Genomic DNA, 57,671 nt, shown 5'->3' with positions numbered 1-57,671 from the left:
CCTCAAATATCCGCTAAAAACCGTAAGGCGTATAACATAAAAACCACGGCAGATGTTGAATCCGATACTGTTTATGAAGTAAAAATACCCCTGAAATTTATACTCACTGAAGACCAGAAAACGTTTGAAAGGATGACTGAAGGCTGTGAAATAGACCCCGTATCCTATAATTCGGTTAAACTGAATCTGATTGCGAAGAAAAATCTCGCAGATATCATAATTGATATACTGGAAACGGAAGGCGGGATAACATCCGAAGAGATAAATGAGAGTCTGGATTCGAGATACGTGCGGGATTTCCCGGAAACGGACAAGTTAACATTCACACGTCTTTATTGTCTTGAAGATGCCCTTGAAGAGATGGCAAATTACGGTCTCATAAAGGTAAATAAAGAGTATGATGAGGATGATAAATTCTATGTCTGAGTATTTATCCGATCCGAGAGATCTAATGAAAATAATTAACTAATCCTTTTTTTTAGCGCGGATCTGTCCGTAAATTTCGTATTATTGAAGGTGCCGCAACGATGAGGCCGACTGAAAGCGGTCGGTTTTATAGTTACGATGTCAAATTATATGATAATTAATGGCGGTTTGAGCAATATGATCTTTGAAGAAACCCTTGTTTTTTATAACCCGTCCGATGCCGAGAATTTTATGAGGCAGCTGTTTGCGCAAGGCTACAGGGCAAAGATGAAGAAGATAAACACCCTCGTAAACGAGGCGCACTGCAAGGCAAAGATAAGCGATTTAAAGCTGTATTTCGCCGATGTCCTTAAAGACGCAAAGGACGATGCCGGCAACGGAGAAGTCGCGGAGGAGGTCTCCGAGACGTATTCCTCGATAATTGCGGATATCGATACGGTAATCGCCGATCTTAAAGAATTCCTTTCCGCCCGCGACGACTGCGCAGTTATCTCCGACGACCCCGACGTAAAACGTTTCCTTGAGATAATGAAGAAAGAAGGCATGGCGGAGAATGCCCCGACTGACGGCGCCGCAGCATCGGACGGGAACGACGATTTCTTCTCGCGAATGCTTCGAATCATGCTTGTCCTCAACGATAACGGCATGATTGAGGATCTCGCGGGCAAAGACGGCGATAACGGCGAAGATGCCGAAAAAATACTTCATAAGAAGGATATCCCCGTCGAAGACCTGATTATGTCCATGCCTTCGGACCTCTTCCTCGGCGGCAATTCGCAGAAGAACCGCAGGGAACACAACATTAAGACCGTAGTCAACGTAGTCTCCGGCGCCGAATACCATGTAACGACGCCCATAGAGTATTCAATCTCGGCAAACTTCGACAAACTCGACAGAATGGTCGCGGATTACGACATAGACCCTGCATCCTATACAAAGATGAAGGAGAATATAGTCGCGAAGACCATAATCGCAAAGAATATCCTCGCCTGCATAAAGAACGGAGGAAAGACTACGGTTGACGAGATCTACGAAGTCATGAACTCGGCATCCGTTGATCTGTCTTCGGGCACGGACGAATTCATGTTTGATTTAAGCCGCGAGTTCATTGCCGCAGTCATGAGCGAGATGAAGGTAATGGGCATAATAAAGGGCAAAGGCAACAGATTCAGGGTATAAATCCTCAAAATACTCTTTTTAGGTGCCGCTTTTCTTTCGACGGCGACAATTTAAAAAATATAAAAAAGGTGATTCGCGGATTTTTCCGCGGTGTTTATCGGATTGTTTATTTGACTATGGCATTGAGAATCGTCGTAAGACTGCCGCCGTAGTCGTATGAAACCAGAAGAATCACGAATGCAAGGACAATGACTATCGCGAAGACCGCCGGGTTCCAACTCAGTATTTTTCTGCCGTCGAGCACACTCACGGGGAGCATATTGAAGAAGGCAATCATTGCGTTTACGCTCAGACCTATGATACCTATCTCGAAGATGAGGAAGGTAACCATATTCGTGCCCGCAACCGTGCCGTAGCCCATCATGGTGCCGATTACGACAATCACGAAGAAGACAATGCAGAGCAGAAGGTTGGTAACGGGTCCAGCGACCGAGATGATTCCGTTCTCCCTCTTCTGCATCTCTCTTCCCTGCTGTCCGTATATCATGGTGGCCCCGGGTGCCGCAAAGACCACGCCAACGAGGGCTGCGAGCGCAACCGCGACGAGAAGCATCTGATTGTCCTTTCGAAACTGCGCCCAGTAGCCGAATTTTATTGCCGTAAACTTGTGGGCAAGCTCATGGAGCAGAAAACCCATGCCTACCGTGAGAAGCGAGATTACGAAAAATATCATGAAGCCCGTCGGCGTTACGCCGCCGCGGATGAATACGAGAGTAAATGCTATGGCAATGCCGACCCATGCAATAATCAGGTCATTTCTCTCGGATTTGGGTATGCGCGAGAAGATTTCGTTTATCATTACAGATTATATGAAATTCTTCTCTCATATTACTGTTGATTCCCGCTCGTGAAATCGGCAATCAAAGAAGATATTATTATGCAGTAAATCTTAATTTGGAAAGATGACACTGCTTGAAGTACGTAATGAAATTCTGGGTATCGATACCGAGATAATTAAACTCATAAAGAAGAGACTCGCATGTGCCGACAAGGTTGCCGCCGCAAAGAGAGAAGAAGGCGGATCGCCTGTGGATGCGGTTCAGCGCGAGAAGGTTCTGAAACGCTCCTATGAGATGGCGAAGATGGCGGGAATCGACCCCGAGATGACAAAGGAGATCTTTGAGATTCTCATAAGGATGAACGAGAAGAGACAGACGGAACTCAAAAAGAGATAACGTCGGGGAATAGATAGTAAATTAGTAAATTAAATCTATTGCATCCTCAAAATTAATCAAAAATCGGATTAATCAAATTCAAAAAATCAATTAAAAAATCTATTTTATCCTTACGGCGGTTATGATGTAGTTGTTCTCGTCCATAACGGTGCCGGAGAACATGACGTCGCCGCAGACTATGCAGTTTACGCTGCCTTCCTTTCGCAGAGTCGTGAAGAATTCGTCGCGCTCGGGGCATTTCTCCCAGACGCATACAAAGAGTTTGCCGGTGATATCCCGCTTTGTCTTTCCGAAAACCTTCGCAAAGCTCTCGTTTACGAGTTTAATCTCAAAATCGGGATGTGTGAGGATGCAGAGCCCCGCGGGACTTTTGAAGAAGACATCCTGATAGAAAGACCCGTCAGCCTTCTTGGCCGCAGAATTGAAAAATCCCACCATACTTAACTCCGCATCGATTAATCGCTGTGTTTCTGTTTTTACTGTTGATTTAGATTAATTCGGTAATTCATTTTATACGATTATTCGCCGCTTATGTCGGCATCGTCTCTTTTTATCATGGTGCCGACACCGTCGTCCGTAAACAGCTCAATCAGCAGATTGTGGTCTTTGTTGCCGTTGACGATATGTGCGTATTCAACGCCGCTTTCTATGCATTTCAAGCAGGCATCGAGCTTGGGAATCATTCCGCCGACGATAACCCCGTCTTCTATGAGGCGGCGCGACTCCGCGACGGTCAGGCGGTGATAGGTCTCGGTCCTGTCGCCGTTCATGATACCGTCGATATCGGAGAGATTCACGAACTTGTATGCCTTGAGAGCGATGGCGATCTCTCCCGCCGCCGTATCAGCGTTGATGTTCAGCTCGCTGCAGCGCGAATCGACGCCGATTGGGGAGATAACCGGAATATAGCCGTTATCGAGGAGAATGTTGAGAATGTCGGGGTTGACCGAGGTAACGTCGCCGACGAATCCCAGGTCGACCTCCTCTTCTTTGTTGTCGACGATGACCTTCTTAATTCCGGTCTTCTTTGCGTGAAGGAGATTTGCGTCGTTACCCGCAAGACCTATCGCCTTTGCGCCCTGCTTTGCGATAAGCGAGACGATATTGCTGTTAATCTTGCCGACAAGCACCATCTGTGCAATCTCGAGCGTATCCGTATCCGTGACGCGCAGACCGCCGACGAACTTGGGCTCTTTGCCCATCGCAATCATCTTCTCGGTAATCTCCGGACCGCCGCCGTGGACGACCACGACTCTTAAGCCCACATAGTGAAGGAGAACAATGTCCTGAATTACGGTCTTTAAGATGTCCTTGTCGACCATTGCATGACCGCCGACCTTGACAACTATCGTCTTTCCGTGAAAGCGCTGAATATAGGGCAGCGCTTCCATCAATATATCCGCTCTTTTCTTCATGTTGTATACTTCCCGTTTATCTCGACATATTTTTCCGTGAGATCGCAGCCCCATGCCGTAGCCTCGAAAGCGCCGCAGGCGATGTCGATATCGACAACGACGACCTTTCCGCCCATGAGTTTCTTGGCAGCCGCAAGAGCGTCGGGGTGCATGACGTCGTCCGCCAGAATCTCACCCTTTCTTGCCAGAACAACCGTATCGGCGCGTCCCTCGTTTGAGATGGAGACCGTAGCCGCATCGGGATCGAATTCCACGCCGGCACGTCCCGCGGCGGCAATGAGCCTGCCCCAATTCGGGTCTTCGCCGTAGATTGCGGTCTTGACAAGCGGCGACTCGATTACCGTCCTTGCAACGACGGCGGCGTCCTCCTCGGTCTTTGCGCCCGTGACGCGGACTTCAATCATCTTTGAAGCGCCCTCTCCGTCGGCGGCGATCTGTTTTGCAAGCGAAATGCAGACCTCTTCGAGTGCGGCTGCAAACTCGTCGTAATCGCACTTACCCTTAAGACCGGTTGCCGTCACGAAACAGCAGTCGTTTGTCGAGGTATCGCCGTCGACGACGACCATGTTGAAGCTCCTGTTAACTGCGGGTATGAGCGCTCTCTTCAGGTCGGCGGCGCTTATCTCCGCGTCCGTATAGACAAAAGAGAGCATTGTGCCCATATTCGGCGCAATCATGCCGCTGCCCTTGCATATGCCCGCGACCGTGAAATTTTTGCGCCTTGCAATCGCGCTCTTCGGGACGGTATCGGTGGTCATAATCGCACGCATGGCTTTTTCTTCGGCGGCATCGTCGTGCTTCAGGTCGCCCTTGATCCTGCTGCACTGATCCTCGATGATATCGAGTTTCATGAACCTGCCGATAACGCCCGTAGAAGCAACGCCGACCTTATCGGGTGTGGTGCCGAAAGCCTCGGCGGCTATCTCGCACATCCGCTTTGCGTCATTGATGCCCTGCTCTCCCGTATAGACATTGGCATTGCCAGAATTGACGATAATGCCGTCGAGGACGCCTTTTTCCATCCTCTCCTTCATCAGAATGACCGGTGCGGCAACGAGGCGGTTCTTTGTGAATACCGCCGCCGCCGTTCCCTTCGCCTTTATGAGAGCAAGACCGTACTTGCCCTCTTTTATGCCTGTCGCATAAACGCCTTCAACTGCACATATATTTCTCATATTATTTTTCATATTGTACCACCGTATCGGCTAACCGTTTTGTCTCATATAATTTGATTCCCAAAAATATCAATGAACCCATTATTCCAATGAAAAAAATGGTTTCGGGGAATTCTCCTGTGGTTATCTTCTTTGCAATACAATACCCGATAACGGCAATCTCCAAAAAACCGAAAGCATACAGTGCAGCTTTCCGGTTGATAGCCGTTTCCGTCTCATCAGCTTTATTGAATATTTTCATTTTTCTTATTCCGCAAAATATGTCTGTAACGGTTTTGCCGTTTTGTTTTTGCTTTTGTTTTTGCAGTTTGTATTATTCGTATCGTGGAGACCCGACTCTTCAGTCGAAATTCGCGCCCGACATCCCTATGCCGCGGACAATGTCGCGGCGCGTGACAATTCCCACAAGCCTGTCGTCCCTGATTACGGGAAGGCGTGCAATGTCTTCGACCGACATAATATTGGCACCTTCCTGAACTGATGCGCCATCCTCTATCATGACGACATCCTGGGTCATAATGTCCGTAACCGGTGTGTTTCCTATATCGATGAGGGTTTTTCTTGTCTTCTCGAGGTTTACGTTCTCCGTTATCGAGAACTCTATCGCGTCGAGCGGCAACGGAAGACAGATCTCGTCGCTTGATTCGGAGGTATCGAGGAGTGAAAGAACGTCGGTCTCGGTCACGATGCCTATGATCCTCTCGCCGTCCATGACCGGCAGACCGCCGATTCGATACTTCTTGAGCAGTCTTGCGACATCTCTGACCTGCGCATCGAAGGCCACGGTTACGGGATTGGGGGTCATGACATCCTTTATCAGCATACTCTCACCTGAAACGGGTTACGGGTTTAAGGGCGCAACTTTGAGTCCGTCGTTCTCCTTAAATCCGCACATGATATTCATGTTCTGGATTGCCTGTCCGCTTGCGCCTTTGACAAGGTTATCGATTGCCGAGACGGCAACGACCCTTTTGCCGTCGCACTCCACCTTTATGTCGCAGAAGTTGCTTCCGCGAACCGCCGCGGTGCTCGGATTCTGGAGGCGGATAAAGTATTCCTTCTCATATCTCTCGCGGTAGAGCTTCTCGACCTCTTCCTGGCTCAGTTCTTCGTCGAGAAGAATATGTGCGGTCGTGAGAATGCCGCGGTTTATCGGGAGAAGGTGCGGCGTAAAGTGACATGACGCCTTCGAGCCCAAAAATGCAGCTTCCTGCTTCATCTCGGCAAGATGGCGGTGTTTCGTCCACTTATACGCATTGAAGTTATCGTTCACCGTCGTAAACTGGTTTGTCACGGTCGGCGTCGTTCCCGCGCCCGTAACCCCGCTCTTTGAGTCGTAAATTATTGTATTGGCGAATTTTGCCAGAGGAGCGGCGGCAAGGGTTGCGCCGGTCGGGAAACATCCCGGGTTTGCGACGAAGTCCGCACCCTTAATCTCGTCGCGGTGAATCTCGCAGAGACCGTAGGGCGCTTTGAAGTATGCGGTATGCTTGACGCCGTAGGTCGCCTCGTATACGTCCTTCGGGAGCCTGTAGTCTGCGCTCAGATCCACGCATTTAATCCCGCGTTCTCTGAGTGCTTCCGCATAAGGCATTGCCGCAGTGTGAGGCACGGCAAGAAAAGCAAAATCCGCATCCAATCTGCTGATATCGGGATTTGTGAACTTTAAATCCGTAAATCCCGTAAGACTCGGATGGATTGAGGTAAAACTCTTTCCTTCTTCTTTTCGCGACGTGACCGCGGTCACTTCCGCCTGTGAATGCGTAAGCAGAAGGCGCACAAGGTCTGCTCCCGTGAATCCCGATGCTCCGACAATTGCGATATCCATAAAATAGTATAGAGTTTTTAAGTGAATTAATGCTTTTTAATTATGAACTGCCTATTGAGCGCGGGCGAAATCTACTCTTTCTGCCCGAAACGTCTCCACATTCTGTCAATAAGGGTCGTCATGCTCTCGCGGTTCTCGAGAGCGAGCAGGAGATCGTCATCCAGACCCGATGCGCCGTAGGTCGCCCCGAGCCACGCTCCGCAGATGAACCCTATCGTATCCGAATTTCCGCCGACCGATGTTGCGATGTTGAGGAAATTGTCCTCTTCGCCGAACCTCTCTATGAGATAGTAGGCAAGCGGCAATGTCTGATAGACACTGACGTCATTGCCGAGGATTGAGATTGCGGTTTCAAGGCTTGCTCCCTCGTCCGCGAGGCTTATTGCATCCCCCGTCTTCAGACCGAGGTTTTCGTCCTCGAGGAAGGCATTCTTCTGCGCCTCGTAGAGCGGTTTGTCATCGCCGTTCAGCGCCGAGCGGATAAGGGTGGCAAACGAGACCGCGGCGGCATGTGCCGCCGGATTCGTATGCGTGACCGAGCATGCTTCTATGAGTTTTTCCCTCACCTCGACGATATCGTCGGATGTCAGGGCAAATGCGAGCGCCACGGGGATACATCCCGTCGTGGTCGAGTTGCATCCCGACGGTTTATCCGCATCCTTCACCATGTGGCGGCATGCACTTATGATTGTCCCGTCGGGGAATCTGAGACTGTTATCGAGGTGCAGTCTTTTGAGACCCGCGGCATAATTCTTTGCCGAGTAGTTGCCGCTCACGAAAAGCTCGCAGAGCATGAGAGTAATCTGCGTATCGTCCGTATACGAACCGGCGGAAAGAGCACTGTTGGGGTGGTTTCTTGCCGCCTTTGCATATCCTTTGGTGAGGCGGCATCTGGACGCGGGCATGGTCTCGTTGGGCATGCCGAGCGCATCGCCGATTGCCGCACCCAGAAGTGCACCGCGGTATTCGTTCTCCATTATGACGTAACTCCGTTACTCCAGATAACTCTCTTCGTCGTCGGAGAGTTCTTTCTCTTCTTTTTCCCTGTCCTTCTCTCTCTTCTCGCGTTTGGAGGCTTTATTGAAGCATTCCGCAGCCTCCTGATAGCGTCCGAGTTTTGTAAGGCAGATACCCTTGCGGTAGAGGATTGCCGTATCGTTCGGATGCTCCGAGAGAACATGGTCGTATGCCTCGATGGCGGCGTCGAACTTGCCTATCTCGTCGAGTGCCACGCCTTTACCGTACCAGCATGCCGTATCCTGGGCGCCGTAATCGATGGCGCGTTCAAAGGATTTACCGGCGTCATTGAAGCGACCGAGGTTTAACAGAAGCATTCCGCGTGCATTCCAGAGTGCCGGGTCTTTGCTGCTGGCGCGGATTGCGTTCTCGTATCCCTCAAGTGCATCCTCGAACTGACCGAGGCGCTCGTAGGCATTCGCACGCATGAGAAGCGCACCCGGAATCTCTTCGTTGTCGGCAAGTGCTTTGCCGATGAACTTGACAGCCTTCTCGTAGCCGCCCATATGCATCTGTGCGACGGCGCAGAGGTAGTAACTCTCGCAGTCGCCCTCGCCCGACGAACCGTCGAGTGCAATGCCGAAGTTCTGAAGTGCCTCCTTGTATCTGCCGGCTTTAAGAAGCGTCTCGGCATAGGTAAGGCGTCCGGACTTGTTCGCAGGCTCAAGTTCGAGCGCTTTCTCGTAATTCTCGGTGGATTCCCTGAACCTTCCGAGCCTGTATTTTACCTCGGCAAGAATGCGGTATGCCTCGGCGCATTCGGGTTTCTTCTCGATGAGATCCGCGCAGCCTTCGGCGCAGTCCTCGTATCTGCCCATCATCTTGAGGATGCCGAGCAGTCTGAGCCAGAGACCGAGATCGTCCTTCTCCTCGAGGACGGCGGCATACTGACCGATTGCGGTCTCAAACTCGCCGAGCTTTTCGCAGACGGCGGCGTAGGCAATGCGCATCTCGTTGTCGTCCTCATCCTTCTCGAGATATTTCTCAAACTCGGTTGAGGCTTCCTTGTTTCGTCCGGCGCCGGCAAGTGCAAGGGCATGTCCTCTCAGAGCGGGGGCGCTGTCGGGGAGTATCTCGAGTGTCTCTTCGTAAGCCGTGCAGGCCTCGTCGAAGTCGCGGGCATTGAGGAGAATATCCGCTCTGAGAAGCGCGATTCCGCCGTCATCCGGCAGGAGTTCCCTTGCTTTGCGAAGGCTCTTCTTTGCCTTCTCGATCTCGCCCGTCTTCATCATCGCGATACCGAGTTCCTTCCATGCAAGACCGTCCTCGCGGTTGGCTCTCACGTGGTGCTCGTAGGCCTTTGCCGCTTCGTTGTATCTTCCGAGTATCTTCAGATTCTCGGCAAGTGCGAGGGCAACCCCTTCGCGGTCGGGATCGGTCTGGAGTGCGGCGGCGTATGCGTCGGCGGCGGCGTTCAGATTACCTGCGTAATTGAGTAACTTTGCCTTCTGACAGAGCAGGGACGAGTCCGCAATGCCGGCGTTCTCAAGGTTTTCGATAGCCGCGACAGCCTCGGGGTAATTGCCGTTCTTCTCGAGTATGGTGATGTAGTTTCTCCATGCATTAACATCGCTGCCGCCCTGCGAGATGATGGGCTCGAGCGCCTCAAGGGCTTCGGGGTATCTGCCGCTGTCGAGGAGAATCTGGGCTTTAAGCGAGAGCGAAGCCTGATCGTTTGGGATATGCTCGGTAATCGCGGTAAGACCTGCGAGCGCGTCATCGAACTTGCCGTGTTTAAGCTGTGCGTCCGTCCTGTTGTGGAGCGCAATTATGTTGGATGGGTCTTTTTCCAGAACGGCGTTGAATATTTCGATTGCCTCCTCGTCGTTGCCGAGGTGCAGGAGTGCCATTCCCTTCTTCTCCAGAATAAGGGTGTCCTCGGGATATTGTTTCAGAAGAACATTGTATGCCTCGACGGCGCCGCCGTATTCGCCGAGGTTATAGAGTGCATCCGCACAGTTACGCCACGCATTCATGTTGTCGGGGTGGCTCTCGGTAATCTTCGAGAAGCAGGAGTAGGCGTCGGCGAAGTTGCCGAGATGCATGAGGGCATCTCCCTGAACCTCAATCATCCTTATCTCGGTAACGTCGAGGTTCATCTTCTTGGTCGCATCCGTCTGCTGTTTCTCGAAGAGACTCAGGTCGATATTGTTGTTTATCCAGTTGACCGACGAGCCCGCGGGTCCGTTGATTACGTGAGAAAAGCTGTTTAAAGCGTCGTTATAGATTCCGCGTCTGGCAAGGCACATTCCCCTCTGGTACCATGCCGCGGAATTGTCCGGCGCATATCTGATAATATTGTCATAGCATGCCGTTGCACGCTCGTATTCGCCGATGAACTGCAGAGCCGAGCCCATCATGTTCCACGCGGCAAAATCCCCGGGATTTCTCTTAAGGACGATCTCAAGTGCGTATATGGCTTCCCCGTATGCCCCGCTCCAGTAGAGATCTGCCGCACGGTTGAATGCGGAGATGGCATCGATTGAGATCTCGAGGTTGATGTTTCTGTATATCTCGGCTGCCTCGGCGTATCTGCCCAGCCTCTCGCAGAGATTTGCCTTGTGGTAGATTGCGGTAATCTCCGACGGGTTGTATCTTAAGACATTGTCATAATAATTGAGGGCTTCTTCCGTTTTTCCGAGTCTTTCAAGGACTTCTCCGGTTTTAATCATGACGCCGATATTTGTGCCGTCTATGGAGAGTGCCTTTCCGAATGCGTCGACCGCCCTCTCGAGCTGACCCGTCCTTATGGACAGCATTCCTATGCGTTCGAGGATGTTTGCGTCCTGATACTCCGCATTCTGCAGGATGCGTTCGCAGCAGTCGGCAGCGCCGGCGAAGTCGCCGATATACTCGAGGCAGTCCGCTTTGCGGTACCATACATCGAGAAGCGACTGATCCTGACTCAGTACCTTGTCGTAGCACTCGTTTGCGCCCGCAAAGTTGCGCTGCGAATAAAGTATATTGCCGAGAGAGTGCCATCCGCTTACGTTGTCGGGATATGCGTTCGTAAATCTGCGCGTATAGCCTTCCGCGTCGTTGTAGTTTCCGAGGTAAGTGAGTGCTATACCCATCTTATAGCACAGTTCCGCGTTCTCGGGGTCGGTCTCTATTGCTTTCTCCAAAGTTCTTGCCGCGTCGGCATATCTGCCCGCATCGAACTGTGCGGCGGCTTTATCTATCCAGGGATTCGGATTATTGCTCCCCTGCCCCATGATTTTGTCAAAGAATGCCATTAGTTTAAAAGACTCCTTCCTGTTTATGCGCAGTTTTACCGGTGCACTGCCGACTGATGCCCTGCCCGTGCTTTTGCGTTAATCCCTGCGCCGAATCTATGTTTAAAGTCTTTGTTTTTATATATTCAATAACTTGTCGTTGAAATCTTTTCCAGTCGCGGTCGGTAAGGGATGATTCGGAGACGTTATATCAGGTTTATCACGGATGATTCGGTCGGGGTATTTGCCCGCAGGAAAATGTCTTAAATGTCGTGAATGACGTGAATGATTTAATGACGCCGATGGCGTTAATTAAGGTAATTACGGCACAATACGGAAATTCCGGTGCAGATGGCGTTAACGGCGTTAATTGTGTTAACGGTGTTAACAAGTATGCTGGTAAAACAGTCTGTCGCCAAATATGCCTTGAAATATGCATTGAAATATGCATTAAAAAGCTTCTCAATAAAAAAAGACGCTGTTATTCAGCCGTGTCATGCGGATGCCCCTTCCTTTGAGCATGGAAAAATAACGTGGGGGGATGATACATTATTTTTTCCGTATATATGGTGGGGGGAAATACTCTGTGGGACAGGATTTCAGGATATATTTACAGTGTGTCAGGTGATCCGTTAAGTAATGATGGGGTTTGGGGGGATTGATCATGGGTGGATTAACGAATTTCGGCATATCCGACTCAATTGTTTAAGTCCGCCGATATCTCACTGTAGCCTGAAACAGGCATCCTCACGCACAAAATAAGGTTATCTTAATACTAAATAAAGTTTAAGTTTAAGGACATATTTTTTGAATGAATAATTAATAATTTATGGAATGTTTGTTTCACTTTAGCTGTTTTTAGGAAATATTATTCACAATTTTATCGGATTGTTCACGTATTTTGTTTGTCCGTATATACTCGTCGCGTAAGTCGCGCATTAATCGTGAAAATTTTTTCACCGATCCCTCACCGATCTCTCACAGATTCGTCATGGTATTTCTCCGAATTTTCAAAGATATTCACCGAATTTTTGCCGAAATATCGCATGTAAGCTATCTCAGTTATCCCATCTCTCTCCGCGATCTCCGCAATATCAAAAACGGTTTAATATCGCGGCGCAAACTATAATGCAAGCAGGGGTATGCAAAATGCAGGATGAGGACGGCAAAAAAGGCATTCTGAAGAGGCGTCTGGAAGATATTCTCTTCGAGCTCGGCGAAGACAGGCACATGAACGAACTTCTGTTATTGCGGTCGAGTAAAAAGAAAGGTGCTTCCGCCGATGATCTCATGAACAATGTCATCCATCCCACACTCGAAGATCTCGAGTTCTATCTTCACTATTATGCCGACAGCAATATGAGCGATTCCGAGCTTAAAGAACTCATATCCTCATGGATTGAGGCTCAAAAGAACAAGAGTTTCGATAAAAACGACAATAAAGAGAATACCGATAATACCGATAAAAAAGATAATGGCGATAAAAACGGCAATAACGACAATAACGGTAAAAACGGTAATAACGACAATAACGATAAATGCGGTAAAAATTGAAAATTTATCGAAATGAAATAATATTTACCTCATTTCGTCTCTTTTGTAAGCAGGGTATCGCCGTATTTGACGAGCATGTATAAGCCGTCGGTTGAGGGGTGCACCTCGAGGAAGGTCTCGAAATCCTTTACATTCAGACTTTTGTTCATGAGATACGCCATATATGCGCCGACCGTTCCCGATGACGGTGAGGAGAGATGAATGCCTTTGACCGTGCCGCTGTCCGCATCGACGCGTATAGAGGAAATGCCTGTATATCTCTCGCTTACCGACCATATCGAGCCCGGACCCGCCGGCGCCGGCAGTGAAAATTCACGCAAGGAGTTTTTGCTATCTGATTCCGAATCCATATTGCAGAAGGTATGCTCATAGAAGAGCTTCACGGACTGCGGTATGTATTCCGGAATCTTCGGAACTTTCTCGCCGATGATGGATTTTGCCGCAGCTATCCCCTGCATTCGCGCATAAGGCGTGAGAAAAACCTTCCCCGTAACGTCGCCCGCGGCATAGACGCCGTCAACATTCGTCCTGTAGCGGTCGTCGACGACAATCGCCCCCGAATCGTCAAGTGCAATTCCTTTTATGTTCTCCGTCCGCGGTCTGAGACCCGATGCGATTATCACGGCATCGCAGGGTATCTCTTCGCGGTATTTGCCGCTTTTAAGAACGGCGGATGCAACAAAGCCTTTTGAATTCGTACCTTCCGACCCGTCCGCCGATCTGATTTCCTCAACGAGAGTATACTCGCGTATCGAGACCCCGAAAATCTCTTTTCGTGCGCATTTAATCAGCCTTTCGGGCTTATCGCGCAGGAAAGCGCTCCGGCATGCCATAGTGACTTTAGATCCGAACTGCGAGAAGATATAGGCGTATTCCGCGGCGACAACTCCTCCGCCGATAATGAGCAGATTCTTCGGAACCTCCGTCATGCCCTGAAGGGTATGCGGATTGTAAACGCCTTTCAGGTCAATGCCCTTTACCTGCGGAATTATCGGTGATGAGCCGGTGGCTATCAGAATTTTGTCCCCCTCTCCCTGCGGCAGCAGGCTGCCGTTGAGATAAATATCCCGACCCGAGAGAGTAACTTCGCCGGTGATGACCTCAATACCCGCCAGATCCGCCTCATTGTCGAGAACTTTAAAGATATTATCCTGTATTGCGCCAAGCTCCTTCCAGAGATTCGGAAGTGAGATCCGCAGATCTCCTGTGGTATCCAGCACCTGCAACTTTTGAAGTTTAGCCAGCTGATTGAGGTTTCTTGCGGCATCATTGAGTCCGCAGGTAACCATACAGCCGTATTTAAGGCATTGTCCACCGAGATTTCCGCTCTTCTCGATTATGCGAACCTTTTCCCCCGCACCTGCAAGATAAGATGCCGCAAACCTGCCGGCAGGACCTCCGCCGATTACCGTAATCATAAGAATAAAAAAGAATTAATGTTATTTTAAAGTATTTACCCGATTTGAAACGGGTAAATTTTGTGATTTTGTGATTTTCGGATTTCCGGTGGCTTAAAGGAGCTCAACGCCGTCATCGACAGGCTCGCGCAGAATCTCGCCCGACATCATGTCAATCTCGACAATCTTGTCGCCCCTGATCTGAACGACGGGGAGGTAGACCAGTTCAAGCTCGACCTTGATGTTGTCTTTGTCCGGCGCAACTTTAAGATCCTCGTAGTATATCGCATCGCCTTCGGAGTGGTTTACTCTGACGTTCTTTGTCAGATCTTCGACAAGCGATTTCAGAAGCGACTCCGAGATCTCGCTCTTCTTGACCTTTGCCTCCATTACCTTGGCGCCGCCGGAGACATTCTTGGTCTCGGGCTTTACATTCTCAAGTTTCTCGGACTCAATCTCGCATTTACTGCCCGTAATCGCGTTGATGAGACCTTTCTCGTCGCGGTCGAAGTTGATAAGGTATTTGCCGCACTGCTTCTCGCCGCGGCTTGTGCAGGTGTAGAGATAATGCGGAATATAGACAAAACAGACCTCGCCGCGTATGCCCGCCATCTTCTGTGCCCTGTCCGCGGTAATATTCTCGGGAAGGCAGACAAGTTCGGGGCCGTAATCGTCGAGTGTCATCACACCCGATTTTTGAGCACCGACAGCTCCCGAAGGCGATGCCGTCTGCGAATTGTATTCAAAGTCAAGTGCGATATGCTCGCCGAGGATATCGGCTATGACCGCCTGACCCGCATACTTTGCAAGTTCTTCGTGACCCCAGACCGTACACTCTTCCAGATAGCCGACCTTCTTCATTGTGAAGAGAAGTTTCTTGCAGTAAGCAAATCCGCCGTCGGTCTTGTACTTGTATTTTTTGACGGCAAAATTGTTTATCTCATCGGGATTGTCGGAACAGAGAACAAGCAGGCATTCCTCGCCTCTGTATGCCGTAAGGCTTGCGCCGCCGGTCCCGGGTTCAACATCAAAGGACGCGGCTTTCAGGATATCTTCTACTGCCGAAACAGCACGTTGCGTTATCATCTAAATAACCTATCATTCTTAAGATGAATTATATTTTCTGTTATGGTCCTGAGATTTTCTGTTATGTTCCGGAAACATCTTACCGAAACATGTTGCCGAAACGCTGTGACCTAAAAAAAGTAGAAAAGAACGCGGTCACGCGGAAACATATGCGGAGACGACCGCGCATGAAAACCCGATGTTTTATCTCCGCGTCGTGGTGGCATTATATTCAGTTATCTTTGAAAAACCTAAAAATTCGTTCAAATATTTCGAGATTTTCGATTCGGAATCATACCTAAACTTTGCTTATTTAAATAGTAATAAATACTGTAAATTCTAACCTTTGAGAAAACCCGTAATTTTAATCCGCAATAATTCAGAATAAAGGATGGCAATCATGAAATATTCAGCATATATAATGATTTTACTGGTCTGCGCCGCGTTTTTGATAATGCCCGCAAGTGCAGGTGTAAAATATACATCCGGTTCTCCCGTAATGGATGTAAAGATATCGGGCACGAACGAGTTTGAACCCGGCAGCGATGCGGCACTGACCGTCATCATCAGTAACACGGGTGAGGTCGGCACAAAGATCATTCAGAGTGATGTGGTCACGCGTGATGATGTGCCCAGTACCGCAAGACTTGTCAGCATTGACCTCCTCGAGAACGGTGCTCCGGTTAAAGTAAAGACCGATGCTCAGATGCTCGGAAGCATCCCCTCCGGAACCACGGTGCCCGCGACATTCTCGGTTACAATCAACAAGGATGCGCAACCCGGAACATACACTCTCAATGCAAATCTGAAGTACAGGTATCTCTACTATGCCGAGCAGTACGGAACCGATGCAATCTCGTATACCTATAAGGATGTCGACGAGTTGGTGCCTCTTAAGGTAAAGATTAAGGAGAACATGCAGCTTGAGATCTCGAACCTTAAGGCGGACTCGATGAATGTCGGCGTTGAGGGATATATCTCGATGGATGTCAAAAATGTCGGTGCCGAGACAGGTCACGACACCGTAATCAGGCTTAACAGGGCGGACGGCAGTGCCATCGTTCCGACCGATGCCAGCTCGTATGTCGGCGAGTTTGCACCCGGAGATGTCGCGCACGTGAAGTTCAAGGCATCGGTCTCGAACGAGGGTGAGGCTAAGACATACCCGGTTCTGGTCTATGCAACCTACAAGGACACAAACGGTAAAGACAAGAAATCCGATACCGAGACTGTCGGAGTCGAAGTCGGCGGCAAGGTAAAGTTCGAGATTACATCCGAAGCAGGTTCATTCAGACCCGGTCAGAAGGGCAACCTCGTGATTACATACAGGAATATCGGTGACACGACCGCATACAATGCACAGGCACGTATCAGCGCCGTAAAGCCGTTCACATCGAACGATGATACCGCATATCTCGGAGACATTGCCCCGGGAGAATCGGTTACCGGTGTCTACAAAATAAGTGTTGCATCGGATGCGACCGAGAAGGATTACGGAATCGATACCGAGATCAGATACCGCGATATCCTTGATAACAGCCAGATCTCGGATTCGATGAAAGCACAGGTAAAGGTCAAGTCGCTCGGCAATATCGGAGATATATTCACCAATCCGATTGTGCTTACCGTACTGGTCTTCGTGTTAATTATCGCTGGATATTTAGTCTATCAGCGCAAAATAAAGAATAATGCATAATTTCTGGGACGGACCGCTTCCTAAGGCGGGTGAACGCACAGTAAAGGATATGGAATCCGTGCTCTACAATACGAAGTCGGGCATGGATCCTAATACTCCGCTCTATTTTATGTACCGCGCTCTTTCGAAGAACGAAAGGGATGCGAAATGGCTGGAAGATAACTATCTCAGATACGATATTACGGTTATTCCCGCAAATAAAGTGGGTGCCGAGTTTGTAAAGACCAAGGGGCATTACCATCCGAACGCACCCTGCGGGAGAGCTTATCCCGAACTTTATCAGGTTCTCGGGGGCGAGGCACATTTTCTGCTTCAGAACCGCAACCTAAGCGATATCTGCGTAATCCGTGCGACTGCGGGAGACGTCGTTCTGATTCCGAGCGGATACGGGCATGTGACCATAAACCCTTCAAAGGACAGGCTTGTCATGGCAAATATCGTATCCTGCGAGTTTGAGAGCGAGTATGAGTTTTACGGAGAGATGCACGGCGCGGCTTACTACGAACTCGAGTCGGGCTTTATCCGAAATCCGCACTATCCCGAAGGGCTGCCGGATATAAGAGTCATCGATTCTTTCGAGATTCCCGAGCTCGGTCTGAAGCACGGCGTGCCCATCTACTCGTTCATAGGCGGAGATATTCTACCCAAGTATCTCAATGTCCCCAGGATTCTCGATACGGTAAAAGCACCCCAGTATCAGAGATTTCTTAAAAATCAGCCGAAAATTGAATGAATAATTGAGTAAATAATTGAGTAAATAATTGAATTGAAATTGAAAAAATATTGAATAAAATTTTAAATCCTGCAGCCTCCGTTCATTCCGCCGTCTTTCAGCAGATTCGGCGGGGCATTCCTCTTATGCGCCGCTTTCTTTACTTTTTCGAGTATGGCGCTCTCGGTATCGTTCTGCGGTTTCCAGTTGTTTGCCTCAAGATTCCTTAGCGCTTCGTCTATGACGGCGTATGTGAACCCTATCTCCTTCTCGTCGCTCTGACCGCTGTAAAGACCTGCCGAGGGTGTTTTGTCGATGATAGGCTGAATGACGCCGGTGAACGCCGAAAGAATGCGGACCTCGGTTTTGTAGAGATGCATGAGCGGCTCGATATCCCCCGCATCGTCGCCGTGTTTCGTCGAGTAACCGAGAAGGTACTCGCTCTTGTTCGAGGTGCCGCAGACGAGACCCTGATTCTGGTTTGCGTAGTAGTAAAGGATTGTCATCCTCAGGCGTGCCATGACATTGCCGAGCAGATAGTTGTCCTCAGTGAAGCCCTCTATCTTTGAGAATTCTCCGATTAAGCCCGTTATCGGCACAATCGCTAGCCTAATCCCGAACTTTTCGCAGAGTGCCTTTACGTCGTCGATATCTTCTTTCGGCGTCACTGCCGAGGGGAGCATGTATCCGAGGACATTTTCGGCTCCCACCGCTCTTGTGCAGAGTACTGCCGCAAGTGCCGAGTCTATTCCGCCCGAGAGTCCTATGATTATCTTATTTCGCCCCGACGACCAGACCGTGTGACGTATCATCTGCTCAATCTTTTCGCATTCGCATCCTTCGCAGAGTTCTTTCATATATTGCCTCGCATTCCGTTATTATCTGTATTTCGTTATTCTGCATACCGTATTATCTGCATTTCGTTGTTATCGGAGTATATCTGAAGATATGCAAAAATCAGTCTTAAATCTATCTTAATCAGATTAAAAACAGATCTTAAATCTGTCCTAAATCAGATCCTAAATTTCCGGCAGATCTTAACTTTCTCTTTCGGAATCATCCCGCCCTTCAGCGCTTTGAAACTCTTCCATGAGGTTAACCAGAGCATATTTCGCGGCGGGGTGCTCTTCGGTGTATTCGTCCAGAAGTTCCTTTGCGAGTTTCGGGAACTCTGTGTCTGCGTCTGTGCCGCTCTCGCGGATTTCCGGTCCCGTTTCATATACCGTTTCATGTCCCGTTTCAATTCCGTGAATGCGGCAGTAAAGCTCAGCCTCGGTTGCGGGAATGTTCATGAGCGGCATTATATGCGGGATTTCACTGCTTCTGCCTCGGCAGAGGAGCGCGTCGGAATCGCCGCTAAGTATGCATTCGAAGACAAACTCCGCTTCGGAATCGAGCGTTGCCGGAATAGCGAGCTTTGTGCAGCCGTATTTGCCGGGGTTAAATGCCGAAAAGGACGTGCATGTCCTGTATTCTATGCCGTATCTATCCGCTACCTTTTTGAGAGTATCTTCGTCGTCGCCGACGGCAATAAGCCTGATATCGGGGCGCTTTCCGAAGAACTTCGCAAGCAGGTGAAGATGTGCCGCCGCGGCGAAACTGCCGTCGCAGTCAACGGCAATGCAGTCGTTAGGCGAGAGCCACCCGTGTTTTCGTATCGCTTTCTTCGCCCGCGACTCGAAATCTTCGGTAAAATGCAGGGGGCACAGGCTCATACCCGAGTATCTCTGCGTAATTACGGCATCGCACGCGCATTTGGAGCATTTCATGGTCAACGAAAAATCCTGTTTTTGAGTGTTAAGCACTTATATCAACTTTTACGGATAAAACATTTACAGATAAACAATGACGGTATCTCCCGAGGACATAAAAGGGCTTCACAAATATGAAATCCTGCTTCTTAAGACGTTGGAGAGGCTCATGAAGAAATACCTCTGGGTGCCGGAGGAGAACATCCGTAAAAGCTCGCGTCTTTCGGCGGCGGAGATGGAATACAGGCTCGGTCAGCTCATGGAGAAGAACATGGTCAAGAGCAGTTCCGTGCCGTATCGCGGCTATCAGCTCACATTTTCTGGATACGACGCACTTGCCGTGACCTCGCTTGTCAGGAACGGCACCGTAACGGCTTTGGGCTCTCTCATCGGCGTCGGCAAGGAATCCTCTGTCTATGAGGCACTGGGAACGGGTGCTCTCGTGATAAAACTTCACTGCATAGGTCAGAGGTCTTTTCAGTCGGCAAGACTGAATCGCGGATTTATGCCGGAGTGGAGCCATTTTCCGTGGATATTTGCCTCGACATACTCGGCAAGACAGGAGTTTGAAGCCCTCAAAGCCCTGAGGAAAGGCGGCGTCAATGTGCCCATCCCGATAGCCGTAAACCGCAATGTAGTTGCAATGTCCTATATTGCCGGCGTAAACCTGCATCAGGCGGTTCTGGAAGAGCCACGCGCCGTCTTCGACGGAATATTCAAAAATATCAAAAAGGCATACGAACTCGGATTCATCCATAACGACCTCTCGGAGTTCAATGTCATGGTCGACGGCGATACGGTCTGGATAATCGACTGGCCGCAGTGGATAGAGCCGACCCATCAGAATGCCGACGATATCCTCCTTCGCGATATCTCGAACATAACCACGTATTTCGCGAAAAAATACAATATTGTCGAGTCTCCAGAGAAGATACGCGATATGATTACAGGCAAACAGTAAGGTCCGGCATGAAAATCTTCGGAATCGACATTATCGGCGGGTCTGTCCGTTCCAGGACAAGAAAACCTGTTTTTGCTCTCACGGTCCGCGACGCGGGCGAGATAAAGGATACCGCCGAGGTCTCTCTTTACAGGCTGATTCGGCGCATAAACGCGGAACAGCCCGACATTCTTGCCGTCGACAGTCTTCAGGAGATATCGCAGAACGTTCAGGATCTCGTCGCATTCATGCAGATGCTTCCGCCGGCGACGAAGGTTGTTCTGGTCACCCGCGGCATGCATCAGGAGCCCGAATCTCTCCAGCAGGTTGCCGCACGCTACAATATCCGCCTTCAGAACAAGCTCGATCCGTATTCGGAATCCAAGACGATTGCGCACGTTGCCGAGCTTGGCGCGGGCAGCGAGGTTATTGTCTTCGACGACACATGCGGAATCACGGTCTCGAGAAACCGTTCTCTCGGAAAAGGCGGCTGGAGTCAGAATCGCTATGCACGCAAGGTCAACGGCGCCGTTCTGGTCAAATCGAGGGAGATAGAGAGCCGCCTGAAAGAGAAGGGGCTTCGTTTCGAGAAGACCGAGTATGCGGGTTTCGGAGGGATGAAACGCGTTCATTTTCATGTCTTTGCCGGCAGAAAACAGATACCCGTGCAGGCGGGACGCTCCATGGACTATCAGGTCCGCATCGCCGCCGGAAGACTCGATAAAATCCGTTTTGTCTCTCAGAACACGAGAAAGAAGCATGTAATCGTCGGCATCGACCCTGGCACCACCGTAGGAATTGCCGTGCTTGACATGGAAGGCAACCTGCTTAAACTTAAGAGCGCACGCCGGATGTCGCTCTCGGACTGGACGCAGGAGATTGCCGATATCGGAAATCCCGTCGTTGTCGCCTCGGATGTCGCCCAGATGCCGATGTCGGTCGAGAAGATTCGCCGTGCCTTCAATGCCGTTCCCTATACCCCTAAAGTCTCGAAGACGCAGGACGATAAAGCGGCGCTCTGCAACGCATACGGTCTGCCATACGGCAACGATCACGAGCGCGATTCGCTATCGGCGGCGCTGGATGCCTACAAATTCTACAGACAGAAATTTCAGATTATCGAGAAGCGCATTCCCGCGGGCTACGATCTGGATATCGTCCGCGCCGGAATCATACGCGGCTATTCCCCCGAACAGATTATCTCGGATCTCATACCTTCCGCCCGTGCGTCCGCAAACGTGACCGCATCGCAGGTTTCGGGTGAAAACGGTCATGCGGGTTCTTCGGTTTCTTCGATTTCTTCCGTCTCCGATGCCGACAGTCTGGGTTCGGCATCGGCATTGCGGACCGCCCAGCTTGAGGGTATGGTAAAAGACCTCAGAAATCATATCGACGATATCCGCAAAGAGCTGAGAGATAAGGAAGCGGAGATTAAAACCCTCAAGAAACAGCTCTCTGCCGAGAGAACGGAACGTTTCGAGAAGAGAAAGGAGAATCAGACCATTGCCGAGCGCGACAATCAGATAATCTCGGTGAAAAAACTGCTGAGAAAGCAGGAGCGCGAAAACCGGCGCCTTCAGAGGAAGATTAAGCGGCTCAAGGAGTTCAATGACTTCAATGAGGATGATGCCGCAAGATACATCCCCGTAAAAGTTCTCTCCGCGCTTACAAAGGAGGAACTTAAGGAGATGGACGATGAGCTCGGAATCCGCGAAGGCGACATAATCTATCCCGTAAGGACCGACGGCTGGGGGAATGCGGCGGTATCGTATCTCTCCGACTCTCTTGTCCGTGCCGTTATCGCGGACAGCAAAGATATGCGCCTCATGTATGCCCTGAGGGACGAGCGTATACCGCTTATTGCCGTCTCCGAGGTATTTGTTACCGTCCGCGGCCGCACGGGCACGGTGAAACGCGAGCATTTCGAGGAGGCACTTGCCCGCTGGACTGCCGAGCAGGAAATCTACGAACGCGAGAAGAATCGAGAGATGCTGTTCTCCATATTCCGCGAGTATAAGAATCAGAGGGTCGTGGAGGCGCGTAATGTCGAGAAGGTGCGGGCAAAGAACCGCGAGAAGCAGATAAAGAAGTGGGAGGACGAAGTTGAAGGTGAAGATGATGAGTTGTGAGATGAATTATGACGGGGGTGACCCGAATGAATGACCGCGATATAGTGCGGGCAATCTCCGCTATTATCGGGAGTTCGAATACCGAGGACGACTGTGCGGTATTCCCGCACGGAAACGAATATCTGACGGCAACAACCGATATGCTCCATGAGAAGACCGATTTCCCGAAAGGCATGACCGATTGGCAGATCGGCTGGATGAGCGCCGCCGTTACGCTCTCGGATCTTGCAAGTACGGGTTCGAGACCGCTATTTCTTCTTCTTGCCGCAGGTCTGGACGACACGGGCACGGAACGCATAGAGGAGATTACACGCGGCGCCGACGACTGCTGCAGGAAGTTCGGGGCAAAACTTGCCGGCGGCGATATCGACTCCCACGATGAGCTTACGATAGTGACGACGGGAATCGGTGCGGTAAGCCCCGACCGTTATGTGTCGCGGAAGGCAAAGGAAAGCCGCCCTCTGAGAGCTGGGGATATCGTCTGTGTCTGCGGCAGTCTCGGTGTTGCCGAGCGCGGTCTGAAGGACTATTATGAGGCGCTTGCGGCGAATGAAAAGGCTGATACGGCGGCGTTTAAGGCACTCTGCGAGCCGCAGCCGAAGGTCTTAGAGGGACAGACTCTCGGTAAGCTGGGCGTTCTTTCCATGATGGATATCTCGGACGGTCTTGCCATCTCGCTCCACGATCTGGCGGAGCTTAACGGCTGCGGTTTTTCCATAGATAAGAGCCTGATTCCGACGGACGATGCCGCGGGAATAGATTTCGAGACGGCATTCTTCGGCGCCGGTGATTTCGGTCTTCTCTATGTGTGCAGTCCCGAGACCTATGAAAAAATTGTCGCCGGCAGTCCCGAATCCGATTCATTATCCCTCGGATATAAGATAGGGGTCGTGACCTGTGAGAAGGTTGTCCTTGTCGACGGCAGTATTGTTGAAAACCGCGGTTATCTGCACAGTTGGCAGTAATCGTGCGCATTTCGCGGAGATAATTACTTTCGCACTGCGCGAAGTATATTTTTAAACACACAGCACATACTTTGAAAACATTCAAACATGTCCGAGATATCCGCCGGTTCCGAAACGGGCACTTCCGCCGCTGACTCGGGGTCGGAATACCGAAAAACCGAATGCCGGAGAATACTGGTAAAAACTCCTTTCGGCAGAGGCTGTTCCGAATCGGAGGATCTTTTCGAGAAATTCTGTCGCGAGTCGCCTTTTAACTCCTATTTTGTCCTGCCGACCACCGCGTTGGTTCACAGAGTAATACGCGGTATGCTCTCGAAGGGCATTGCCGCGGCTAATAAGTCGGTATGCACTCCGAAGATGCTTGCCGAAGAGATTGTGAAGCAGAATCACGATTATCGGCTGATAAGCGATGTTGAGGCAAAGATGATTCTGATGCGGGTGATTAAATCCGACCGGAGTTTTGTCGAGTCGCTTTCGCCGACAAAGGAGTTTACGTCGGGTCTTTTAAACGATCTCTATACCCTTATCTACAGCATATGCGAGCAGAGATCGGATTACGGGGCGGTTCTGAGATCGGATTCGGAGCATCCGTCGGCGAAAAATCGTGTCCTCACCGCCATAATCGACCGATATCTTGCGATTATCGAGAAGGATCGTCTTGTAAGCCCCGAATTGCTCTACGCCAGAGCGGCGGAGTTTATAGAAAACGGCGACGCTAACAGCAACGATAACAGCCACGGTAACGATAGCAGTAACAGCAAAAGCATCGTCGACGGCAAAGTGAATCCTATGAAGGATTCATTCGCTATTCTCTTCGGAATCTATGAGCCCGTGCCTTCGCTTCGCGGTTTTCTCACCGCCGTTTCGAAGGCGGCGGCAAAGACCGTATACTACATACCGTATTCGGAGAATAAGCGTATTTGCAGCGATGACGGCAGCTGGTTTGATCCGCATGAGACGGCGGAACTGTCTCCGAATCCGGTATGCAAGAGGTATGAACTGATTTTCGGGGATGATTCAAAAGAAAATCAGGGAGATGAGGCATTGTTATCGGCATCGTCTGAGAATGCCGTGAAGGTATATGCGAAATGCTTCCCGAATGCAAAATCGGAGATCTCGGCAATTGCCGAGGAGATTCATTCGCTCATCGAAAAAGGGGTGTCGCCGTCGGAGATAGCGATATCTTTTCCAGACCCGCAGAGCAATCTGGCGCTGCTCGACGAGATTTTCGGGGACTTCAATCTGAAATATTCGGCATACGTTCCGCTGTCTCTTGCGAATTCCCCGATTGTTCAGTCACTTATGCTGATTCCGCGGGTTATCTCCGAAAATTTCTCCCCGCGATCCGTGGGAGAACTCTTCGCATCGCCTTATTTCAGGCTCAAGAGCAGGACTGCCGACCAGTATCTTATAGAGAAGACGGCGATTGCCGCCAATATCGGCAACGGATTCCATTCGTGGGAGAACTCTGTAGAGTGGCTTCTCGGGCAAAAGGAAGCGAAACTGGGCGACGAGTGGCTTCCCGAGTTCAAAAAGAACGCGATAAAGAAGGATATTGCCGAGATTCGGTTGATATCCGAGAGCGTAATCCCGTTTTTAAGCGAACTGAATGCGCTGAATAAGAGTGCACGTTATTCCGAGCACATACAAAATTATCTGGATCTGCTCAGGAGATACAATCTCCCCTTCCTTTCGAACGATTGCGGTCCGGACCTTTATCGCAGCGACAATTCCGCTCTGGAAAAATTCTATAAACTCGTATCCGATTTATACGAGATATCCGAGCAGTTTTTCGGCGAAAAAATCTCGTTTCAGGAGTTTGCCGGCAGCCTTCGTGCCTCGGTTGCGGGATGCGGTGCCGCGGAAGTGCATGATTCTTCCGCCGTTCAGGTCCTCGGAATGAACGGTCTTCAGAGTAACGGCTATGAATATCTCTTCATGGCGGGGCTTGTCGACGGCAAACTGCCGCTTCTGCCCAAACTCATCCCCTATATCACCGAGAACGAGAGTAAACTTCTCTGGAGCGATAAAAGGCGCGAAAAAATCCGTTGGGAGACGTTCTATTTCATATCGGCGCTTTGCAGCGCAAAGCGGGGACTCTATCTGACAACCCGCGCTTCCGCGGTAAAGGACACACTCCCGTCGCCGTTTTACATCGCGGCAGTCGAGCGGCTTGATGCGGTTGAGATGCCCGATAGAGAACTTATTCATTCCGCACTCCGTTCGCAGAAGAATGCCGGTCGGGATATTGCCGCCCGCATGCCGTTGAATAATAATCCGGCGTTGAATTATGTCTCTTCTGTTTCGGTTGCAAACCGCATCAATGCCGAGATTATGAGAACGGGCGGTTACAAGAGCGCTTATGACGGAATTTTGTCGGATGATAAGGAGATCTGCGCCGTAATCGCCGATAAATTCAATGACGACTATGCATTCTCGCCTACTTCTCTGGAACAGTATGCCGGCTGCCCCTTCGCTTTCCTGTTGAAGCATATATACAATCTGGATGAGCCGGTGCAGGAGAGCCTTACCCTTTCATCCCGGGATAAGGGCAACCTTATTCACGAGTCCCTTGCCGAATTATATACCGAATGGATGAAAACTCATAAAACCGGTATAAACGTCTCGGAAAAAGAAGAGGCGTTCGCTTTGCTCATGAAGATTGCGGAGTCGAAGATTGCGGGTTACGGAAAATCGGGACCTGCATGGGATGCGATGGCATCGCAGTTTCTGAAGGATTCAAAGTATTCCGCAGGCATATTCCGTCGCTTTATCGAGCAGGAGGCGGCATACGGTGCCTGCGGTCCGGTGCCTTACGGTTTCGAGGTCGGATTCGGCAGAAATTTCGGCACGGAAACAGATGACATTTCTGCTGCCGACCCGAATGAGAGTGCCGTTCGCGTAAAGTCCGATGACGGAGACGGTCTGCTTATCAGTGGTTTCATAGACAGGGTTGACGTCACGGACGCCGGTGATTTTGCGGTCATTGACTACAAGACGGGAAATCATCCCGGTAAAAACGAGATTCTAAACGGAAAAGCTCTGCAGTTGCCGCTTTATATCCGCGCTTTCGAGGAGATCTCGGGAAATAAACTGAAGGGTGCAGGCGGATGTTACTATGCCGTCTCAAGGAAGAAGGTTCAGAAAGAGGCGGTAATCTATGACGGCGACAAAAAAGGTCTTTTTTCCATTTCCGATTCCTCCAAAATGCGGAACATGGACTTATCCGAGGTTCTTAATAATTCTGTAAAGGCTGCGTGCGGTTATCGTAACAGCATCAGAAACGGCGTTTTTTCGCCTGTTAACAGCGTAAGCGACTGCAAAAGCTACTGTATCTTCTCCGACGTATGCAGGGTCTCGGAGTTCCGTCTTTTGGAGCATAAACTAAATACAGGTTTATACAATAAAGGCGGCTCTGATGCGGACGGCAAAACATATGCTGTTACCGACGCTTCGGATTGCGGGTCAAATTGCGGGGGTGATGAGTAGATGTTTACAAAGATGCAGGAAGAAGCCCTCAGGCATGACATAAGTCTCTGTGTGACGGCGGGAGCGGGCACGGGAAAGACGCATGTGCTCGTAAACCGCTATATTCGGCTCATAAAAGAGGCGGGATGCAGACCTCCGGAGATTCTTGCCCTCACATTTACAGAGAAAGCCGCCGCCGAGATGAAAGAACGTGTCGAGGCTGAGATACGAAAGGAATCCGGTGCCGGCTGGGAAGAGATAAAGGAAGAGATGATGTGGGCAAACATCTCGACTTTCCACTCGTTCTGTTCGAAGATAATCCGCGAGTATGCCGTTGAACTGGGCATAGATCCGGCATTTAAGGTGCTTTCAAACTCAGAGAACTCGGATTTGGTAGACAATTGCATAAACAGCCTATTTCTCGGAAGACCTGTCTCCGGAACGGGTTTCAGACGCGGTTATCTCTCTTCGGATGCGCCGGTTTCCGAAAAAGAACGGGAAATTCACGACAGCATAGTATTTTGCCTTTTGATCTATGATGTCCACGGACTGACCGCTATATTGAAAAAGCTCCATGACAAGAGACGATATGCAAAAGATTTCTTTGCGAAGCTGGATTCCGACCCCGATGCCGTAATCGAAAGCTGGACTTCCGGTATCGCCGCTCAGAAAGAGCTCGTTCACAGGCTGTTTTTCACCGAAAACTCGGAATATCGGACTGCCGTTGAGGATCTTATCGGTTTGTCCCGCGAATTTTCACAGGGTAATAATCCCGGAGTGGTTTTTCTCGTGAATGTAAAGGATTTGCTTCCCGAAATCCTGACTGATGACCCCGATAAGTTCTGCAAAGCTCTCTCGGCATACAGTTACGTAAAAGGTAAAGCGAATATGGGCACAAAAGACGTATTCGGCGATTCTCTGGATAAACTGAGAAGATCATACAAATTGCTGAAAGGTTTTTATTCATCGCTTCCCGCCGATCTCATCGCGATTATAACTGCCGACAATTCCGCTGATATTCCGCGGACAATCGAGATATTGGAGCATCTCGGAAGAGTTTTCAATGCACTGGAGGATATGATTGAAAACGCGAAACGCGGTATGGGTGCGGCAGACTTCACCGACATGATAGATCTGACATATCTGCTCTTTACAACCCGCAGCGAGCTGATTGCCGGGGATTATGCGGGCAGATTCCGGTTTATAATGATCGACGAATTTCAGGATACCGATCCCACGCAGGCGGAGATAGTCTATCGTTTGATTGCCCTTTCACGCGATTCCTGCGACATTTCTGATGATTCCCCGAGACCCTGCAATGCTCTGTTTGTTGTCGGCGACCCGAAACAGTCGATATATCTCTTCAGGGATGCCGACGTGACGCAGTTCAAGGATGCCGGAACGAAGATCTGCGATGATTTACGCGGCGGCATGGTGACGCTGGACGTCAATTTCAGGAGCACGGAGGCGGTATTGGGATTCGTAAACCGCCTTTTCTCAGATATCTTCTCGGTATGCAACAATAAATGGGATTTCGGCTACGATCCTCTTGCGGTATCGGATAAGAGAAAGAATGACAAAGGCTCGGTTGAACTGATTCTGACGCCTTATGTCGAGAGAGGTTCTGAGATTCCCTCGGTCCTGAATGAAGCCCTTGCCGTTGCCTTAAGAATCCGTTCCGCTGTCGTTGACGGCGATCTGCGGGTCTGCAACAAAGATACCGCCGCAGACGAAACGACCCGACCCGCAAAATACGGGGATATCGCCGTGCTCCTCGAACGCCGCACAAATCTGAAGTATTTTGAGTATGCGCTGAGAAAATACGGTATTCCGTATCGCGTGTACAGTGCCGGCGGACTCTATGCAAAGCAGGAGATTAAGGACTGTATCTCCCTATTTTCGTTCCTCAGAAACCGGCATGACGGTATCTCCCTGTACGGAATTTTGAGGTCGCCGTGGTTCGGGTTCTCGGATGCCGAACTTTTCGGCATTTTCCACGGCGGAAATCCCTACTTAAATCTCAGGAATCTCGCTGTATCTTCGGTTTCTTCAGTGTCCTCAGATTCCCCTGAAACCTCGGATTCCCATTATTCCTCTAAATTTTCCTATGGCTCAATTGCTCCATCGCTGAAGGAGAAGGTGCGGTCTGCCTACACTCTGCTTGAGTCATGGAGGATGCTGGCAAGGAGGATCTCCCCGTCAAAGCTGTTTGCCCGCATGATTCGTGAATCCGGTTTGTTTGCGGTATATTCGGGAATCGCGGGCGGCGATATGATGGCGGCAAATGTCGAGAAGCTTGCCGACATCATACGCGATCATGAGTCGGAAGGCTATTACACACTTGATAAACTCGTATACGATTTATGCCTCGCTGAAAAGTCCGATGACGAGGAAGGCGAGGCAGATCCCCAGCCCGAGATAATCGGGGACAATACCGTCTCGATAATGACCGTTCACGCCTCAAAAGGTCTGGAATTCCCTATAGTGATCCTTCCGGAACTCGGCGAAAAAATAGGTGCGGACAGAAATGTTTCCGTCATTGTCGACGAGATCTTCGGCGCAGGCATAAAGATTCCGCCGCTTAAGGATAGCGAGAACTCCGATAATGATTCGGGGAAGAAAAAAGATCTCTTGGATTCTCCCCCGTTGGCAATCCAGAAATATCTGTATAATCGGAAATCGCATGCCGAAAGCAAGAGACTCTTCTATGTCGCCTGCACCCGTGCCCGCGATCATCTGATTCTCTGCGGAAATACCCCTAAAGATAAGTCAAAAGATAACCCGCCGTTTGAAGGTGATTCCGACTGCAGAACCCGTATGGATTATCTTACGAAATATATCGGATTAAAGCTGTCTGACGCGGATAATTCAACGGACAGCGGTGAGGTCCTCACGCTCTCGGGCGATATAAAATCGGGACTTTATGACATATCAAACGACTCATTCAATGCGGCGATAAGGATTATTCGCTATGAGGATATGCCGGAATTCAAAGAAACCGATATCGAAAGCGATACCGAAACCGAATCTGCCGGAGAATTGCGGCTCATCGACATAAGTCGGCTTGAACATGCCGGCAGTGACCCGAATGCCGAAAGCGACTGGGAATTCGGTCAATCCGTTCAAACCGGTCAAAACATTCAAAATAATCCTGTCAACAGTTTCGACTGCAAATTTTCGGTAACCGCAATTAACACATACCTTTCCGGACCGAAGGCGTATCGCGAGAAATATCTGGTGCACAAAGCCGCAAATCCCGCGATAAAAGGTCTTGGCAGGCACAATGAGAGCGTTGACAAAGGAATCATAATTCACGAGATCTTTGCCGGCGCCGACCCTAAACATGTCTTTGACAGGTATCTCGTGAAAGATGCCGCCGAGATGGAAGAATACCGCAAATGTTACCGCAATTTCATAGGCAATACCTTCATTGCGGGTGCGCGGACCATAGCCTGCGAACTTGAATTCACCGTAAATATCGGCGGATACATCTTTAAAGGCGCGATTGACAGACTTTTGATGAAGGATGGCGAACTTATGATAATCGACTACAAGACAGGCTCGAAAGCCGAAGAATCCGAGCGGAATTCAAAATATGCCGTTCAGATGGCAGTGTATCAGACCGCCGTCAGAGATATGTGCGGACAAAATGCAAGGACATTTATCTATTACACTCAAACAGATGAGTTTGGTGAAGTGGTGTTTGACGCCTCCGAAGTCTGCAGGACCATTGCGGAAACCTGCCGTCGCATAATCGACGAAGAGGCGGATTCACATAGAATGGGGTAATATCTTATGAGAATATTTGTAACCGACGGAATTCCTTTCTCGCTTGACGACACGCTCTCCTGCGGGCAGGTTTTCAGGTGGAAAAAGGATGAGGAAGGCTGGTGGCGCGGAATAGCGCATGACCGCCTGATAAAAATAAGACAGGTGGATAACCGTCTGGAATACCTCGGCTGCAACGAGGATTTTCTGGTCTATTATTTCAACCTCGACCTCGACCTCGACGAAGTCCTCTCCGGCATAGACAGGGACGAATACATGCACAAAGCCATAGAGAAGCATCGCGGGCTTCGCTTGCTCAGACAAAACCCGTGGGAATGTCTTCTGACATATCTATGTGCGCAGAACGCCAATATTCCTTTCATAGACCGCATGCTCAACAATCTCTCGGATAAATACGGCGAGACCATAACATCCGAGTTCGGCTGTGCAAAGTCCTATCCGCGACCGGAAAAGCTTGCCGATGTCGGTAAGGAAGAGATAGAACTCTGCTCGCTCGGATACCGCTCAACCTATGTCAGCCACACCGCCGATATGATAGCCGCCGATCCCAAATGGGCGGAGAAACTCTTTGCCGCCGATTACGAGACCGCAAGACAGTCTATTCTGCATTATGAAGGCATAGGTCCCAAGGTTGCGGACTGCATCCTTCTCTTCGGATTTCAGAAATACATGTCATTCCCCGTAGACCGCTGGGTCGACCGAATCATGTACAAATACTACAATGTCGGCGACCCCGAACGTGCTCTCTCGAACAGCGAGTATAACAGAATCAGAAAGTTCGGTCAGGACTATTTCGGCGAATATGCCGGATATGCGCAGGAATATCTCTTTGCCGACCGTCAAATGCTCTGACAGTGTTGACGATGCCGATTTTCTTTTTTGAGCGAATCCGTTTTACCGCATGAAAAAAATTTTTAAAAGTGCGTGACAGTATATTCTAATTATGAGAACGTTTGGTATTGTATTGATATTACTGCTCTCGGCTTTGTTCTGATCTGCGGATGTACGGGGAACACCGGCACTCCGTCAAGCGGCAATTCCGAATCCGGCGTCACTGCCACGCCCACCGGGACCGTTGAGGTTACGACAGCTACGGTTGCCCCTCAGGTTACTCCTGCGGTTACCGCTGAACTGACTGCCTCGGAGATTGCGGACAGGATTAAAGCCGTCATGCTGTCAATCGAGTCGTCGGCAAAGAGATGTGCCGATGTCGTTGCAAAGGACGGTATCGCGGGTGAAGAAAGCCTTAGGGCCATAAAGAACTGTTTAAACGATAACCCGGGTATTACAACCATAACCATAGATGATCCGAACCTTGTTGTCGTGAGTGCCGAACCGACCGAGTACAGTTATCTTATCGGTTCCGGTGCCGGCAGACAGGCAATTGATAAGCCGACTCTTACTAAGAGTTACGTCTTTGTGGAAGGCTATCGCGGAGTCTCGCAGATTTGCCCGATATTTGCCGATGACGGTAAAAAAATCGGATATCTGGAGATGAGTTATCAGCCGAGAAGCATGATTGCCAACATCGTCCATCAGCTTATCGAGTCCACGCCTTACAATGTCTGGGTAATCGAGACGGACGGAACCAGCCTGTTTGATACTTCATCTTCCGAGATAGGCAATAATCTGCTGACCGACGATCTGTATCAGGATGCGAAGCTGCACAAGTTCATTCAGACTGTTGTCAAAAATAAGGAGGGCGTCGGGCAATACAACTTCAGAGACCACATGACCGATAAGGTCATAGACAAGGATGCCCGGTGGGCTACGGTTGATTACGGCGGCAGAGAGTGGCGTGTAGTTCTCACATCCCCCGCCGAATAAGAATTGAATTCAAAAATCCTGATAAAAATACCTTTTTTAAAAATCCGATTATAATTCCTATTAAAAAATTCAACCTGAAAAGTTACGATTCCGAAAGCGATTGTAAAAAAAGTGATTTATGTTCCGATATTCCAGCTGTTCATGTATTTCTTCTGGTAATCGGTCAGTTCATCGATTGAAATGCCCAGTGAACCGAGTTTCAGGTTGGCAACCGTGACATCGATATCGTTGGGAACATCGTAAACGCCGCCTTTGAGTCCTTTGCCGTTCTTGAGGATATACTCAGAGCACAGAGCCTGAAGTGCGAACGAGAGATCCATGACCTCAATCGGGTGACCCATTCCCTTCGGACATGCGAGATTTACGAGGCGGCCTTCGGCAAGGACATTGATGTTTTTGCCGTTTATGTTGTAGGTATCGATTCCTTCGCGGCGTTCCACGCCTTTGTTATTCTTTTCGAGCCATTCGACATCGATCTCGACATTGAAGTGTCCGGCATTCGAGAGTATGGCGCCGTTCTTGAGGACTTTGAAGTGCTTTTCCGTGATAACCGACGTGTTTCCGGTTGTCGTGACAAAGATATCGCCTATCTTGGCGGCTTCGTCCATTGTCATCACGTAATAACCGTCCATGTGGGCTTCAAGCGCACGTCTGGGGTCAATCTCGGTTACGATAACCTTTGCTCCGAGACCGTGAGCCATCTTTGCAAGACCGCGACCGCAGTATCCGTATCCGGCGACGACGAACCACTTGCCGCCGATGAGTGTGTTCGTCGTTATCATCACGGCCGAAAGCGCACTCTCGCCGGTGCCGTGGACATTGTCGAAATGGTGTTTCATAGGTGTGTCGTTGACGGCAACGACGGGGAATTCGAGTTTGCCTTCCGCCGCCATGGAACGCAGTCTGTGTATGCCCGTGGTCGTCTCCTCGCAGCCGCCGATTATGTTGCCGAGGAGTTCGCGTCTTTCGGTGTGAATGCGGTGAATGAGGTCCATTCCGTCGTCGATTGTTATTGTGGGGTTTGAATCGAGGACTTTGTCTATACCGTCATAGTATTCCTCAACCGTGCAGCCGCGTTTTGCAAAACAGTGGACGTTTTTGACGTTGCCGAGTGCCTGTGCAACGTCATCCTGTGTGGAGAGCGGGTTACAGCCCGTGATATATACCTCCGCACCGCCTTTTGCAAGCGTCTCGACAAGGACTGCGGTCTTTGCCTCGACATGGAGTGCCATTCCGATTTTCATGCCCTTGAAGGGTTTTTCCTTCTCGAATCTGTCTCTGATTACGCTGAGGACAGGCATGTACTGCCTTGCCCAATTCATCTTTAGTTCGCCCGTGTTCAAGGTAACACCCGTTTTTATTTCAATAGTTATTTGATCTTAAGATAATAGTTATTTACTTTTCTGACAGAAGAGATACTTAGGGTATTAGGAAACCGCAAATCCAGCGAAATAAGGAGGGTGTCGGATGATTCAGAAGTATCTGCCGGTGACAAAGGGTCTGAAAGATGAGCTTATGCGCTACGGCGAGTATGTGCCGCGTGAATGCTATCTCAATCCGCGGACCGGCAATCTCTGGCAGAAGCATACGGACGGGCGGTTTACAAAGATAACCAAGAATCCGAGGAATGTTCTTCGTGCTCTGGACAATTACCTCGAGGACATCTCAAGGAAGAGGGAGAGGTGCATGAGAAACCGCAAAGAGTGGTTCGGGGAGAAGGTTGACTAGATGACTGAATAACCGAATAAAACTCATCATTCAATATACAGCCTGTTCAATATACTGTTATTCGGTAAACCGTTAATTCATTAAATGTTAATTCAATAAACTGTTAATCCAATATACTGTCAGTTCAATAAAGTGTTATTTCATTACCGTGATGTCTGTTAGACAATAGGACATACGGACAATACGGGCAAAAATCGGAAAAGGTCACTTATATGGCGCTTACAAAACGAATTATTCCCTGTCTGGATATAAAGGACGGGCGTGTGGTCAAGGGAACGAATTTTCTGGGACTCCGCGACGCAGGCGATCCCGTGGAACTTGCGGCACGCTACAACGAGCAGGGTGCCGATGAGGTTGTATTTCTGGATATTACCGCATCCAAAGAGGGACGCGGGGCACTTCTGGACGTAATCCGGCGTGCCGCCGATAAGCTCTTTCTGCCGCTCACGGTCGGCGGCGGAGTCAACACCGTGGATGACATGCGGGCGTTGCTGCGAGCTGGTGCCGATAAGGTCTCGGTGAACACCGGCGGCGTCAAGAACCCGCATCTGATAAGCGAGGGTGCGGAGATGTTCGGCAATCAGTGCATTGTCTGTGCAATCGACGTGAAGCGCAACGACAATTTCGCGGAATGCACATCCGAGGGCGGAGCGACCCGAATCACGCTCACGGACGGCACGGTCTGCTGGTATGAGGTGGTTATCTACGGCGGAAGCAAACGCACGGGTATGGATGCGGTCAAATGGGCAAAGAAAGCCGAGTCCTTGGGCGCCGGCGAGATCCTTCTGACCTCGATGGAGACCGACGGTGTTAAAGAGGGCTTCGATATCCCGATAACCTCAAGGATTGCCTCCGAGGTTCATATCCCCGTTATCGCATCCGGCGGCGTAGGGAGTATGGAGCACTTCTATACGGGCTTTACTGACGGCAAAGCCGACGCCTGTCTTGCGGCATCGGTTTTTCACTTCGGCGAGATGACGGTCGGCGAGGTCAAGGAATATCTCGATAAGAAGGGCGTTCCCGTAAGAATCTGAACGCCCTGTTTACTTTTAATTTTAATTTTACTTTTTTTCAGACGGCGTGCGGATTGCATGGCGCCGTTTACCGTGAGCCCGTTCCATAAGACTAAATACTATTCGGAATGATATTTCAGAAAGGTGATTATTACGGATAAAAAAATTGCTTACTTATCAGGTTTAATTATACTTATCGCACTGACCGCAATGATTGCGGGATGTACGGGCACGACAAGCCAGCCCGTAGCGCCGTCGACGCCGGTGCCGACAACACAGGCACCAGCGGTGACCGAGGTACCCCAGCCTGCCGCAACCGAGGCTGAATGGGTCTTATGGAGAGAACAGGACAGTATCACACTCAATCCGCTCGGCGGATACCGCATATTCTCGCCTAATGCCAACGGCAAGGAATTCAAAGCCGTTCGCGTTAAGGTAACCTCGACAAACGTCCCGATTAACGTTCTTTATCTCACCGAGGCTGAAAAGAACAAGTTTGAGAAGTTCATGGCGACAAACGCGGGATCATATGATGCCGTAGCCAAATTCGAGAAGATTCACTCCGAGATGACCGAGGCGACAGCCGATGAGCCGTTGCGTGTTGTTCTCTTAAACACCAACGACAATCTGGCAACACCTCAGATCGAGATCTGGTACAAGGATATCTGAACGGCATTCGGGGATCCCGTATTAAAAACCTAAAAAAACATTTTTTTGATTTTGTATTACGTTTATTTTGTGCTGATTAAAAATATTTCAGGTGCTTTATTTTATTCCGCGGGTTACAGCTTAAATCTCAGTTTAAGGATATCCGTGCCCATGGAGAAGACATCCTTGAATTTTACCGTTGTTCCCGTGCCCGTTGTCCAGACGACAGGAAACTCGGCGATCTTGTATCCTTTGTGCTGTGCCCTCACAAGCACCTCGGTATCCCAGAACCAGTGCGGCGACGTAACCTCGGGGAGCATGGTAAGGAGTCTTTCGCGGTTGAATCCCTTGAAACCGCATTGATGGTCGTAGAGCCTGCTCCTTAAAATGAGTCTTACGAGGAAGTTATAGCCGCGGCTTGCAACCTCGCGGCCGTGAGTCCTTACAACGTCGCTCTGCGGCATCAGACGCGAACCCGTGGAGATATCCGCACCGTCTCTGATTGCGCCGACAAGCTCTTTGAGATGTTTCATGTCGGTAGCCAGATCCACATCGTAGTAGCAGACGATTCTGCCTTTGGCGGCGGTAAACGACTTATTGAGGGCATTTCCGCGCCCCTGCCTCTTGTCGCTGTGCATTAGGATTACTCGCGGGTCTTTCTTTTCCCAATCTTCGACAAGCTCGCGGCTGCCGTCGCTGCTTTCGTCCTCGGCGATAATAATCTCAAAAGAATCCGTTATCTTTTCAAGTGTCTCAATCGAGACGGGAATGGCACGCTTCAGCGATTCGACGTCGTTGAAGACGGGGATAACCGCGGTTACCTCAACGGCGTCTGCGCCTGCCTCTTTTTTGTGCCCGTTCTCAATATCGTCGGTCATTCTCTCTGAATCATTCACGGTAATCGTTTATGAGTCTTTCGGCGGCAGTATACCCTGCTTTAATCGATCCTTCCATGCTCCGTTCGGGATAGTTCTCCTCCGAGAACATGCCCGCGCAGTAAAACCCTTTCAGGTCTTCTCTGCCCGCGGAAGGAATCAGCCGGCGATAACCTTTCGTATAAATCGGACCCGCGGACTCCTCTATTGTCAGATGATACCAGTTAATCTCATCCCTGCCGAGATTAAACCTTTTGAGGAAGTCCTCAAGCATTCTCTCTTCGAGATTGCCGTCGGGCTTTTTGCAGAAATAGGAGGCAAGATAGACGATATCCTCGCCGTAACGCTCACGCGGGACAAAGTTCGTGTGACCTATTACCGCCGCATATGGAGCATCGTCACGCATGTTTACCCAGTAGATTCCGTCCGTTACCTCGCGCTTGAGACCGATTGACATGCACGCCGCGCCCTGAAAATGAATGTCGCCGTCGATGATCTTAGGACCGCCGATTTCGGTGAGCTTTCGCGGGTCGATTGTCGAGATTACCGCGTCGTATTCGACGCCGTTGACGCTCCATTTTTTGGTTTCGCCGTTGAACTTCAGTGCGGTCACGGGAGTACCCGTATTTATCGCACAGCCGCGTTCCTTCAGTTTTGCCGCAAGACTCTCGATGAGCGAGTTGTAGCCGTCCCTGAAGTATCCGAGCCGCTCTCCACCCGCCTTTCTGTCCGAGCGGATTGCCACCCTCGATATGAGCCATGCGGCGGAGACCTTATCTTTGGCATCCCCGAATTTGCCCCTAAGAAGCGGTTCGAAGAATGATTTGTATGCGCTTTTGCCGCATTTTTCGATGGCAAATTCTACGGCACCCACATCCTCGTATTCCGCGGCATCGTATTTCTTTGCCCCCAGGACGAACCTGCCGAGCCTGAATTTATCGATGAATGAGAGATGCGGATATTTGAGTATCTCGACGGGCGTGGTAAGCGGATATATCTTGCCGTTTACGTAATATCCCGTGCTGCCCGAGAGCCATTCGAGGCTGTCGTAGATACCGAGTTCCTTTGAGAGTTCGAATAACTCCGTGTCACCAGAGAAGCAGTGGTGGTAAAAGTCCTCGATATATCCCCTGCCCGCCCGCGATGAGCTTAAACATCCCCCGATAACGTCCTTTTTTTCAAGTATCGTGATATTGAATTTATCGGATTTTTTGAGCAGAGCGTATGCCGCCGACAACCCCGACAGCCCGCTTCCGATGATGCATATATCCATTGAAAGAATATATCGCTCTGAAACCTTTTTATGATTCCTTTTTATGATTCTTATTTCTGATTCTTATTCTGATTCCTTTTTTGTTGTCCGCGGCAATGCCGTGATTAATCCGCCGGCAGTGGGTGCGGAAGCGGTTTCAAAAAGAAAGGATGTTATTTTAAGAATGCCTATATCTGAAGAATAACGGCAGACCGAAAACCGTCACGAAAGTGAGATGAAATGACTACAGTAAAATTAGAGACAACAATGGGCGATATCGTCATAAAACTCTATGACGACATGCCGATAACGGCAGGCAACTTCGAAAAACTCGTAAAAGAAGGCTTCTATGACGGAATTATATTCCACCGCGTAATCGCGGGATTCATGATTCAGGGAGGCTGTCCCAACGGCACCGGTACTGGCGGTCCCGGATACAACATACAGGACGAATTCGTGCCCGGACACTCGAACCAGCGCGGAACAATCTCGATGGCAAACACGGGACAGCCCAACAGCGGCGGCAGTCAGTTCTTCATCAACCTTGTCGACAACTCCTATCTGGACTGGGATAACCGTTCCACACCCTACAAGCACCCCGTCTTCGGCGAGGTCATCGACGGCATGAACGTTGTCGATAAGATTGCGGCGGTTAAGACCGACTACAGCGACAGACCGATGACCGAAGTAAAGATAATTAAGGCTTCGATTATCTGAATATCTAAAGATTTGAAATTCTAAAAATCTGAGAATCTGGAAATCGAAAATTTCAAAATCCAAAATTTCAAAATCCAAAATTTCAAAATCCGATTTTAATCTTTTTTCCAACCGCGAATAAAACAGTTAAAAAAGCGTTTAAAAAGCGTTAAAAAAGTGTAGTGAGTGAATTTTTCGGTTGATTCAGCGGAATTTTCCGCGGAATGTTCAGTGGAATTCTTTGCCCTTCAGCCGGATTCCCTCTTCTTCGCGGATTGAACCTACAACCTTGGCATCGGGGACAATCTTAAGAACCTTTTCGGCATCTTCGGGCGCGACAACGAAGACATAGCCCATTCCCATATTGAATGTGCGATACATCTCGTGCTCGTCCACCTTTCCGGCGGTCTGAAGCCACTGATATATCGGCTGCGGAGTTATCGGGTCCGTGATATCGAAGCCGTGCTTTCCGAGTCTGGTGAGGTTTCTCAGGCCGCCGCCGGTGATGTGGCACATTCCGTGGACATCGCACTCCGCCGTGACCTTGAGAACCTCGGAGTATATCCTCGTCGGCGTCAGAAGTTCCTGACCGATAGTTTTGCCCCACGGCATCTTTGTATCGAAGGATGCGCAGTCCTCGACAATCTTTCTTGCAAGTGTAAGACCGTTCGAGTGGATACCCGTAGACGGGACACCTATGATGAGATCCCCCTTTCTGATGGAAGCACCGGTGATAATCTTGTCTTTCTTCTGAATGCCGAGGCATGTTCCCGCAAGGTCAAGACCGTTTACGATACCCTTCAGAGTCGCGGTCTCGCCGCCGACAAGGTTCATATTAGATAGCCTTGCGCCCTCGTTGAGACCGATACCTATCTGCCTCATCTTATCGACCTCGACACCCTCGGTTGCCACGTAATCGACGAAGGCAATCGGCTCTATGTTCATGACATAGAGATCGTTCACGTTCATAGCAATGCAGTCGATACCGAGCGTGGACCAGTCTTTCATGATATCGGCGACGAGCATCTTTGTGCCCACGCCGTCGACGGCAAGCGCAAGGGCATATTCGCCGAACTCCACAAGACCCGCGAAATGTCCGACGTCGCTGCACATCTCGAAACTGCCTTTCCTGCGGAATGTGAGCATATTCACGAGAGCCTTTACGCCGTCGGCCTCGAGGTCGATATCAACACCGGCATCGCGGTAAGTGTGTTTTCCGTTATTGTTTTCGGATTTTTCCGGTTTTTCCGATTTTTCAGTCTTTTTGTTCCTGTTCCCGCTTCCGCAGCCGCATCCCGTGCCGTCGCCCAATCCGCATCCGTAGCCGCTCATTCCGAAAGGTCCTCCGAGAGTCTGAATTCGTCGTGCAGGACGCGAAGTGCCTTCCTTCCGTCCTCATGCGCGACGACAAAGGAGACATTTGCCTCGGACGATCCCTGTGAGATCATCATGACGTTAACCTCCGCCTTTCCGAGCGCCGTGAAGATGCGTCCCGCAATTCCGGGAGCGCCCGCCATACCGACGCCCACGACCGCAACGACGCAGACCTCTTTGTCGAAGGTAACCTCGCGGATATATCCGCCGAGCTGAACCTTGTTCATCGCGGTAACGGCGGCATTGAGATGGTCGTCGTCGACAATGAGCGATATATTTGCCTCGGACGATCCCTGCGAGATCATCATGACGTTTACACCGCTCTCGGCAAGCGATGTGAAGATTGCTCTTGCGACGCCCGGTCTTCCGAACATCTGTGCGCCGGCAAGGTTTACGAGCGAAACCTTGTCTATGAAGGTGATTGCTTTAACCACGCGCGAATCCCTGTGCGCCTGTGCAAGCACGCAGCTGCCCTTTGCCGAGGGGTTGAAGGTGTTCTTGACACGCACGGGGATGCCCTTCTGCATTGCGGGCTCGATTGTCCTCGGGTGCAGAACTTCGGCACCGAAGTAGGAGAGTTCCATTGCCTCGAGGTATGAGATCTCGGGTATTACTCTTGCATCGTTGATGATGCGCGGGTCGGATGTCATGATTCCGTCGACATCGGTCCAGATCCAGATCTCGTCCGCGTCAATTCCCGCGCCGACTATTGCCGCGGAGTAATCCGAGCCCGAACGTCCGAGAGTCGTGACGATACCGTCGCCCGTGCAGCCCATATATCCCATAACGACGGGAACGCCGTCGTGCATGAGCGGAATGACTCTCGATTTGATCTTCGGCTCGCTCTCGGGAAGCACCTGCGCACAGCCGTGCCTCTCGTTCGTGACGATTCCCGCCTGACAACCGTTGAGCGGCTGGGATTTGATGCCTGCCTGACGGAGCGCCGCGCTTAAGATCTGAGCCGAGAGCCTCTCTCCGAACGAGATGATATAATCCTTTGAACGCGGAGTCAGTTCACGCAGATTGTGAATTGCCGTAAGGATATTTCTCAGGTTCGAGAGGCGCTTGTCAATCTCGACCATTACGGTCTCGGCCTCATCGGGTGCGACCGCTTTCAGCACGCTCTCGTGTTTTGCGCGAATGGATGTGATAAATGCCTCAATTGGGGGTGTATCCTTTGAGCTTTCCACTTCCGCCGCTATCGCGTGCAGCTGGTCGGTGACTCCCGACATTGCCGATACTACTACCGCAATCTCATTGCCCTCTTTTCTGTATTGTTCTATTATTGAGACAACGCGGGCTATACATTCCTCATCGCCGACGGATGTGCCGCCGAATTTCATTAAAATCCTCAATTCACTCACTTACCGAAGATAATTTGTATCATATAATTAAGTGTGCGAAGTAATTAATGTGATTATGAGATAATAGCGAGCGCCAAATTCGTGCTATAAAACCGTGTTATTATACCGTGCGCAAAATCCGCCGGAAATTTTCGGCGTAATATCCGCATATAATTGTTTATCATATTTTAGAACCAATTCTTTCTTAGATATGCTTGCTGATAATGTAACGGACTGTCATGTGCTTGTTGTGGGCAGCGGCGGAGCGGGATGCAGAGCGGCTGTGGAAGCCGCAAAATACGGCGATGTTATCCTTCTCTCGCGCTCGGTCACGGGAAAGGGCGGATGCACCACCATGGCGGAAGGCGGATACAATGCCGTCCTTAACCCGAAAGATTCATGCAGTTCTCATTTTGAGGATACGATTCGCGGCGGCGCCTACCTCAATGACCGCGAACTCGTGAAGATTCTTGTGGAGGAGGCGCCCGAGAGGTTTGCCGACCTCATGAACTGGGGCGCGGTCTTTGACTTAAGCTGCGACTGCGACGGTTTTGAGGGCACTCATCCCGCACAGCGCCATTTCGGCGGTCAGAAGTTCAACCGCACCTGTTATTCGGGCGACAGGACGGGGCATGAGATAATGGCGACGCTGATGGAGAAGGTACGCGGCGGTGATATCCGCATTATTCAGGAAGTCACCGTAATCGATCTGCTTACCGAGACGCTCTCCGGCGGAGAAGTGCGTGTATGCGGTGCTGTCGGTCTTGACCGCGACGGCAATATGATCGTCTTACGCTGCGATGCCGTTGTGCTGGCAACCGGCGGAACGGGTCAGATATATGATGTCTGCACGAACTGTGCGACCGGAAACGGACAGGGTTATGCAATGGCATACCGCGCCGGCGCCGAACTCATAGATATGGAGATGGTGCAGTTTCACCCCACTGGCGCGGTCTATCCGTATGACGCACGCGGCAGGCTGATTACCGAGGCTGTCCGCGGCGAGGGCGGATACCTCAAGAATTCACGCGGTGAGCGTTTCATGGCGAAATACGACCCCGAGAGGATGGAACTTTCGACAAGGGACGTTGTCGCAAGATCGATTGCTACCGAGATTGCCGAAGGACGCGGGACGGACAAGGGCGGCGTATATCTCGATGTGACGCATCTGGGCGCAGCCGTGATTGAGGAGCGCCTTCCCATGATGCTTGCTCAGTTACTGAACTTCGGCGTCGATATCAGGAAAGAGCCGATGGAGGTTGCACCGACGGCGCATCATATGATGGGGGGCTTAAGGATAACGCCCGAGTGCAGAACGACGATCAAGGGTCTCTTCGCATGCGGAGAGGTCACAGGCGGCATACACGGCGCAAACCGTCTCGGAGGAAATTCACTTGCGGATACACAGGTTTTCGGCAAGCGTGCGGGTGAATTTGCGGGTAAGTCGGTCATGCACAGGGCGCTCATGAACTCCCCCGCTATTGTGGGTCAGCTCGCCGCCGAAGAGCTGAGATTCAACAGGTTCCTCAACGGCAGCGACAGCATTGCGGAGATAAAGGAGAGACTGAGGAAGACGATGTGGGAGAATGTCGGCATATTCAGAACGGCTGAGGAGCTTGAAACCGCACTCGCGGAAATCGAGGAACTTTCGGAGATGACTCCTAAGGCTGATTCCCCCGCGGTTCTTGCTGAATGCTGCGTTCTTGAAGATATGCTTACCGTGGCGGCGCTTGTCGTAAGGGGCGCCCTTCTTCGCGAGGAGTCCCGCGGCGCCCATGTAAGAAAGGATATCGTGCAGGACTGGACGCCGGAAACATCCCCGTACGGGCATACTTACCAGTCGATATACCGCGAGGGTATAGAGAAAGCGGGTGCTGAGGACATAAGTGCCGAAGGCGCAGGGAAAGGAGGTAATGTGCAATGAGCGGAAAAGATAAGGTGAAGGTCGGAGAGAAGATGCTGAGCGTCAGAATTTCGCGCTTTAACCCCGCCGATCAAAGCGCCCCCAAAATAAAGGAGTATTCCGTAAAAGTCCATGAGGGCGCGAGAGTTCTGGATGTATTGAAAGCCGTTCGCGATACCCTTGACCCGACCCTTCTCTTCAGGCACTGCTGCGGCGCGGGTCAGTGCGGAAGCTGCGCACTGAAGGTCAACGGCGAACCGCGGCTTGCCTGCATGACCGAGGCGGCGGACGGCATGCTCCTCGAGCCTCTAGATCTGCCGGTAATCAGGGATTTGGTCACTGATATCGGCAAATATCTGAAAGAGATGCCGTATCTTGTCCCCGCCTGCGAAGAATGCGCCGGTTCTGACGGTTCGGATGCCTCTTCATCCGGCTCATGCTCCTGCGCATGTTCGTGCTCCTTTGCAATGCCCTCAAAGGAGGAGACCGCGGAGATGAAACCCCTGCGCGACTGCATCGAGTGTCTCTGCTGTGTCTCGGTCTGTCCCGCCGTGAAGGTCACGGATTTTGCGGGACCGACCTACATGCGTCAGGAGATGCGGCTCGCACTCGATCCCCGCGATTGCGACAAAGACCGCATAATAGGCATTACGGAGAAAGGGCTCTTCAACTGCACGACATGTCAGGCATGTGTCCTTGCCTGCCCCAAGAGCATAAAGATACCCGGAAAAGCGATAGAAAAACTGAGGATTCTCGCAAACCGCGAAGGTCTCACATTGCCGCGGCATAAGGAGGTTGCCGGGCTTGTAAAGACCACGGGACGCAGCGTTCAACCCCTGCCCGACAGGAAAGGTCTTATCGAATCGATTGACGAGGTTCTTGAGCCCTACGGCGATGTAAAAGGCGAGGTCGGCTTCTTTACCGGATGCCTTTACGACCTGCGAATGCAGAGCACGGCGCTCGATGCGATCGAGGTCTTAAGGCGGAACGGAATCCGCATTATCACTCCGAAAGAACAGGTCTGCTGCGGATCGCCGCTTATAAGAACGGGTCAGACCGCGATTGTGCCCGAGCTCATGAAGAAGAACATCGACTGTTTCGTAAAACACGGAATAAAGACAGTCATGACCGTCTGCGCAGGCTGCGGTTCCACCCTTAAGAACGACTACGACACGCCTTTCGAGGTTAAGGACATAAACGAGATTCTGACCGCGATTGATATCGAAAAGCCCGAGAAAATCGGGCTGAAGATAGCCTATCACGATCCCTGTCACCTTCTTCGCGGTCAGGGAATCCGCGAGCAGCCGCGCCGTCTCTTAAGGCTCATAACCGACGATTTCGTGGAGATGCCCTCGGAATGCTGCGGCTCGGGCGGCGGTGTGAAGTCCGGCAATCCCGCCGAGGCCGAAGCCATAGGAAAACTCCGCGGCGAAGAGATAAAGGAGAGCGGCTGCGATATCGTGGCGACATCCTGCCCGTTCTGTGAGATTCACGTCGGGTCCGTGACCGATAAGCCCGTTAGGAATATCAATACCCTTCTTGTCGAGGGCTATCGGAAGAAGGACGCGAAAAATGCCGAGAATGCATCTGTGAAAAATGCCCCGCAGGAGCAGTGAAGCGGCATGTTCATATCAAAATTATCAAATTCACCAAAATCACGGTCGAAAATGATATTTGCGGCACTTATACTGTTGCTATTATTTTCCGCAGCGGTCTTTTCGGGATGCACGACCGTTGATAAAGCCAAGGTGAATCACGACATCACGCTGAAGAACGTGCATAAATACTGGAGCCCCGCGATGTCCTCAATCCCGGGTCTTGACATAACGCCCGTTTACCCCTCCCCGCAATCGGACTCGGGATCGGGCAATGTTTCATCCGATGATTCCGTAAGTCAATACAACGCCGGTGACATCACATATCACTGGAATGCGACTGGGAAATTCGGAGAATACGTCATGCTTCTCTCATGGGACAGCGGCGTCACGGGAAAGGTCGAGGATCTGGGCAATGACACGCGCACCCGACCGAACGAGACCGTATGGTTCTCATGCCGCGATTACGATCCGCTTGTTGCGCCCGAATCCTATGTGATTCATCTTACGGCGGAGTCGGACGGCAAAATCCTGAGCGAGCGCGATGTCGTCATATTGCGGAAAGCCATGTTCTACTACCTTGAAGACACCTACTACGGTTACAACACAAGGGTCGTGGACACGGATAAGATTGCTCGGCAATAGCTGTCTCACCACTACCTCTGCACTACCCTTGTTTTTCAAAAAAAAGGAAATTAATCTTTATTTTTTCAGGCAGCCGCGGCAGTAGAAGTCGTTGTATTTCCTTCCGCCGAGAGTCTCTGCTGCAAACCTTCGGTTGCGCGGATTGAATAGATGAGCGAGTTCATCTTATCGGCGGTTACGGGACTTCCCCTGTTCGCTTCAAGCTCAAGGAAGGGCAATGCGGGTTCACCTATCTTTATTATCGCAATCTCGGCAATCTCCTGACCCTGTTTGCTGCCGGTCTTTACGACGTTTATGAGTGAGGGCACGGCGCGGGCTTCAAAGAGGCATAAGGTATTTGCAGCCCATTCGCGCTCGGTCTGTGAGCCGGTGTTAAGAACGTCGATAAGCGGATCAATCGAGGACTCGCCAATGGTATAGAGTGCAACGGCGGCATTCATCGACGCCGTTTTGTCGCCGGACGAAAAGACCTTTGTGAGCGGAACTATCGCCTCGTCACCCGCAAGTATTAGGTTATTGACGGCGGTCTTTCGCACCGCATCGTCTGCCGAGTAAAGATCCTTTATGTTCTGCTCGATTTTGGGACTTACGGGCTTGTCGTTGCCGCCGCCGTTACCCGTGCACCCGCAGGTAAGGATAACCGCGAGGATGACTGCGGCAATCGCGGTCGCCTTTGCGGCATTGCGTATTGTGCCGTTATTGAGTAATCTGCCGAGAATTCTCCCGTCATTACGGATTTTTGTCTTCATATTTTTCTCTCCGAATTTATCTGCATATTATGCATATATGTATATTCTGCAGTATTCTGTAATGTTTCATAATATTCAACAATAAAATTCACGTCACCATAATTCATGTCGCTATATGAAATGTGAAATGATTACAGATACCCTGAGCCTTTGATATTTACCGCAAAGTTCCGCGTATAACTCCGCGGTTATACGGAAACACCGCGCGGATAGTGAAAATTAATATAAGATTTAAGCATTAAGATAGAATATATTCTGATAAAGAGAATAGATTACTTGTAATTACTTGTAAAATCTGTTTTAGAGGTAGCTTGAACCAATGGATTACAGTTCGGTATCGGTGGCGGGAAAGAGAGAGCATAACGAGGACTCATCCATCGCCGTTCCCATCGGTAAAGGGATACTGCTTGCAGTCGCCGATGGTCTGGGAGGACATGCCGCGGGCGAAATTGCCTCAAATATTGCCGTAACCAGACTGAGAGCTGTTTTTCAGGACGGATACCGCGAGGGCATGGCGGAAGACGAGATAAAAGAGCTTCTTATCCTTGCTTTCAAGGAAGCGGACAGCGCCGTCTGCGAGAACGCCGTCGGCGACCGGAAAGGTATGGGCACGACTCTTGTTGCCGCATTCGTCGAGAACGGGACGGTTGTCTGCGCAAATACCGGAGATTCGCGGCTCTATCTCTACAGCAGTACTCTCCGTCAGATAACCGTCGACCATTCTCTCGTTCAGGATCTGGTGAACAGGGGTCTGATTGAGAGAAAATCGGCAAGGTTCCATCCGATGAAGAATATCATCAACCACTCTCTCGGGGGCGACTTCAATGTCGATACTTTCTGTTTCAATGCGCAGGAGGGGGATGCCATTCTTCTCTCGAGCGACGGTCTTCACGACTACCTCGACGAAGATGTGATTGAATCGGCATTCGACATTAAATCGGCAAACGGAATTGCCAAAACTCTGATTAAAGAGGCTTTTGAAACCTCGGACGACAACATTACCGCGGTTGTGCTGAGGTTCTGAAAAAATAGGTAAAAAAGTAAAAAAGACAAAAATTGAGATATATGTGATAAGATGGGCGATTCAAACGATAATACGATTGCAATCTCGAACGATCCCGACTTCTACGAGGATCTCTCGGAATATCTGAACGTGCTCTCGAATCCCACGCGCTTAAAGATACTCAAACTCATTGAGCACCAGCCGAAAGAGGTGCGCGAGATTGCAAAAGAGATAGACACGAGCTATGAGAATACCAAGAAGCACCTGGATAAGCTTCTGAATACCGGCGTCATCAAGAAAGAGGCGGGTATGGGAAGAGAAACCTCAAAGGGAAGTCTCCCCGTCTGGAAATACTCCCTCATCCCCGGCGGCATGGAGGGAATCATCAGAAACCTGAGCATATTCAGCAATATCGACGTCAGAATCGGCGAAGAGGAACTCAATCAGAAGTTAAAGGCCGTAAGAAGCATGCTCGAGGAAGATAATAAGACCGGCGTTCCCGTGTTGATCGTCCTCGGCGGCGACGACGACGGCAAGGCATGGCCCCTCAAAGAGAAGGAGGTCAGAATCGGTCGTGAGGATGCATCCGCGCCCGAATACCTTAAGGACGGGAACTTCTCGATTGCTCTCTCGTCGGGCTATGAGGCGGTATCGCGTGTCACGAAGCCGCACGGCATATTCAAACTTCGCGGCAACGAATGGTACTACGAGGACTGCAGGAGCACGGGAGGCAGTCTTATCAACAACAAACAGCTTTCGCCCTCAAAAGAGTATCCCATCCGCAACGGCGACATGCTTGACCTTGCACGCGGCGCAAAAGGTGCAAGACTCATCTTCAATCTCAATTAAATTTTTCCTGACATCACGGAACCGATCACACGCGGGTTTTTGGATCGTCAATTAAATGATACTATAATGACATATATATTTTCATGATATTCCCTGTCTCCCGACGGGCTGCCCGAGTCACGGTCCCGAAGGTTTAGGGGAATGCGGCTGGGGTGTATGATGAATATGGCTGTAAAGAGAAGTTACGGGGCGGAATCGGCAGGCAATATCCAGGTAAGCCGCGGTCTGTACATATTCCTCTTTGCATGCCTGCTCCTGTCGGCATTTTTTGTTCCGGTATCCGCCGGCGATGTCCGCATCGGCGCCAATGTCTATTCCACGATAAACGAAGCGCTTTCGCAAGCCGCGCCCGGAAGTACAATTATTGTCTACGGCGGAGTCTATCCCGAGAATATAGAGATAACAAAATCGGTCAATCTTGCCGGAGTTGCCTCAGAAGACGGCACAAAGCCGGTAATCAATACACAGAAAGGAAATTACGGCGTGCATATCTCGGGCTCGGACGTAACCTTCGAGGGTTTCAAAGTAAACGGCAATGCGGTATGCGCAGTGCTCGTAAGCGGCGACAACTGCAATATCCTGAATAACGATATCGAAGAGACTCCTCTGGGACTCACTCTTTATTCGTCCGCGGGCACCACGGTTGCAAGGAATACGATAAGCGGTCACAGGGTGGGTATCTATATCGACGACTCGGTTGACTGCGCGGTGTATCTGAACGATTTCGAGAATATCGTCAACGGCAAGTCCGTATCCAGGAGTATCCGCTGGTCCACAAACGATCTGGTCTACGGTTACGAGGGCAATTCCTTCACATCAACGCTCGGAAACTTCTGGAACGACTATTACGGTGAGAGCAGCCCCGAAAAATCAGGTGTCGGCTCTAAGCCCTACGATCCTTACGGCGCGGGTCAGTACAATCTCCAGAACCAGTTGATAATCAACAATATCAATCTGCAAAATCTTGCCACTTCAGGCAGGTTCTGGCAGAACCTCTTCTATTCCGGAAACAACCTGGTAGATTCTTCGCCGCTTATCTCCCATAACGCGGAGTATGTCCTCTACGGACCTGCGGGCACGACGGTCCCCGATGAGACGCAGACTCAGCCGACGCCGGTACCGACAGGTACGCCCGCACAGGAGCTGCCGCAGGATAATTCGACAAACAGCACGGCAACGCCGGATATTCCGGGCGGCGTTCTGAATCCGACCACCCCTGCAGGTCCGGGTCCGGGCAGTCCCGATAATCCCGATGTCTTTGACCCGAACAATCCCGAGAATTTCCCCGGCTTGAACGGCTACAACGGCTCGTTCAGACCGGATACCCCTTCGAGACCCACACGTGTGGTCTTCATGGATCAGTCGCCGTTTGAGATAGTCTTCATACTGATGATAATCGCGGGAATAACCGCGGGACTCATCGGACTTTCGTTCGATTACGGCTCGCTGGCGGCGGTAAGAATGAAGAGAGGTCTTGAGCTTGTCTTCTTCGAGCTGGTTTATGCCGGACTTGCGGTTGCGTTGCTCTACGCCTTCATATCCTATACATCGAGGCTTATCTATCAGGGCGTCAGTTCGGGTTATGCCGAGGTCGGCTTCCTGCTTCTCACGGCATACATCATATCCTCGTCGCTCCTCCTCTCGTTCGGACATCTGCGCTCGAAAGTACCTGTGGGACTTTTCAGGATTCACCCGATTATCTCGATAATCGCGTTGGTAATCTTCATTCTCTTCATTTACAACTCGGATGTCGTGCTCGGACCCATTACGGGTCTTGTGTATCCCGCATCGCTCCTGCTTTCCGCCGCCGTTCCGGTGGTCTTCGGCAAGATGTTTGCGGATACAATCGCCCTATGGAAACTCCGCGTCTTCGACACGAATCTTACGAAGTATACCTCAGGGCACGGCAACGCCGACTCGAAGTCCGACGATGAGACCGTGCTGTTTATCGACGAGAACAACATAATGTCGACGAGTCTCGGGTCGACCTATTTCCCTGAAGTTCTGAACGAACGCTATCACAATGTGGAGTTTATCGGAAAAGGCGGCATTGCAAGAGTATTCAAGGCACAGCGCCGCACCGACGACATGACGGTCGCCGTAAAAGTGCCTATAAACTTCGATGAGGCGACGGGAAGGATGTTCATGAAAGAGATGAAGATCTGGGACGGTCTGGATCATCCCAATATTGTCAGATTCTACTCCGTCAACATCCTCCCTATTCCGTTTGTGGAGATGGAGTATGTCCCCAGGGCACTCGCGGATATGGACATTCCCCTGCCGCTCTCCGATGTCTATGAGATTATTCTGGGCATAGCGCGCGGACTCTCCTATGCACATGCGAGACAGATAATCCACCGCGACATAAAGCCGCAGAACATCCTCATAGACGGGGACAACACACCCAAGATAACCGATTGGGGACTCGGTAAGATCGTCGGCGACGGCAGCGGAAACGAGACCACGACCATAGGATTCTCGCTGAACTACGCATCGCCCGAACAGATTGCGCCCAAGAAATACGGCATGCCCACAATGCGGACGGATATCTATCAGTTGGGTATCCTGTTCTATGAACTCGTCACCGGAACGCGCCCGTTCTCAGGCGACGGCGTTGCCGACATGAGCGAGGAGATCCTCTACAAAGAGCCTGTAAAGCCCTCCGAGAGAGTTGCCGACGGCGCGGTATTTGACGATATCATCATGAAGATGATTGCCAAGAATCCGGACGACAGGTATCAGTCCGTCGACGATATGATAGACGATCTTATCTCCGCATGGGAATCACGGAGCGATTCGGATTGAAAACAGATCGATAATTTATCCGATATATTTCGCCAAATCTTGAAAATAACCTTTTTTACGTCAATTCCGGATGTGTTTAACCATTCGGATAAATGAATGAATTATCTCTATTGGACCCATTTATATTCTGACGGGACCACTAAGATGTAAGGATGACTTAGGGGGGGTATTACCTCTTGTAAGCATCTGGAAATGCAGTGTGAGATGAAAAGATCAGACGGTTTCATCTTACAGTGTGTGGAAAAAGCAGACAAATGGAAAACCGCTGCAGGTATAAGGCAGATATACCTGCGGACAATGCGATGTGCAGGAATTCAGACAGCCTGCATACAAAACTCATAACTTGATTCAACAGACAACGCCAAAAATTCATCAGGTAGGATCATACATTCCAAAAATCACCAGACATAAAACCATTAATTGCCAGAATATCCTTCGCTTTTAAGCGAAGACTGCAAGGGAAGTAAAAACACACTCGACTCCAGACCCTGCGGGCATATGTGTAAAAGCATATGTCCCTCTTCTCTTGCGGTTAATATATATAAGACACTTTTACACTTTTGGACACATTTACACACATTTACACACATTTACACACATTTACACTAATACACACTTTTGAGACTTTCCCCGTCTGTCCGGGATTTAATCTTTCGATCGGTCATTCGGTATGACGATTTTTTATGACTATAACATTATTTCGGTCGGTCTGCGGGTTATTCTGTATAACCGCCGCGTAAGATAGTCTAATAATCGGCGTTTTACTCATTCATATACTTACGGGCCGATTTTGTATATGTAAGACGGAAATCCCGTGAAGACCCGTTAACGACCCGTAACGGGACGGATCGGATTCCGACCGAAAACAGAAAGGAGGTAATAACATATGTCAAGAGGATTACGAGCCGCAATTACCATGCACGTAACTTTCATTCTTGTAATAGCGGGAATTGCGCTGGCAACGGTAGCATAAGAAGACCGTTAAATCACGAATCTAAATCACGAATCTGCAATGACTTTGCAGATTCCATGCGAATGCTTTTTTTCAATTGTTTTATTTTTTTAATCATCGGATGTGTTTAACCGTTCGGTTAAACGAATGAATAGAATCTATTGATTCATTTATCCCATTTCCCGCCAAATTCCGTATATTACAATAATCACGGGGATACGGGTCGGTATCTCCGTAAATATCAATATAAGGGACCTGATTGGATTGAATACAAGAAGAATGGCAGTGGGTTTAACGCTTATCGCAGTTTTTGCAACCGCTCTTTCCTGCGGATGCACGGGTGCTCCGGGCGACAATGTCCGCAGCGACACGGGCGCCGCCGGCAATATCACGCCCGTATCTTCGGTATCTATATCTCTGCACGATGCCTCCGAAGAACTTGCGTTCATGAAAGAATTGTTATCCGAGATGCGCATGCAGGGGAAGGATGTCTCCTCTTTAAACGAAATATATCGGGATGCAAAAGAATACTATAAGCAGGATAAAATGGCTGAATTCGAGCAGTCGCTCAACTCTTTCTACGCGAAATGCCGCGACCTCAGTATGACGCATAAAGAGGTAAACGCAAAGCCTCTCGCAAATGATACGGTCCCCGATCCCGAAGCCGTCGGATATGCCTGAAAATAATTAAAAATAGCATTCAAATATGGTCTTTTAAGGTGGTTTTTAAATAGATTTTAAAAAAGGATTATAATTTATTTTATTCATCCCGTTTATTCAATCTCTCTGAACATTCTTGCAGGAACGCCGCAGATAGGACATGTCGAAGGTGCTTCGTCATACTCTATGTTACCGCAGACGGGACAGAGGAAGATCTTCTTTGCCGAGATATCCGAGCCCTTTGAGATTGCCGCCAGTGCCTCTTTGTATTTGCCTGCATGAACCTCTTCGGCTTTCATCGCATGTGTGAATACTGCCTTTGCCTCGGTCTTTCCTTCCGCCTCCGCGGTCTTGATGAATCCCGGATACATCGTCTCAAACTCGTCGGTCTCGCCGGCGACGGATGCCTTAAGGTTGTCTTCGGTTGAGCCTATCTTGTCCATAACGAAGAGAAGTCTCTTTGCGTGAATTGCCTCTGCCTCGGATGCCGCTTTAAAGAGCTTGGCTACCATCGGGAAGCCTTCCGACTCCGCTTTCTCAGAGAAATTGCTGTATTTCCTGTTTGCCTGTGATTCACCTGCGTATGCCGCCGCTGCGTTTTCCATTGTTGTCATTTTTCAGTCACCTATGTTTATAACAGAGAATAGGCAGTTTTTTGATATATGTTTTTTGATAATGCGGGTGATGACGAATGCCCCTCCCGCCCCGATTCGTGTCCCGATGCACGCATTGATGAACACTAAATAAGTCCTTATGATGTTCCGTTTTTCAAAATCGCTAAATCTATAAGTCCCCACTCAAAAAAGACTATTCTGTAATGCCGAAGATAACCGACCTCTATGACGATGACAGACCGCGTGAGAAGATAGCGAAGAAAGGCGTCGGAACACTCTCTAACAGGGAACTTATCTCCGCGATACTCGGTCGCGGCGTAAGCGGTCGCGATGTGACGAAGATATCCGCGGATATAGAGAAGATTCTCGATAAAACCGGTGGCGACCCCTCTTATAAGGAGCTTCTCGAAGTCACGGGGATGGGTATGGCAAAAGCGGCGCAGATCGTTGCCGTCTTTGAACTTTCCAGACGTTACATGGAAGATGACAGCAAGGTTGTAAAGATAAGCTGTCCCGAAGACGTGCTGCCGGTTGTGGAGGATATCCGCTCGAAGCAGCAGGAATACTTCATCTGTATTACGTTAAACGGCGCATGCGAGGTCATAAAGAGGCATACGATAAGCAAAGGGCTGTTAAATCAGAGCCTTGTCCATCCGCGTGAGGTCTTTGCGGACGCGATTGTCGAGAGATGTGCCTCCGTGATACTCGTGCACAATCATCCGTCGGGGAATCTGAAGCCATCGCAGGCAGATCTCGATGTCACGAAAAGACTCTGCAACTCGGGAAATATCCTTGGTATCGAGGTTCTGGACCACGTTATCGTGACAAAAAAGGGCTGGGTAAGCCTGAAAAAAGAGGGGCTGATGCCCGAATCGGTCTGATTCAATTGCCGTATTTTTCTTTATCCGCGATGATCTGTCTGCACATCTCGGCTGATACCCTGCGTGTCTCTTCAAGAAGCCCTTCTTTTGACGCGACATCGCCGATACTGTCCATATTGTTCTGAAGGACCTCGGCATAGAGTTTCGAATCGACGATATCGCAGAAGGCATTCGTCGTGAGTCTGATTCCGTCGAAGTCGTTGTCGACGTTCATGCCGCCGATTGAAATGAGGAGGGTCTTTCTCCATTTTGCCTGATTCTTCGTGATCATCGGCTCTTTTCGGATATATTTCGCCATGAAAAACGGCTGCATCCTGTCTATGAACGATTTAATCATCCCGGGAAAGCCCATTGTCATGACCGGCGCCGCAAGGATGATGCCGTCCGCATTTTTCACCCTTTTGATAATCTGGGTAATGTCGTCGTGAATCATGCAACCCTCGTTCTGTTTGCAGTAAAAGTATTCCATGCATCCCGAGAATTTAAGAGCCGTCACATCTATCACCGAAACCGTGCAACCGCACTCTTCCGCTCCTTCTTTTGCCGCTTTAAGCAGTTTTGCAATGTTGCCGTCGGGGATTGGGCTTCCCATTATTGCAAGAATCTGACATGTCATGATAATTGTATTGTTAAACAGGATAATTTAAAATTACTGCATCCAATTACCGTATCCAAATACCGAATCCAAATACCGTATCCTGCGGTATCATGGGAAAACATTTAAACATACGAGTACATTTATCAAAATATAAACGAGTAAACAGGAGACAAAAATGACCTGCGGAATGAATAAAAACGGCAAAGGCAAGATGTGCTGCGAAATGGACAAACTCGGACAGAAAATCGGCAAGGTGCCGGTAATCTTCAAGGAACTCGAAAAGACGGATCCCGAGATGTTCGAGAAAGTTATGGCATTTGACCAGATGGTCTGGGATGACGGAGCACTGACACGCCAGACAAAGAAGGTAATCGCGATTGCGATAGCGGCGGCACTGAGGGACGAGCATGCGGTTTCCGCACAGATAAGCGGCGCAAAGAATCTAGGTATAAAGAAGGCGGAGATTGAAGAAGGACTTCGCGTAGCTTTCCTTCTTGCCGGAATGCCGGCGTATGTCTACGGCAAGAGCAAGCTCGAAGAGATATACTCCGAGTAATCCGGCGGATTCATCATAAGATCCGTCATTATCCTATTTTTTCTGTCTTGCAAACTGCCGCAAATCTTAATAAGCAGTAATTTTGTATTGAAATCATGAGAATGTATGATCGTCAAAATTCTGTGCATATCGTCGAGTCCGCGAAGGCACGGCAACTCCGAGACCCTTCTGGACTGGTTTATCGAAGCCGCCTCAAAGCATGAATCCGCGGAGTGCGGGAAGATAATCCTCTCGGATTACGATATCAATCCGTGCAGGGGTTGCAATGCCTGCGAGAAGAAAGGAAAGTGTCTTATCTCCGATGACTTTATCGGCATTATCGATAAGGTTCTCGCCGCCGATATCGTAGTGTTTGCGGCGCCGATATACTGCGTCGGCGTATGTGCGCAGGCAAAAGCGTTTATCGACCGCGTTCAGGTTCTTCGGTCGCAAAAGGATGTTTTAAATCTGGAGACCGTCGAACCCGAACGAAAGGGAAAACGAATCGGCGTTTTTATATCAACGGCAGGTCAGCCCGACGAGGGCATGTTTAAGCCGTCGGTTGCCGTAATGAAGTGCTTCTTCCATCATTGCGGAATCGGGAACAAAAATATCGAGTATCTCCTTGTCGGCGGCGCCGATGAGAAAGGTGCGGTTAAGAATATGGCGGGCGCAAAAGAGGATGCGCAGGCTCTTGCCGACGGCGTCATGGCTAAGATAACCGCTATGATAAATTAGAAGTCTGTTGGAATCAGAGTAATAGAATCGGAATCGGATACACGAATCGGAAACAGGAATCGGAAAGAATAATCGGAAACAAGAATAGGTAAAATGCGGGCGGTATGAAATGGTAAAGGTAACTGCAATAATCGGAAGTCCCAAGCATCTCGGAAATACCGAGAAACTTACGGACTGCTTCCTTAAAGGCGCGGAATCCGCGGGTGCGGAGATCACCAAGGTGATGCTGAAAAAACTGAAGTACAAAAGTTGTATGGGCTGCAACAAATGTCACGAAACGGGCAGATGCGTCATGAAGGATGATCTCACGCAGGTATTCGAGGAAATAATCACCGTCTGTGACATACTCGTTCTTTCATCCCCGATATATTCCATGACCGTGACTGCCGAGATGAAAGGGTTCATAGACCGCGGTCAGTACCTCTGGGCAAGGAGGTTCAGGACGAACGAGACCGAATACAGCGAAGAGCATTTGAAGACGCATATCGGTGTTTTTATCTCGACCGCCGGCATGGACATGCCGACCGTCTTCGACTCCGCGTATCCGACCGTGCGTGCCCTCTTCAATGACGCGGGTTTTACGTATTCCGAGAATATTACCGCGGATGCAATGGATAAATACGGCGGAATCGGGGGCAGACCTGACATCATGAATGCGGCGGAGGAACTCGGTAAAAAGCTGTGCCTGTCAAGGTGACCTTCGCCGACCATAAAAACCTGAAAAGAACACATACTTTTTTCATATCACAGCCCAAAGGCTGATTATATTCTTAAAGAGGGTGAAATAATGAGATTATCGATAAAATTGATTGCGGCGGCAGTTATCCTGCTTATTGCGGCGGCGCCGGTCGCGGCAGCCGTGCAGGAGACTACGGTTGCGGGAACGATTACGAATGTCAATCAGGCAAAGGGCACCATTGACATATATGCGGATAAGATGTGGAACGGCGTCACATGGACGGGAATATCGGTTCAATTCGCCGCCGATCATAAAATAACCGGCACTGCGCCGTCTTCGGAAGCGCTTGCCTACTTAAGCGTCGGCGATACGGTCCAGGCGACATTCACGGGGGTATCTTCGCAGGCGGCATGGGTGACGGTCTCAAAGGTTGACGGCACCGACCCTGCCGGCAAGTTCCTCCTCGCCTCATTCGGCGATCCGTCAAAGATTGTGAACTCTTTCCAGAACAACTTCAAGGTAACCTTTGATACCGCGCCCGACTGCGACTCCTGTTCGGGCTCGGTCTGCACGGCAAGTTCCGCCTACGTAAAGGTAGTGCAGGGCTGGAACGAGAAGAACTACCCCTCGGATGCGCAGATGATTCCGGGCGAGCGCCATGTCTTTAAGAGCCCCGAAGGCTGCCTTCAGGAACTCTCCGTGACCTTCGTAAAAGGAGAAGCCTCCGCAGGTCTTTGCAGTTCCGCATCGGCTGTAGGCAGACAGCCATTCTCGGTCTTTACAATTGAGGTTGTCCCCAAGGGCAGCGTGCAG

At 50.1% G+C, this 57,671-nt stretch carries 51 protein-coding genes (2 of these 51 running past the window's edge); 30 read left to right on the top strand and 21 right to left on the bottom strand.

The features are described 5' to 3' along the window. Both T502_RS05455 and T502_RS05450 read left to right on the top strand, forming a co-directional pair. On the top strand, window positions 1–426 hold the 3' end of the coding sequence (locus T502_RS05455; RefSeq protein ID WP_169736982.1) for a hypothetical protein. Its footprint begins 570 nt before the window's first position; 426 of the gene's 996 nt are visible here — the last part of the coding sequence; its start codon lies off the left edge, out of view; the stop codon is at window positions 424–426. Window positions 427–603: 177 nt separating this feature from the next. Then, window positions 604–1,605, top strand: a complete 1,002-nt coding sequence (locus T502_RS05450; RefSeq protein WP_157197475.1) for a hypothetical protein — start codon at window positions 604–606, stop codon at window positions 1,603–1,605. A 106-nt stretch (window positions 1,606–1,711) separates the two neighbouring features. On the opposite strand, the gene T502_RS05445 is transcribed toward T502_RS05450, so the two are convergent. Further along, entirely contained in the window at window positions 1,712–2,404 is a 693-nt protein-coding gene (locus T502_RS05445) for a peptidase M50 (RefSeq protein WP_042706118.1), read from the bottom strand. Between the two features lie 103 nt (window positions 2,405–2,507). On the opposite strand from T502_RS05445, the gene T502_RS05440 reads away from it, so the two are divergent. Beyond that, on the top strand, window positions 2,508–2,780 hold the full coding sequence (locus tag T502_RS05440) for a chorismate mutase (RefSeq protein ID WP_042706117.1): 273 nt from the start codon (window positions 2,508–2,510) through the stop codon (window positions 2,778–2,780). A 99-nt stretch (window positions 2,781–2,879) separates the two neighbouring features. On the opposite strand, the gene T502_RS05435 is transcribed toward T502_RS05440, so the two are convergent. The 8 genes from T502_RS05435 to T502_RS05400 all read right to left on the bottom strand — a co-directional run bounded on the left by T502_RS05435 (window position 2,880) and on the right by T502_RS05400 (window position 11,451). Then, window positions 2,880–3,218, bottom strand: coding sequence for a PAS domain-containing protein (locus T502_RS05435; protein WP_042706116.1), 339 nt, complete (start codon window positions 3,216–3,218; stop codon window positions 2,880–2,882). Window positions 3,219–3,298: 80 nt separating this feature from the next. Beyond that, entirely contained in the window at window positions 3,299–4,195 is an 897-nt protein-coding gene (gene argB, locus T502_RS05430; protein WP_042706115.1) for an acetylglutamate kinase, read from the bottom strand. Further along, window positions 4,192–5,370 carry a bifunctional ornithine acetyltransferase/N-acetylglutamate synthase gene (gene argJ / locus T502_RS05425; protein WP_042706206.1) on the bottom strand — a complete coding sequence of 393 codons (1,179 nt, stop codon included), beginning with the start codon at window positions 5,368–5,370 and terminating at the stop codon, window positions 4,192–4,194. Before argJ ends, argB begins: the two co-directional genes overlap by 4 nt. Before the next feature lies 1 nt (window position 5,371). Beyond that, window positions 5,372–5,611, bottom strand: coding sequence for a hypothetical protein (locus T502_RS05420; protein WP_042706114.1), 240 nt, complete (start codon window positions 5,609–5,611; stop codon window positions 5,372–5,374). Window positions 5,612–5,710: 99 nt separating this feature from the next. Continuing rightward, window positions 5,711–6,193 (bottom strand): CBS domain-containing protein, encoded by a 483-nt coding sequence (locus T502_RS05415; RefSeq protein ID WP_042706113.1) that lies wholly within the window; start codon window positions 6,191–6,193, stop codon window positions 5,711–5,713. Window positions 6,194–6,211: 18 nt separating this feature from the next. Next, a complete protein-coding gene (gene argC / locus T502_RS05410) occupies window positions 6,212–7,198 on the bottom strand; it encodes an N-acetyl-gamma-glutamyl-phosphate reductase (RefSeq protein ID WP_042706112.1) in 987 nt (328 codons plus the stop codon). 71 nt (window positions 7,199–7,269) lie between these two features. Further along, window positions 7,270–8,175: an ADP-ribosylglycohydrolase family protein gene (locus tag T502_RS05405; RefSeq protein ID WP_042706111.1), complete on the bottom strand. Its 906-nt coding sequence runs from the start codon at window positions 8,173–8,175 to the stop codon at window positions 7,270–7,272. Between the two features lie 15 nt (window positions 8,176–8,190). Then, a complete protein-coding gene (locus tag T502_RS05400) occupies window positions 8,191–11,451 on the bottom strand; it encodes a tetratricopeptide repeat protein (RefSeq protein ID WP_052359183.1) in 3,261 nt (1,086 codons plus the stop codon). A gap of 372 nt (window positions 11,452–11,823) precedes the next feature. Here T502_RS05400 and T502_RS05395 point away from each other — a divergent pair, with 372 nt between their 5' ends. Together T502_RS05395 and T502_RS09035 are read left to right on the top strand one after the other, a co-directional pair. Then, on the top strand, window positions 11,824–12,066 hold the full coding sequence (locus T502_RS05395) for a hypothetical protein (protein ID WP_157197474.1): 243 nt from the start codon (window positions 11,824–11,826) through the stop codon (window positions 12,064–12,066). Window positions 12,067–12,579: 513 nt separating this feature from the next. Next, window positions 12,580–12,984 (top strand): hypothetical protein, encoded by a 405-nt coding sequence (locus tag T502_RS09035; protein WP_211248147.1) that lies wholly within the window; start codon window positions 12,580–12,582, stop codon window positions 12,982–12,984. Between the two features lie 29 nt (window positions 12,985–13,013). Here T502_RS09035 and T502_RS05385 read toward each other — a convergent pair whose 3' ends face one another. Both T502_RS05385 and T502_RS05380 read right to left on the bottom strand, forming a co-directional pair. Then, window positions 13,014–14,402: an FAD-dependent oxidoreductase gene (locus T502_RS05385; protein ID WP_042706108.1), complete on the bottom strand. Its 1,389-nt coding sequence runs from the start codon at window positions 14,400–14,402 to the stop codon at window positions 13,014–13,016. A gap of 93 nt (window positions 14,403–14,495) precedes the next feature. Beyond that, complete coding sequence (locus T502_RS05380) at window positions 14,496–15,467, bottom strand: hypothetical protein (RefSeq protein ID WP_042706107.1); 972 nt, start codon at window positions 15,465–15,467, stop codon at window positions 14,496–14,498. A gap of 478 nt (window positions 15,468–15,945) precedes the next feature. Between T502_RS05380 and T502_RS05375 the strand changes: the two genes are divergently transcribed. Together T502_RS05375 and T502_RS05370 are read left to right on the top strand one after the other, a co-directional pair. Continuing rightward, window positions 15,946–17,142 carry a COG1361 S-layer family protein gene (locus T502_RS05375; protein ID WP_245597767.1) on the top strand — a complete coding sequence of 399 codons (1,197 nt, stop codon included), beginning with the start codon at window positions 15,946–15,948 and terminating at the stop codon, window positions 17,140–17,142. Further along, window positions 17,135–17,875 (top strand): glucose-6-phosphate isomerase family protein, encoded by a 741-nt coding sequence (locus T502_RS05370; protein WP_052359182.1) that lies wholly within the window; start codon window positions 17,135–17,137, stop codon window positions 17,873–17,875. The genes T502_RS05375 and T502_RS05370 overlap by 8 nt, the downstream gene beginning before the upstream one ends. A gap of 62 nt (window positions 17,876–17,937) precedes the next feature. On the opposite strand, the gene T502_RS05365 is transcribed toward T502_RS05370, so the two are convergent. Both T502_RS05365 and T502_RS05360 read right to left on the bottom strand, forming a co-directional pair. Then, window positions 17,938–18,711 carry an NAD+ synthase gene (locus T502_RS05365; protein ID WP_042706106.1) on the bottom strand — a complete coding sequence of 258 codons (774 nt, stop codon included), beginning with the start codon at window positions 18,709–18,711 and terminating at the stop codon, window positions 17,938–17,940. Window positions 18,712–18,891: 180 nt separating this feature from the next. Further along, the gene (locus T502_RS05360) at window positions 18,892–19,623 is read right to left on the bottom strand and encodes a hypothetical protein (RefSeq protein WP_042706105.1); all 732 of its coding nucleotides are present in this window, start codon (window positions 19,621–19,623) and stop codon (window positions 18,892–18,894) included. A gap of 76 nt (window positions 19,624–19,699) precedes the next feature. Here T502_RS05360 and T502_RS05355 point away from each other — a divergent pair, with 76 nt between their 5' ends. The 7 genes from T502_RS05355 (at window position 19,700) to T502_RS05325 (ending at window position 32,723) form a co-directional block, all read left to right on the top strand. Next, on the top strand, window positions 19,700–20,566 hold the full coding sequence (locus tag T502_RS05355; protein ID WP_042706104.1) for an RIO1 family regulatory kinase/ATPase domain-containing protein: 867 nt from the start codon (window positions 19,700–19,702) through the stop codon (window positions 20,564–20,566). 8 nt (window positions 20,567–20,574) lie between these two features. Beyond that, window positions 20,575–22,674, top strand: coding sequence for a DUF460 domain-containing protein (locus T502_RS05350; RefSeq protein WP_084173068.1), 2,100 nt, complete (start codon window positions 20,575–20,577; stop codon window positions 22,672–22,674). A 26-nt stretch (window positions 22,675–22,700) separates the two neighbouring features. Then, the gene (thiL, locus tag T502_RS05345; protein WP_042706103.1) at window positions 22,701–23,639 is read left to right on the top strand and encodes a thiamine-phosphate kinase; all 939 of its coding nucleotides are present in this window, start codon (window positions 22,701–22,703) and stop codon (window positions 23,637–23,639) included. Between the two features lie 87 nt (window positions 23,640–23,726). Continuing rightward, window positions 23,727–27,128, top strand: coding sequence for a PD-(D/E)XK nuclease family protein (locus tag T502_RS05340; protein WP_042706102.1), 3,402 nt, complete (start codon window positions 23,727–23,729; stop codon window positions 27,126–27,128). After that, window positions 27,129–30,896 carry a UvrD-helicase domain-containing protein gene (locus T502_RS05335; protein ID WP_042706101.1) on the top strand — a complete coding sequence of 1,256 codons (3,768 nt, stop codon included), beginning with the start codon at window positions 27,129–27,131 and terminating at the stop codon, window positions 30,894–30,896. Between the two features lie 6 nt (window positions 30,897–30,902). After that, a complete protein-coding gene (locus T502_RS05330) occupies window positions 30,903–31,748 on the top strand; it encodes a DNA glycosylase (RefSeq protein ID WP_042706100.1) in 846 nt (281 codons plus the stop codon). Between the two features lie 72 nt (window positions 31,749–31,820). Continuing rightward, window positions 31,821–32,723 (top strand): cache domain-containing protein, encoded by a 903-nt coding sequence (locus T502_RS05325; protein ID WP_042706099.1) that lies wholly within the window; start codon window positions 31,821–31,823, stop codon window positions 32,721–32,723. 116 nt (window positions 32,724–32,839) lie between these two features. On the opposite strand, the gene T502_RS05320 is transcribed toward T502_RS05325, so the two are convergent. After that, window positions 32,840–34,066, bottom strand: coding sequence for an adenosylhomocysteinase (locus tag T502_RS05320; protein ID WP_042706098.1), 1,227 nt, complete (start codon window positions 34,064–34,066; stop codon window positions 32,840–32,842). A gap of 124 nt (window positions 34,067–34,190) precedes the next feature. On the opposite strand from T502_RS05320, the gene T502_RS05315 reads away from it, so the two are divergent. From T502_RS05315 to T502_RS05305, 3 genes are all read left to right on the top strand, one after another. Continuing rightward, window positions 34,191–34,451, top strand: a complete 261-nt coding sequence (locus T502_RS05315) for a hypothetical protein (RefSeq protein WP_042706097.1) — start codon at window positions 34,191–34,193, stop codon at window positions 34,449–34,451. A 212-nt stretch (window positions 34,452–34,663) separates the two neighbouring features. Beyond that, window positions 34,664–35,485, top strand: coding sequence for an imidazole glycerol phosphate synthase subunit HisF (hisF, locus tag T502_RS05310; RefSeq protein ID WP_042706096.1), 822 nt, complete (start codon window positions 34,664–34,666; stop codon window positions 35,483–35,485). A 189-nt stretch (window positions 35,486–35,674) separates the two neighbouring features. After that, window positions 35,675–36,133: a hypothetical protein gene (locus tag T502_RS05305; protein ID WP_157197473.1), complete on the top strand. Its 459-nt coding sequence runs from the start codon at window positions 35,675–35,677 to the stop codon at window positions 36,131–36,133. 113 nt (window positions 36,134–36,246) lie between these two features. Here the strand turns inward: T502_RS05305 and T502_RS05300 are convergent, their stop codons facing one another. Beyond that, the gene (locus tag T502_RS05300) at window positions 36,247–36,990 is read right to left on the bottom strand and encodes a glycosyltransferase (RefSeq protein ID WP_052359181.1); all 744 of its coding nucleotides are present in this window, start codon (window positions 36,988–36,990) and stop codon (window positions 36,247–36,249) included. A gap of 10 nt (window positions 36,991–37,000) precedes the next feature. After that, entirely contained in the window at window positions 37,001–38,260 is a 1,260-nt protein-coding gene (locus tag T502_RS05295) for an NAD(P)/FAD-dependent oxidoreductase (RefSeq protein ID WP_042706094.1), read from the bottom strand. A gap of 219 nt (window positions 38,261–38,479) precedes the next feature. On the opposite strand from T502_RS05295, the gene T502_RS05290 reads away from it, so the two are divergent. Next, entirely contained in the window at window positions 38,480–38,956 is a 477-nt protein-coding gene (locus T502_RS05290; protein ID WP_042706093.1) for a peptidylprolyl isomerase, read from the top strand. 207 nt (window positions 38,957–39,163) lie between these two features. On the opposite strand, the gene purM is transcribed toward T502_RS05290, so the two are convergent. Continuing rightward, window positions 39,164–40,267, bottom strand: coding sequence for a phosphoribosylformylglycinamidine cyclo-ligase (gene purM / locus T502_RS05285; protein ID WP_084173066.1), 1,104 nt, complete (start codon window positions 40,265–40,267; stop codon window positions 39,164–39,166). After that, the gene (locus T502_RS05280; protein ID WP_042706092.1) at window positions 40,264–41,652 is read right to left on the bottom strand and encodes an aspartate kinase; all 1,389 of its coding nucleotides are present in this window, start codon (window positions 41,650–41,652) and stop codon (window positions 40,264–40,266) included. The genes purM and T502_RS05280 overlap by 4 nt, the downstream gene beginning before the upstream one ends. Window positions 41,653–41,863: 211 nt before the next feature. Here T502_RS05280 and tfrA point away from each other — a divergent pair, with 211 nt between their 5' ends. Genes tfrA through T502_RS05265 form a run of 3 tightly spaced genes read left to right on the top strand, consistent with a single transcriptional unit; the run spans window position 41,864 to window position 45,795 of the window. After that, window positions 41,864–43,576: a fumarate reductase (CoM/CoB) subunit TfrA gene (gene tfrA / locus T502_RS05275; RefSeq protein ID WP_042706091.1), complete on the top strand. Its 1,713-nt coding sequence runs from the start codon at window positions 41,864–41,866 to the stop codon at window positions 43,574–43,576. Next, window positions 43,573–45,171: a fumarate reductase (CoM/CoB) subunit TfrB gene (gene tfrB / locus T502_RS05270; RefSeq protein WP_052359180.1), complete on the top strand. Its 1,599-nt coding sequence runs from the start codon at window positions 43,573–43,575 to the stop codon at window positions 45,169–45,171. The genes tfrA and tfrB overlap by 4 nt, the downstream gene beginning before the upstream one ends. 51 nt (window positions 45,172–45,222) lie before the next feature. After that, complete coding sequence (locus T502_RS05265) at window positions 45,223–45,795, top strand: hypothetical protein (protein ID WP_042706090.1); 573 nt, start codon at window positions 45,223–45,225, stop codon at window positions 45,793–45,795. A gap of 65 nt (window positions 45,796–45,860) precedes the next feature. On the opposite strand, the gene T502_RS05260 is transcribed toward T502_RS05265, so the two are convergent. Continuing rightward, the gene (locus T502_RS05260; RefSeq protein WP_052359179.1) at window positions 45,861–46,544 is read right to left on the bottom strand and encodes a HEAT repeat domain-containing protein; all 684 of its coding nucleotides are present in this window, start codon (window positions 46,542–46,544) and stop codon (window positions 45,861–45,863) included. Between the two features lie 319 nt (window positions 46,545–46,863). Between T502_RS05260 and T502_RS05250 the strand changes: the two genes are divergently transcribed. The 4 genes from T502_RS05250 to T502_RS05235 all read left to right on the top strand — a co-directional run bounded on the left by T502_RS05250 (window position 46,864) and on the right by T502_RS05235 (window position 52,834). Continuing rightward, window positions 46,864–47,568 carry a PP2C family protein-serine/threonine phosphatase gene (locus T502_RS05250; RefSeq protein WP_042706087.1) on the top strand — a complete coding sequence of 235 codons (705 nt, stop codon included), beginning with the start codon at window positions 46,864–46,866 and terminating at the stop codon, window positions 47,566–47,568. A gap of 51 nt (window positions 47,569–47,619) precedes the next feature. Continuing rightward, the gene (locus tag T502_RS05245) at window positions 47,620–48,396 is read left to right on the top strand and encodes an FHA domain-containing protein (RefSeq protein ID WP_042706086.1); all 777 of its coding nucleotides are present in this window, start codon (window positions 47,620–47,622) and stop codon (window positions 48,394–48,396) included. A gap of 165 nt (window positions 48,397–48,561) precedes the next feature. After that, a complete protein-coding gene (locus T502_RS08565; protein WP_169736981.1) occupies window positions 48,562–51,201 on the top strand; it encodes a protein kinase domain-containing protein in 2,640 nt (879 codons plus the stop codon). A gap of 1,231 nt (window positions 51,202–52,432) precedes the next feature. Next, window positions 52,433–52,834, top strand: a complete 402-nt coding sequence (locus T502_RS05235; protein ID WP_042706085.1) for a hypothetical protein — start codon at window positions 52,433–52,435, stop codon at window positions 52,832–52,834. A gap of 92 nt (window positions 52,835–52,926) precedes the next feature. Here the strand turns inward: T502_RS05235 and T502_RS05230 are convergent, their stop codons facing one another. Then, window positions 52,927–53,427, bottom strand: coding sequence for a rubrerythrin family protein (locus T502_RS05230; protein WP_042706083.1), 501 nt, complete (start codon window positions 53,425–53,427; stop codon window positions 52,927–52,929). Between the two features lie 203 nt (window positions 53,428–53,630). Between T502_RS05230 and radC the strand changes: the two genes are divergently transcribed. Further along, the gene (gene radC / locus T502_RS05225; protein ID WP_042706082.1) at window positions 53,631–54,308 is read left to right on the top strand and encodes a RadC family protein; all 678 of its coding nucleotides are present in this window, start codon (window positions 53,631–53,633) and stop codon (window positions 54,306–54,308) included. Between the two features lies 1 nt (window position 54,309). On the opposite strand, the gene T502_RS05220 is transcribed toward radC, so the two are convergent. Continuing rightward, window positions 54,310–54,924: a flavodoxin family protein gene (locus T502_RS05220; RefSeq protein WP_042706081.1), complete on the bottom strand. Its 615-nt coding sequence runs from the start codon at window positions 54,922–54,924 to the stop codon at window positions 54,310–54,312. Window positions 54,925–55,081: 157 nt separating this feature from the next. Between T502_RS05220 and T502_RS05215 the strand changes: the two genes are divergently transcribed. The 4 genes from T502_RS05215 to T502_RS05200 form a co-directional block, all read left to right on the top strand. Then, entirely contained in the window at window positions 55,082–55,462 is a 381-nt protein-coding gene (locus T502_RS05215) for a carboxymuconolactone decarboxylase family protein (RefSeq protein ID WP_245597766.1), read from the top strand. Window positions 55,463–55,567: 105 nt separating this feature from the next. Then, window positions 55,568–56,179, top strand: coding sequence for a flavodoxin family protein (locus tag T502_RS05210; RefSeq protein WP_042706080.1), 612 nt, complete (start codon window positions 55,568–55,570; stop codon window positions 56,177–56,179). A 109-nt stretch (window positions 56,180–56,288) separates the two neighbouring features. Then, a complete protein-coding gene (locus T502_RS05205) occupies window positions 56,289–56,876 on the top strand; it encodes a flavodoxin family protein (RefSeq protein ID WP_042706079.1) in 588 nt (195 codons plus the stop codon). 90 nt (window positions 56,877–56,966) lie between these two features. Continuing rightward, window positions 56,967–57,671: the 5' portion of a hypothetical protein gene (locus tag T502_RS05200; RefSeq protein ID WP_042706078.1), read on the top strand. 141 nt of this gene lie beyond the right edge of the window; 705 of the gene's 846 nt are visible here — the first part of the coding sequence; its start codon is at window positions 56,967–56,969; the stop codon falls past the right edge of the window.

This window comes from Methanomicrobium mobile BP, from assembly GCF_000711215.1.
Classification (GTDB): domain Archaea; phylum Halobacteriota; class Methanomicrobia; order Methanomicrobiales; family Methanomicrobiaceae; genus Methanomicrobium; species Methanomicrobium mobile.
Note: the sequence above shows the minus strand (reverse complement) of the source record. Positions and strands in the feature narration are given on the sequence as shown.

What these genes read in the sequence shown, in the direction of transcription:
- T502_RS05450 (WP_157197475.1), top strand. Translation starts at nt 604, where the DNA reads ATGATCTTTGAAGAAACCCTTGTTTTTTATAACCCGTCCGATGCCGAG.
- T502_RS05445 (WP_042706118.1), bottom strand. Translation starts at nt 2,404, where the DNA reads ATGATAAACGAAATCTTCTCGCGCATACCCAAATCCGAGAGAAATGAC.
- T502_RS05440 (WP_042706117.1), top strand. Translation starts at nt 2,508, where the DNA reads ATGACACTGCTTGAAGTACGTAATGAAATTCTGGGTATCGATACCGAG.
- T502_RS05435 (WP_042706116.1), bottom strand. Translation starts at nt 3,218, where the DNA reads ATGGTGGGATTTTTCAATTCTGCGGCCAAGAAGGCTGACGGGTCTTTC.
- argB (WP_042706115.1), bottom strand. Translation starts at nt 4,195, where the DNA reads ATGAAGAAAAGAGCGGATATATTGATGGAAGCGCTGCCCTATATTCAG.
- argJ (WP_042706206.1), bottom strand. Translation starts at nt 5,370, where the DNA reads ATGAGAAATATATGTGCAGTTGAAGGCGTTTATGCGACAGGCATAAAA.
- T502_RS05420 (WP_042706114.1), bottom strand. Translation starts at nt 5,611, where the DNA reads ATGAAAATATTCAATAAAGCTGATGAGACGGAAACGGCTATCAACCGG.
- T502_RS05415 (WP_042706113.1), bottom strand. Translation starts at nt 6,193, where the DNA reads ATGCTGATAAAGGATGTCATGACCCCCAATCCCGTAACCGTGGCCTTC.
- argC (WP_042706112.1), bottom strand. Translation starts at nt 7,198, where the DNA reads ATGGATATCGCAATTGTCGGAGCATCGGGATTCACGGGAGCAGACCTT.
- T502_RS05405 (WP_042706111.1), bottom strand. Translation starts at nt 8,175, where the DNA reads ATGGAGAACGAATACCGCGGTGCACTTCTGGGTGCGGCAATCGGCGAT.
- T502_RS05400 (WP_052359183.1), bottom strand. Translation starts at nt 11,451, where the DNA reads ATGGCATTCTTTGACAAAATCATGGGGCAGGGGAGCAATAATCCGAAT.
- T502_RS05395 (WP_157197474.1), top strand. Translation starts at nt 11,824, where the DNA reads ATGCTGGTAAAACAGTCTGTCGCCAAATATGCCTTGAAATATGCATTG.
- T502_RS09035 (WP_211248147.1), top strand. Translation starts at nt 12,580, where the DNA reads ATGCAGGATGAGGACGGCAAAAAAGGCATTCTGAAGAGGCGTCTGGAA.
- T502_RS05385 (WP_042706108.1), bottom strand. Translation starts at nt 14,402, where the DNA reads ATGATTACGGTAATCGGCGGAGGTCCTGCCGGCAGGTTTGCGGCATCT.
- T502_RS05380 (WP_042706107.1), bottom strand. Translation starts at nt 15,467, where the DNA reads ATGATAACGCAACGTGCTGTTTCGGCAGTAGAAGATATCCTGAAAGCC.
- T502_RS05375 (WP_245597767.1), top strand. Translation starts at nt 15,946, where the DNA reads ATGGATGTAAAGATATCGGGCACGAACGAGTTTGAACCCGGCAGCGAT.
- T502_RS05370 (WP_052359182.1), top strand. Translation starts at nt 17,135, where the DNA reads ATGCATAATTTCTGGGACGGACCGCTTCCTAAGGCGGGTGAACGCACA.
- T502_RS05365 (WP_042706106.1), bottom strand. Translation starts at nt 18,711, where the DNA reads ATGAAAGAACTCTGCGAAGGATGCGAATGCGAAAAGATTGAGCAGATG.
- T502_RS05360 (WP_042706105.1), bottom strand. Translation starts at nt 19,623, where the DNA reads ATGAAATGCTCCAAATGCGCGTGCGATGCCGTAATTACGCAGAGATAC.
- T502_RS05355 (WP_042706104.1), top strand. Translation starts at nt 19,700, where the DNA reads ATGACGGTATCTCCCGAGGACATAAAAGGGCTTCACAAATATGAAATC.
- T502_RS05350 (WP_084173068.1), top strand. Translation starts at nt 20,575, where the DNA reads ATGAAAATCTTCGGAATCGACATTATCGGCGGGTCTGTCCGTTCCAGG.
- thiL (WP_042706103.1), top strand. Translation starts at nt 22,701, where the DNA reads ATGAATGACCGCGATATAGTGCGGGCAATCTCCGCTATTATCGGGAGT.
- T502_RS05340 (WP_042706102.1), top strand. Translation starts at nt 23,727, where the DNA reads ATGTCCGAGATATCCGCCGGTTCCGAAACGGGCACTTCCGCCGCTGAC.
- T502_RS05335 (WP_042706101.1), top strand. Translation starts at nt 27,129, where the DNA reads ATGTTTACAAAGATGCAGGAAGAAGCCCTCAGGCATGACATAAGTCTC.
- T502_RS05330 (WP_042706100.1), top strand. Translation starts at nt 30,903, where the DNA reads ATGAGAATATTTGTAACCGACGGAATTCCTTTCTCGCTTGACGACACG.
- T502_RS05315 (WP_042706097.1), top strand. Translation starts at nt 34,191, where the DNA reads ATGATTCAGAAGTATCTGCCGGTGACAAAGGGTCTGAAAGATGAGCTT.
- hisF (WP_042706096.1), top strand. Translation starts at nt 34,664, where the DNA reads ATGGCGCTTACAAAACGAATTATTCCCTGTCTGGATATAAAGGACGGG.
- T502_RS05305 (WP_157197473.1), top strand. Translation starts at nt 35,675, where the DNA reads ATGATTGCGGGATGTACGGGCACGACAAGCCAGCCCGTAGCGCCGTCG.
- T502_RS05300 (WP_052359181.1), bottom strand. Translation starts at nt 36,990, where the DNA reads ATGACCGACGATATTGAGAACGGGCACAAAAAAGAGGCAGGCGCAGAC.
- T502_RS05295 (WP_042706094.1), bottom strand. Translation starts at nt 38,260, where the DNA reads ATGGATATATGCATCATCGGAAGCGGGCTGTCGGGGTTGTCGGCGGCA.
- T502_RS05290 (WP_042706093.1), top strand. Translation starts at nt 38,480, where the DNA reads ATGACTACAGTAAAATTAGAGACAACAATGGGCGATATCGTCATAAAA.
- purM (WP_084173066.1), bottom strand. Translation starts at nt 40,267, where the DNA reads ATGAGCGGCTACGGATGCGGATTGGGCGACGGCACGGGATGCGGCTGC.
- T502_RS05280 (WP_042706092.1), bottom strand. Translation starts at nt 41,652, where the DNA reads ATGAAATTCGGCGGCACATCCGTCGGCGATGAGGAATGTATAGCCCGC.
- tfrA (WP_042706091.1), top strand. Translation starts at nt 41,864, where the DNA reads ATGCTTGCTGATAATGTAACGGACTGTCATGTGCTTGTTGTGGGCAGC.
- tfrB (WP_052359180.1), top strand. Translation starts at nt 43,573, where the DNA reads ATGAGCGGAAAAGATAAGGTGAAGGTCGGAGAGAAGATGCTGAGCGTC.
- T502_RS05265 (WP_042706090.1), top strand. Translation starts at nt 45,223, where the DNA reads ATGATATTTGCGGCACTTATACTGTTGCTATTATTTTCCGCAGCGGTC.
- T502_RS05260 (WP_052359179.1), bottom strand. Translation starts at nt 46,544, where the DNA reads ATGAAGACAAAAATCCGTAATGACGGGAGAATTCTCGGCAGATTACTC.
- T502_RS05250 (WP_042706087.1), top strand. Translation starts at nt 46,864, where the DNA reads ATGGATTACAGTTCGGTATCGGTGGCGGGAAAGAGAGAGCATAACGAG.
- T502_RS05245 (WP_042706086.1), top strand. Translation starts at nt 47,620, where the DNA reads ATGGGCGATTCAAACGATAATACGATTGCAATCTCGAACGATCCCGAC.
- T502_RS08565 (WP_169736981.1), top strand. Translation starts at nt 48,562, where the DNA reads ATGGCTGTAAAGAGAAGTTACGGGGCGGAATCGGCAGGCAATATCCAG.
- T502_RS05235 (WP_042706085.1), top strand. Translation starts at nt 52,433, where the DNA reads ATGGCAGTGGGTTTAACGCTTATCGCAGTTTTTGCAACCGCTCTTTCC.
- T502_RS05230 (WP_042706083.1), bottom strand. Translation starts at nt 53,427, where the DNA reads ATGACAACAATGGAAAACGCAGCGGCGGCATACGCAGGTGAATCACAG.
- radC (WP_042706082.1), top strand. Translation starts at nt 53,631, where the DNA reads ATGCCGAAGATAACCGACCTCTATGACGATGACAGACCGCGTGAGAAG.
- T502_RS05220 (WP_042706081.1), bottom strand. Translation starts at nt 54,924, where the DNA reads ATGACATGTCAGATTCTTGCAATAATGGGAAGCCCAATCCCCGACGGC.
- T502_RS05215 (WP_245597766.1), top strand. Translation starts at nt 55,082, where the DNA reads ATGACCTGCGGAATGAATAAAAACGGCAAAGGCAAGATGTGCTGCGAA.
- T502_RS05210 (WP_042706080.1), top strand. Translation starts at nt 55,568, where the DNA reads ATGATCGTCAAAATTCTGTGCATATCGTCGAGTCCGCGAAGGCACGGC.
- T502_RS05205 (WP_042706079.1), top strand. Translation starts at nt 56,289, where the DNA reads ATGGTAAAGGTAACTGCAATAATCGGAAGTCCCAAGCATCTCGGAAAT.